At 42.1% G+C, this 42670-nt stretch carries 41 protein-coding genes; 26 read left to right on the forward strand and 15 right to left on the reverse strand.

Features of this window, described 5'->3' with window-relative positions:
• The 5 genes from HHA42_RS13470 to HHA42_RS08050 all read left to right on the forward strand — a co-directional run.
• Nucleotides 1-201, forward strand: a 201-nt coding sequence (locus tag HHA42_RS13470; RefSeq protein WP_216075693.1) for a hypothetical protein, incomplete at its 5' end; no start/stop codon positions are given.
• 68 nt (nt 202-269) lie between these two features.
• Nucleotides 270-1187, forward strand: coding sequence for a VacJ family lipoprotein (locus tag HHA42_RS08035; RefSeq protein WP_168526074.1), 918 nt, complete (start codon nt 270-272; stop codon nt 1185-1187).
• Between the two features lie 101 nt (nt 1188-1288).
• Nucleotides 1289-2257, forward strand: a complete 969-nt coding sequence (gene gigA, locus HHA42_RS08040; protein ID WP_168418887.1) for an RsbU family protein phosphatase GigA — start codon at nt 1289-1291, stop codon at nt 2255-2257.
• A 113-nt stretch (nt 2258-2370) separates the two neighbouring features.
• Nucleotides 2371-2898, forward strand: coding sequence for an anti-anti-sigma factor GigB (gene gigB, locus HHA42_RS08045; RefSeq protein ID WP_168526076.1), 528 nt, complete (start codon nt 2371-2373; stop codon nt 2896-2898).
• A 21-nt stretch (nt 2899-2919) separates the two neighbouring features.
• Nucleotides 2920-3744, forward strand: coding sequence for a carbon-nitrogen hydrolase family protein (locus HHA42_RS08050; protein WP_168418885.1), 825 nt, complete (start codon nt 2920-2922; stop codon nt 3742-3744).
• A gap of 138 nt (nt 3745-3882) precedes the next feature.
• On the opposite strand, the gene gspE is transcribed toward HHA42_RS08050, so the two are convergent.
• Entirely contained in the window at nt 3883-5370 is a 1488-nt protein-coding gene (gene gspE / locus HHA42_RS08055; protein WP_168526078.1) for a type II secretion system ATPase GspE, read from the reverse strand.
• A 103-nt stretch (nt 5371-5473) separates the two neighbouring features.
• Here gspE and HHA42_RS08060 point away from each other — a divergent pair, with 103 nt between their 5' ends.
• The gene (locus HHA42_RS08060) at nt 5474-6295 is read left to right on the forward strand and encodes a hypothetical protein (RefSeq protein ID WP_168418883.1); all 822 of its coding nucleotides are present in this window, start codon (nt 5474-5476) and stop codon (nt 6293-6295) included.
• A gap of 9 nt (nt 6296-6304) precedes the next feature.
• Nucleotides 6305-7228, forward strand: coding sequence for a mechanosensitive ion channel family protein (locus HHA42_RS08065; RefSeq protein WP_168418882.1), 924 nt, complete (start codon nt 6305-6307; stop codon nt 7226-7228).
• Nucleotides 7229-7277: 49 nt separating this feature from the next.
• Here HHA42_RS08065 and HHA42_RS08070 read toward each other — a convergent pair whose 3' ends face one another.
• Nucleotides 7278-10241 carry a DUF2339 domain-containing protein gene (locus HHA42_RS08070; RefSeq protein ID WP_168526080.1) on the reverse strand — a complete coding sequence of 988 codons (2964 nt, stop codon included), beginning with the start codon at nt 10239-10241 and terminating at the stop codon, nt 7278-7280.
• 188 nt (nt 10242-10429) lie between these two features.
• On the opposite strand from HHA42_RS08070, the gene polA reads away from it, so the two are divergent.
• Nucleotides 10430-13189, forward strand: a complete 2760-nt coding sequence (gene polA / locus HHA42_RS08075) for a DNA polymerase I (RefSeq protein ID WP_168526082.1) — start codon at nt 10430-10432, stop codon at nt 13187-13189.
• 148 nt (nt 13190-13337) lie between these two features.
• Here the strand turns inward: polA and HHA42_RS08080 are convergent, their stop codons facing one another.
• The 4 genes from HHA42_RS08080 to HHA42_RS08095 all read right to left on the reverse strand — a co-directional run bounded on the left by HHA42_RS08080 (nt 13338) and on the right by HHA42_RS08095 (nt 18123).
• Complete coding sequence (locus tag HHA42_RS08080; RefSeq protein ID WP_168418879.1) at nt 13338-14324, reverse strand: diaminopimelate dehydrogenase; 987 nt, start codon at nt 14322-14324, stop codon at nt 13338-13340.
• A 286-nt stretch (nt 14325-14610) separates the two neighbouring features.
• Nucleotides 14611-15096 carry a DUF934 domain-containing protein gene (locus HHA42_RS08085; RefSeq protein ID WP_168418878.1) on the reverse strand — a complete coding sequence of 162 codons (486 nt, stop codon included), beginning with the start codon at nt 15094-15096 and terminating at the stop codon, nt 14611-14613.
• Nucleotides 15089-16732, reverse strand: a complete 1644-nt coding sequence (locus tag HHA42_RS08090; RefSeq protein ID WP_168418877.1) for a nitrite/sulfite reductase — start codon at nt 16730-16732, stop codon at nt 15089-15091. Before HHA42_RS08090 ends, HHA42_RS08085 begins: the two co-directional genes overlap by 8 nt.
• Nucleotides 16733-17004: 272 nt before the next feature.
• Nucleotides 17005-18123, reverse strand: a complete 1119-nt coding sequence (locus HHA42_RS08095; RefSeq protein ID WP_168418876.1) for a CaiB/BaiF CoA-transferase family protein — start codon at nt 18121-18123, stop codon at nt 17005-17007.
• A 210-nt stretch (nt 18124-18333) separates the two neighbouring features.
• Between HHA42_RS08095 and HHA42_RS08100 the strand changes: the two genes are divergently transcribed.
• The 4 genes from HHA42_RS08100 to HHA42_RS08115 all read left to right on the forward strand — a co-directional run bounded on the left by HHA42_RS08100 (nt 18334) and on the right by HHA42_RS08115 (nt 23433).
• Nucleotides 18334-19344, forward strand: coding sequence for an AraC family transcriptional regulator (locus HHA42_RS08100; protein ID WP_168461512.1), 1011 nt, complete (start codon nt 18334-18336; stop codon nt 19342-19344).
• 233 nt (nt 19345-19577) lie between these two features.
• Nucleotides 19578-20783 (forward strand): acetyl-CoA C-acetyltransferase, encoded by a 1206-nt coding sequence (locus tag HHA42_RS08105; RefSeq protein ID WP_168526084.1) that lies wholly within the window; start codon nt 19578-19580, stop codon nt 20781-20783.
• A gap of 10 nt (nt 20784-20793) precedes the next feature.
• Entirely contained in the window at nt 20794-22929 is a 2136-nt protein-coding gene (locus tag HHA42_RS08110) for a 3-hydroxyacyl-CoA dehydrogenase NAD-binding domain-containing protein (protein WP_168526086.1), read from the forward strand.
• Nucleotides 22930-23097: 168 nt separating this feature from the next.
• Nucleotides 23098-23433: a hypothetical protein gene (locus tag HHA42_RS08115; protein ID WP_168418872.1), complete on the forward strand. Its 336-nt coding sequence runs from the start codon at nt 23098-23100 to the stop codon at nt 23431-23433.
• A gap of 36 nt (nt 23434-23469) precedes the next feature.
• On the opposite strand, the gene HHA42_RS08120 is transcribed toward HHA42_RS08115, so the two are convergent.
• From HHA42_RS08120 to HHA42_RS08130, 3 genes are read right to left on the reverse strand one after another with little or no spacing between them, the layout of a single operon-like run.
• The gene (locus tag HHA42_RS08120) at nt 23470-24186 is read right to left on the reverse strand and encodes an endonuclease/exonuclease/phosphatase family protein (protein WP_127800335.1); all 717 of its coding nucleotides are present in this window, start codon (nt 24184-24186) and stop codon (nt 23470-23472) included.
• Between the two features lie 5 nt (nt 24187-24191).
• Complete coding sequence (locus HHA42_RS08125) at nt 24192-24620, reverse strand: GNAT family N-acetyltransferase (protein ID WP_168526088.1); 429 nt, start codon at nt 24618-24620, stop codon at nt 24192-24194.
• 14 nt (nt 24621-24634) lie between these two features.
• Entirely contained in the window at nt 24635-25855 is a 1221-nt protein-coding gene (locus HHA42_RS08130; RefSeq protein WP_168526090.1) for an SAM-dependent methyltransferase, read from the reverse strand.
• 98 nt (nt 25856-25953) lie between these two features.
• On the opposite strand from HHA42_RS08130, the gene HHA42_RS08135 reads away from it, so the two are divergent.
• A complete protein-coding gene (locus HHA42_RS08135) occupies nt 25954-26601 on the forward strand; it encodes a hemolysin III family protein (RefSeq protein ID WP_168418869.1) in 648 nt (215 codons plus the stop codon).
• Between the two features lie 186 nt (nt 26602-26787).
• Complete coding sequence (locus HHA42_RS08140) at nt 26788-28101, forward strand: MFS transporter (protein WP_168461520.1); 1314 nt, start codon at nt 26788-26790, stop codon at nt 28099-28101.
• Between the two features lie 56 nt (nt 28102-28157).
• Here the strand turns inward: HHA42_RS08140 and HHA42_RS08145 are convergent, their stop codons facing one another.
• Entirely contained in the window at nt 28158-29168 is a 1011-nt protein-coding gene (locus HHA42_RS08145; RefSeq protein WP_168526092.1) for a metallophosphoesterase, read from the reverse strand.
• Between the two features lie 200 nt (nt 29169-29368).
• On the opposite strand from HHA42_RS08145, the gene HHA42_RS08150 reads away from it, so the two are divergent.
• Nucleotides 29369-30958: a phospholipase D family protein gene (locus HHA42_RS08150; RefSeq protein WP_171525584.1), complete on the forward strand. Its 1590-nt coding sequence runs from the start codon at nt 29369-29371 to the stop codon at nt 30956-30958.
• 57 nt (nt 30959-31015) lie between these two features.
• Here HHA42_RS08150 and HHA42_RS08155 read toward each other — a convergent pair whose 3' ends face one another.
• On the reverse strand, nt 31016-31834 hold the full coding sequence (locus HHA42_RS08155; protein ID WP_168418866.1) for a lysophospholipid acyltransferase family protein: 819 nt from the start codon (nt 31832-31834) through the stop codon (nt 31016-31018).
• A 321-nt stretch (nt 31835-32155) separates the two neighbouring features.
• On the opposite strand from HHA42_RS08155, the gene hflX reads away from it, so the two are divergent.
• From hflX to HHA42_RS08185, 6 genes are all read left to right on the forward strand, one after another.
• Nucleotides 32156-33496 (forward strand): ribosome rescue GTPase HflX, encoded by a 1341-nt coding sequence (gene hflX, locus HHA42_RS08160; RefSeq protein WP_168418865.1) that lies wholly within the window; start codon nt 32156-32158, stop codon nt 33494-33496.
• A gap of 34 nt (nt 33497-33530) precedes the next feature.
• A complete protein-coding gene (locus HHA42_RS08165) occupies nt 33531-33902 on the forward strand; it encodes a hypothetical protein (protein WP_096901574.1) in 372 nt (123 codons plus the stop codon).
• A gap of 9 nt (nt 33903-33911) precedes the next feature.
• The gene (locus HHA42_RS08170; protein ID WP_168526094.1) at nt 33912-34586 is read left to right on the forward strand and encodes an LrgB family protein; all 675 of its coding nucleotides are present in this window, start codon (nt 33912-33914) and stop codon (nt 34584-34586) included.
• Nucleotides 34587-34674: 88 nt separating this feature from the next.
• Nucleotides 34675-35121 (forward strand): DUF2147 domain-containing protein, encoded by a 447-nt coding sequence (locus tag HHA42_RS08175; RefSeq protein WP_154321023.1) that lies wholly within the window; start codon nt 34675-34677, stop codon nt 35119-35121.
• A gap of 179 nt (nt 35122-35300) precedes the next feature.
• Nucleotides 35301-35744 carry a DUF2147 domain-containing protein gene (locus HHA42_RS08180; RefSeq protein WP_168418864.1) on the forward strand — a complete coding sequence of 148 codons (444 nt, stop codon included), beginning with the start codon at nt 35301-35303 and terminating at the stop codon, nt 35742-35744.
• Between the two features lie 108 nt (nt 35745-35852).
• On the forward strand, nt 35853-36305 hold the full coding sequence (locus HHA42_RS08185; protein ID WP_168418863.1) for a DUF2147 domain-containing protein: 453 nt from the start codon (nt 35853-35855) through the stop codon (nt 36303-36305).
• 83 nt (nt 36306-36388) lie between these two features.
• Here the strand turns inward: HHA42_RS08185 and HHA42_RS08190 are convergent, their stop codons facing one another.
• From HHA42_RS08190 to HHA42_RS08205, 4 genes are all read right to left on the reverse strand, one after another.
• Nucleotides 36389-37237, reverse strand: a complete 849-nt coding sequence (locus HHA42_RS08190; protein WP_168526096.1) for a symmetrical bis(5'-nucleosyl)-tetraphosphatase — start codon at nt 37235-37237, stop codon at nt 36389-36391.
• Nucleotides 37237-38049 (reverse strand): 16S rRNA (adenine(1518)-N(6)/adenine(1519)-N(6))-dimethyltransferase RsmA, encoded by an 813-nt coding sequence (rsmA, locus tag HHA42_RS08195; RefSeq protein ID WP_168418861.1) that lies wholly within the window; start codon nt 38047-38049, stop codon nt 37237-37239. Before rsmA ends, HHA42_RS08190 begins: the two co-directional genes overlap by 1 nt.
• A 19-nt stretch (nt 38050-38068) precedes the next feature.
• Entirely contained in the window at nt 38069-39037 is a 969-nt protein-coding gene (gene pdxA / locus HHA42_RS08200) for a 4-hydroxythreonine-4-phosphate dehydrogenase PdxA (protein WP_154321027.1), read from the reverse strand.
• 62 nt (nt 39038-39099) lie between these two features.
• Nucleotides 39100-39489: a hypothetical protein gene (locus HHA42_RS08205; RefSeq protein ID WP_154321028.1), complete on the reverse strand. Its 390-nt coding sequence runs from the start codon at nt 39487-39489 to the stop codon at nt 39100-39102.
• A gap of 266 nt (nt 39490-39755) precedes the next feature.
• Here HHA42_RS08205 and rplM point away from each other — a divergent pair, with 266 nt between their 5' ends.
• The 5 genes from rplM (at nt 39756) to HHA42_RS08230 (ending at nt 42566) form a co-directional block, all read left to right on the forward strand.
• Nucleotides 39756-40184, forward strand: coding sequence for a 50S ribosomal protein L13 (gene rplM, locus HHA42_RS08210; RefSeq protein ID WP_004909012.1), 429 nt, complete (start codon nt 39756-39758; stop codon nt 40182-40184).
• Nucleotides 40185-40196: 12 nt separating this feature from the next.
• Entirely contained in the window at nt 40197-40583 is a 387-nt protein-coding gene (rpsI, locus tag HHA42_RS08215; protein ID WP_154321029.1) for a 30S ribosomal protein S9, read from the forward strand.
• Nucleotides 40584-40806: 223 nt separating this feature from the next.
• Entirely contained in the window at nt 40807-41460 is a 654-nt protein-coding gene (locus HHA42_RS08220) for a glutathione S-transferase N-terminal domain-containing protein (protein ID WP_168418860.1), read from the forward strand.
• A 10-nt stretch (nt 41461-41470) separates the two neighbouring features.
• Complete coding sequence (locus HHA42_RS08225) at nt 41471-41899, forward strand: ClpXP protease specificity-enhancing factor (protein ID WP_168418859.1); 429 nt, start codon at nt 41471-41473, stop codon at nt 41897-41899.
• A gap of 16 nt (nt 41900-41915) precedes the next feature.
• A complete protein-coding gene (locus tag HHA42_RS08230; RefSeq protein ID WP_168418858.1) occupies nt 41916-42566 on the forward strand; it encodes a hypothetical protein in 651 nt (216 codons plus the stop codon).
• Nucleotides 42567-42670 lie beyond the last annotated feature (104 nt).

The following is a 42670-nucleotide window of genomic DNA, read 5'->3' on the forward strand; positions in this document are numbered from 1 at the left end:
ATCTTAAACCAATCAACCAAGCTATTGTTTTTCAACAAGTTTTTATCAACATCACCGCCGATGGATGTGCATTATAGGCCAAATATTTTACCATGCAAGGCTTTTTTCATAAAAATAATTACAGGCGTTGTTTTTTTGCTCAATTTAACTTTTTTAACACATATTTTGAGCAAATTTGCTTTAATACATCGTTCAAATTAACTGTTACTATATCCACATCGGCTATTTAACAGCTTTTGCTTACTTAGATTTAAGCGCTAGGATTCTTTATGTATCAACAAAAATATCTTTGGGTGTGCCTTTTTTCTTTAGGATTCATCACCTCTACGCATGCAACAACCGCTTCAGTTGAAGAAGTTGAATCAGGAACTGCTGAAGTTGTGGTTACAGATACGACTGAAACCAAAAGCAGTCGTTTAGATGCGCTTAAAGAATTAAAAAATGTAAAAGCCAAAGATTTAAAAGTGAATGCCAATGCAGCACAGCCCGATGAAGTTAAAGACCCACTTCAACCTTTGAACCGTCAAATTTATGCTTTAAATGACATGTTGGACCGCAATATTGCACGTCCACTTGCGGTGCAATATACAGAAAAAGTACCTGGTGAAGTGCGTGGTTCTTATCGTCAATTTCGTAAAAACTTAGGTGAACCTTGGAATGCAGTCAATCAACTGATTCAAGGTCGTCCATTACGTGCAGTTAAAACTCTTGGACGTTTTAGTTTAAACACCATCACCACTTTAGGCATGGCTGACCCTGCACGTCGTTTAGGTTTAGATACTGAAGAAGAAAATTTTGGTACGACACTGGGCTATTATGGCGTACCATCGGGGCCTTATGTCATGTTGCCAATATACGGCCCAAGTACTTTCCGTGATGGTTTTGGAACGCTAGTAGATGGTCAAGCTCGTCCTCAAAAATATATTTTAGATGGCAATGACCGTTTATATTGGTCTGAGCAAGTCATGCGTGGTCTAGATACACGCTCTCAACTTTTAGATGTAGAACAAGTTTTACAAGGCGATAAATATGCGGCAATCCGTGATATTTATTTGCAACGTAAAAACTTTGAAATTGCAGAAAAGAAAGGACTAGATGCCGAAAGTATTTCTTTTGTGGATGATGAAACCGAAGAGTTTTCTGATGATCAACAAGAAATAAATCTGCCTGATGAAAGCAAAGAATAATTTGTAAAACATTTTACTCAAGGTGAGTTTTTACTTTCCTTGAGTATTCAGGCATTGTTATAGTAACGCTTTGTTTAGGTTCAGGGTCAACATAAGCCTCTATGTATTTCATTCAACCCACACGTGATATTCCATATCTAGAACAGGTGCTCGACACACTTCCTAGTGTGCAAATGATTCACATAGATGACATCAGTTTGTATGACCCAACCATTATTGCCATTGCCGATGTGCAAGACTATTTAACCCATCAATGGAATTTACCCACCATTGTTTTAGCCTTTGAAGATGAAGGTACGGCCTTGGTTCAGGCTTGGGAACAAGGTGCTTTAGCGGGTTGGTTATGGAATCGTTTACCCGAAAACCCACCACAAGCCCTACGCAAAATTGATGCGCAATATAAGCGCAATCAAGACAGTCGTGACTTGCCTTCTGCAGCAGAACTACAAAAAAAATTACTGCCAAATCCAATTGAGCTTTGCAACTACCAAGTTGAAACGTTGTTTAAACCTTCGGCTTATTTGTCGGGGGATTGGTTTGACTATTGGAAAATCAGCGACAAAGAAATTATGTTCTATTTGGCCGATGTTTCTGGACATGGTGTGACCAGTAGTCTGCTCACTTCATGGATGGCCGCGTTTCATGGCCGCTCTAAAACACCACGTGAATTGATTAAAAAATTAAATGGTATGTTGGTTCAAGAAAATATTGAAAAACATATCACCATGATTAGTGGGATTTTAAACATTGAAACCCACCAATTACGCTGGTCCAGTGCTGGGCATTACCCTCCTGCGATTATTTTTGAGCCCAATCAAGCACCTAAAATTTTAAATACCAGCAGCTTTCCTTTGGGTCTGACTGAAGATTTAGAGGTGGAAGAATTTGAATGTATTTTAAATAAACAGGCACGTTTTATTATTTGCTCTGATGGTGCGCTTGAACCTTACAGTGGTGGCTTGAATGAACAGTTTGAGCAATTGATCTTTCATTTGCAAAATCAGTCCTTCCAAGCTCCTGACCATGTGGCAGATGACATTGCCATTTTGAGTTTATGCCGTACAAAATAAACGATTATTCAATCGCTTAACATCTACACCTCGCATATACGACTGTAAGCTACTTGAGTCTACATAGTCGCTATGGGATAATTATTTAATCCTTCTCTGCAAATGGCATTTATATGTCAACAGGTCATGTTGAATATACAAGCTTGAATGGAACGCATATCTTTAAGCTTTTTGGCGAAGTGCGTGCCCAATCTTGTATTAGTCTAGACAAACTACTCAGTAAAATTGAACAGCAATCCAATGTGGTGGGTGCAATTGTAGATTTAACTCAAACCACATTTATTGACAGCACAGTTTTGGGCGTATTGGCTAAACTAGGCTTAAAACTCAAACAAGTGCATCAAATTCAAGCCGTCATGCTATCGACCAATCCAGACATTACTACCTTAGCCAACAGCATGGGCTTAGGACAAGTGTTTGTGATTCTGAATTACTGTGGCGATCCAACCGTCTGCACACGCGAGTTAGTGGAAGAACATGTTACTCATAGCAATATGCTAACCACCGTACTTGATGCACACAAAACTCTCATGAAGCTGAATGAGAACAACCAAAATATGTTTGAGCCTTTGGTCAAACAGCTACAAAAAGAACAAGATACGCTGGATCAATGTGCTGAAAACAACCAGCAAAATGTCTGATCTCTTTACTGGAGCGCACCCATGACTTTACTTTCTGTTGCACAAATGAATTCTCAAAACGATTTGGAAGAAAATTTCAAAACCATTGAGACATTGATTCAACAAAGTAAAGCCGATGGTGCAGAACTGATCGTTTTTCCTGAAAATTTTGTCTGCTTTGCAGCGGGCAAGCAACGTGAAACTGCTGCAAAGTTTGAAACTATTCAACAGCGTTTAGAACAGCTTGCACATCAACATCAAATCTGGATTGTGGCGGGGACTTTGCCGTGCCCTTATCGCCCTGATGGCTCCACAATTGCTGATGGTCGTGTACGCACGGTCAGTTTATGTATTAGTCCTGAAAAAACTGAAGCACGTTATGACAAAATTCATTTGTTTGATGTGCAAGTGGGTGACTCTGTTGGTGGTTATCAGGAATCTAAATTTTTTGAACCTGGCTCTGAAACGGTAGTTGCAAAAACACCTTTTGGCAATATTGGCTTGATGGTGTGTTATGACTTGCGCTTTCCTGAATTGGCTTTAACTTTACGTGCTCAAGGTGCAAATATTTTAACAGCACCCTCAGCCTTTACTTACACTACAGGCCAAATGCATTGGCAATTGTTGTTGCAGGCACGTGGCATGGACAGTCAGTGTCAAGTACTGGGTGCAGCACAACAAGGTTGGCATGGTGAAAAACGCCAAACCTGGGGGCATTCAGGTGCAGCCAATTCACGTGGGCAACTATTGGCAATTGTGGAAAATGAAGGCGCTCAACTGATTACTGTACCCTTTGATTTAGCAGAACAAAGTAAAGTCCGTGAATCTATGCCCTTAATGCAGCATCGTCGTTTGTTGCAATTTTAATATTTTGATTTCATAAAATAATACCCATAAAAAAAGTTGATCATTTTTTGTGATCAACCTTTTTTATTTTAGATTATATGCCTCAACATCCTTAAGTCTTTTTATAGATCAGCATTTAATGATCTGTCATCGCCTAGCTTATTCAGCTGCCTCATTGGTGACACGCAAGACTTCTTCCAAGGTGGTTTTACCTGCCAAAACCTTGCGTAAACCATCTTCACGAATTGAGCCAGACTGTTGTCGTGCATACTCTTCTAATTCATATTCTGCGGCATTGCCATGAATCAAACGGCGCATGGCTTCATCTACAGGCACAATTTCATAAATGGCAGTACGCCCTGTAAAACCTGTATGTGAACAATGATCACAACCTTTCGGTTGTGGCAGTTTTAAATCAGTCGCATCTGTCACGTTTTTAAACAGTTCTTTTTCAAAGTCATCTGCGTCATGCCACGTGGCACATTGTGAACATAAGGTACGTACCAAACGCTGTGCAATAACGCCAATTAGAGAACTTGACAGTAAGAATGGCTCTATTCCCATATCTTTTAGACGGGTAACCGCACCAATGGCTGTATTGGTGTGCAATGTAGATAGCACCAAGTGACCCGTTAAAGAAGCCTGCACCGCAATTTCGGCAGTTTCTAAATCACGAATCTCCCCCACCATCACCACGTCTGGGTCTTGACGCAGCATCGCCTTTAAAGCACGTGCAAAGGTCATATCCACTTTGGTGTTGACCTGTGTTTGCCCAATCCCTTCAAGTTGATATTCAATTGGGTCTTCTGCGGTCAAAATATTTTTAGAGCCATCATTCAAGTCTGACAATGCGGCATACAAAGTCGTGGTTTTACCCGAACCAGTAGGCCCTGTGACCAAAATAATCCCGTGTGGACGATGCACCAATTGCTTTAGGCGTTCATAGTCGTTTTGCATAAGCCCCAGATGGGTCATATTCAAACGCCCTGCCTGCTTATCCAGCAAACGCATCACCACTCGCTCACCATGTGAAGATGGCAGTGTTGAAACACGTACGTCCACCTCACGGCCTGCTAATCTAAGCGAAATACGACCATCTTGAGGAATACGTTTTTCAGCAATATCGAGCTTGGCCATGACTTTAATACGCGACACCAACAACGGCGCCAATTCACGACGAGGCTGTACAATTTCACGTAGCTGACCATCGACCCGTAAACGCACCGACAGTTTCTTTTCAAATGATTCAATATGAATATCGGATGCACCGACCCGAATCGCTTCAGACAACAAGGCATTGATTAAACGCACAATAGGTGCATCATCTTCCTGATCCATTAAGTCTTCTGCTTCAGGTACAGAGTCTGCCAAACTGAGTAAATCAGGATGATCTTCCAGCCCTGCCGCGACTTGCTGAGATTCGCCAGTATCGCCTGCAAAACTGCTGCTTAATAATTGATGAAACTCTTGATCGCTACAAAGTTGATGCTGCGCAGGATGTCCCAAAAAACGACGTGCTTCCTGAATTGCAAGCATAGGGGTATTTTCACGACGTACAATAAAGGCATGATCGCCCTCATAACGAATCAGCACCCCATGCCGTTTGGCAAAGCTATACGGTATTTGTAATTGTTTCAGTACTTGCATCAGCGATTATAATAATGATGAAAAAATTTAATTTGAGTGTACTCTAAGCGTATGACAGCGTGAAGTCTGTTTTTCACTGATTTATCAACAAAGGGATAGGCCATTGTCACAAAATCATGAGATTTCGGAACTCGATTCATCCAAATTAAAATGGTGGGGTGACTATGAGTTTGAGCTTAATCGTCCTAAAGCATGGCAATTTGGTTCATTGTTATTGCGTTTGACCCGCGGCATGCAAGAATGGCGTTTGGAATACTATCGTCCGCAAATTCAATACGATTATGAACAGCAATGGCACACGATTGACGATCCTGAATTTGCTTTTCCACAACCTGTGAAAGTTGAACGCTATATGTTCAAATCGACACAGAGCAAATTACAACTGATGCCACGTTTAGCAGACCGCTCTGTGGTGATTAAACCTGTTGATCCAATTTATATTCCTGCAGGGCAGCGCGGTACACTGTATATCAGCACACCACTGTGGATGGCAGGATTTGTAGATGGTCAACGTGAACCCATTTTTGACCTACCTATTATTCGCCCAAAAGATACTTGGTTTGGCCCGAATCATCGTACCGGTGAAATTTGCTATGCCACGGCAGTGGATGGTCGTACTGAATTGCATCAACTCAAACCACGTGCCTTTCGTGCAGTGACTCCAATTGAATTTCACAATACCAGTAATCAGCAATTGCGCTTTGACCGTATGAGTGTACCTGTACCTGCGCTACCTTTATTTTTTAGTGAAAGTACAGGCCGTTTATGGACTTCACAAATTAGAGTCATGCATGAAGGTTTAGACCGCCCGCCACGGATTCGGATTGAAAACCGCACGCCACCACATGCAGGTGAAGTCACCTATTTACAGCCACCACGTGAAACGGCAGGTGCGTTGTTTAATATGTTTGAGTCATTTTTCTAAGAGGATGTCATGGCAGATTCCAATATTTCCAAAGAAATCACCAACAGCCTCAAAGGGATATTTACCAGTGTCAATACAGATCGCTTGACCGAAATTTTGGTTGCAGTGGTACTGTCACTCATTGGTTTTTTAATTGCACGTTTTGTTTCCAATACCTTTGTACGTACCATCGGTGCACGTTTTAATGCACATCAACGCTTGGTCTGGCGACGTGGTATTTTCTATTTTATTTTTCTGCTGTTTGTGATGGCTAGCCTTAAGGAGGCAGGCTTTAAGCTGAGTGTTTTCTTGGGCGCAGCAGGTATTTTAACGGTAGCACTTGGTTTTGCATCCCAAACATCAGCCTCTAACTTAATTAGTGGTATGTTCCTGATTGGTGAAGGCTCTTTTGAGGTGGGTGATACTATTCAAATCACCCTGATTCGTGGGCATACCATTGAAGGTGAAGTGATTTCAATTGACTTGCTTTCAGTGAAATTACTGACCCAAGACAATATTTATGTGCGTTTGCCCAATGAACAATTGATTCGTGCTCCAGTACATAACCTATCCAAATTTCCAATACGGCGTGTCCCGATTACCCTCGCCATTAATTTCCATGAAGATATTATTAAAGTACGTGAAGTCTTGCTGAGTGTGGCCAATCAATATCCGCTAGTTTTATCTGACCCAAAACCAGCAGTGACGGTTACAGCTTTCCGTGAGTCTTCAATTGAATTGTTATTTGCAGTGTGGTGTCAGCAAGAAAACTTCTTAAAAGTACGTGATGAAATGCAAGAGCGTATTCGTAATGGTTTCTTGGACAATTGCATTGAAATTCCTGTACCAAAAATGGGTTTTGTTGATCATCCATTATCACGCCCCTTGAGTAATGACGAACTTGATCAGTACGCCAATGCCAAAGAACTGAAACGAGAACCTGACTTAAAGTAATCGTTTTGAATCACACCCACTTCGTCATAAATACAACCTGAGCGCCAGCTTAAGTTTTGGAAGATGGCGAAGTGTTGTTTTTAGCAAGATCAGGTTCAGGAATTGGAGCAATATAGGCAATCAGCAGCATACCCAGTCCTGCCGCAAAGAATGAGAGTACCCGCATAAGGGTGCCAATATTGGATAAATCCAGAAGTACCAGTTTCAAGGTTACCATCACCAAAATACTGCTGCCTAGAATCCATAAGGCACGTAATTGCTTGAAACTGGCAATCCACATTGCAATACATGCCAAACTAACCCAAAGTACGGTCAGGCTTAACTGTACGGTAGCATCTTGCCAAACGGCAATCTCGTTGATTGGCGTGCCTAAATACAAATGCAAGGCACGCAAAAGAACATAACTGCTTAACCATAACAGACTGACAACCATAATCACCGCAGCTAAGCCCTGATCTAAATCAGTTTTCCGCTGTAAATTCAGCATCCATAAAATAGCCACCAACATGGCAATGCTGACCAGATCAAATGGATTCAAAATTGGCAAAACATAGCCATAAAATGCCTGCTCATTGAGCAGTTGTGAACACAACATCCAAAATAGCATTAAGACCAAGTTACTGCGTGCATACCAGAACATACGCCAGTCTGACTCTGACTTTTGCCACCAGCACCATGCTGCAAATATCAGCGGTAAAATCACCACACTGCTATAAGGATGCTCAGGTAACAGCGTTAAACTTGCCAGTGCTAAAGCAGGAATTAGCCCCAAACTCACCCAGACTTTATCGGTGCGTACCGTCCATAAAGGGCGTAACCACAAAACACTGAGCAAGAGTGCAAACAGTGCAAATAACATTCGTTCTGCGCCTGATACCCATTGAATTGCCCCATCATAATCACGGCTGATCACTAAAGATAAAGCAGCGAACATGACTGGAGTGAGTCCCAACCACTTCGGCAGTAGCCAAGACCACGTGGCCTGTCGTGAAAGCATGACTTCATTCATACATACATAGGCGCTGACGATTGCCAGCAGCGTCCAAACCATGGCATGTTCGCCAACTAAGCTGTCTAGACCTAACCACAACCACAGACTGCTGGCAGACAGCAGCATGAAACAAAATATGCTGATCGTACCTGTGCTGAGTTGTGCTCGAAAATCTGCTTTGCTGTTGGCCATTAATACCACAGTGGCATAACTCAGACTGAGTACCCAGTAAATACTGTGTTCAAAATATGGCAGCTCCACCAAGTAATACAGCCCTGATAGTCCTGCAACAGCGAACAAACCTAAAGCCAAATAACGACTGATTGAAGATACTTTGATTAAGGCAAAAGCAAAAACTGCCACACCTTGCAGTGCCCACCCGATTACGCTCCATTGCTCAGGTAATAAAATAGGCGGGATCAGCAAGCTGAAAATCAGCATCAGACTAAAATAACTCTGTGCAATAAACTTGGTTTGTGAACGCTGTCGGGTCAGCGTATATAAGGCTGCAAAAATCACAGCAAAGACCAGACTAAAAGCCGCTTGCCATCGAGTTTCTTCAAAATACATCACATATAAATAGGCGTAAGCGACAATAGGTGCACCAAAAATCAGGGCAAGGTCCAAAATAGGTTTGAATTGGAAAGTGGCGATATCATCCTGTGCCAAGAGTTGACTAAAGCGAAAACCGAGCCAAATAAAAATTGCCGCATGTGCCAACAATAAAGCACTTAAAACCTGACGTTCAAACACATATCCATGATAAAAGGCATAGCCACCACCCACGATAGCCGTCATTAAAAATGCAACCTGATTCAGGTATTTCCAAGGGCGCACACTGCTTAAAATTGCTACCGCGACGTTAATCCCTAAATAATAGGCAATCAATTCAATGGCTGTAGCATTGCGAACAGGTAAGGTAAAGGGCGCAAAATAAGCAATCAACATTGCCATTAATGCCAGTTCGATGGACTGTTGTTTCAAACTCAGCCAAAGTGTGAGCAACATTACAGCGATAAAACACACACTGGCTATCGCTAAATTGGGAATGACCAAATTGTAATAGGCAAAAAACAAGGTCAGACACAGCCCTGCCAAACCTAAACCTTGCACCCCTAAAGCAAAGCTCCGATTTTTTGCACGTAGCAAATAACCCAATACAGTCACCGCAGCACTTACAGCTGCAACAAACATGAGTTTGACTGCCAAACTAAATTGCCAATGTTCGGTGGCAAAGCGTAGCAGCAACACCACACCTATTAACAATACGACAATGGCGACTTTCAAGACAGGATTGCCGTGCAATAACCATGTTTGCGCCTGCTCGAGTAAACTAGGATGAGATGTCCGTATTTGTGATGATGTCTGCGCAGATGGATGAATGAAATCTTGATTTACAGCATGACTTTCAACAAAATGCTGTTCTGCTTGAGTTGCCAAAATAGCTTGAGATGGAACTGACTGAGTCGATAACTCAGAAGAATTGTCTGCCCCAGTCTGTGCTAAATCAATTCTCGATTCTGCAATGTCATCTTCTGGCGTGTATTTCCTTTCAGGTATAGCATTTTGCAGGGTAACAGTTGCTGCTACATCTGTAGTGGTTACATACGGTGCTGATGTATCCGTAGTAGACACCTCTGTTTTAGATGCACTTGTTTGCTGCCCTTGCTGAATTTGATAAACCTCCTGTTCCAAACGAGAAAGCCAACGCAACAACAGAAAAATCCATGCACCCACAGCAAGCGACACAATCAAATACCAATCCAGTAATATCCCCAGCATGGCAATCATTGCTGCCAAATACATCGGCACTTTTGAAGTAGGTACATAGCGCATAGTGTGCGCATCCATGTTATGTTCCAAGGCTTGTTGCACGCGCCCGCCATACAGCATGATACTCATACCCGCCGCAATCGCACACACATAACTCAGCATGGGTACATCCAACCACCATGCACCCATTGCAACAACCATCAATACCATGAACCAAATGATTCGAATTTCACTCTGCCCTGTCTGCATTGCTCTTCATTGTGCTTATATTTTATCTTGGCTCTGATCATACAACAGCCAGCCTGATTCTGAATCAGGATTCATCAGCAATTCAGTAACCGCTTCGACCGCTTGTCCACTTGCACTAAAAATCAGTTTCTGCGACAACTGCAAAAATCACGTACAATAAACTGCTTATTTGCAGAAGGAATCAATCCATGCCACCATTTGTCTTGGTCGATGGCTCATATTTTCTATTTCGTGCCTTTCACGCACTACCACCATTAACCACGTCAACTGGTTTACATACCAATGCAATTCGTGGAGCAATCTCTGCGATTCAAAAACTCATGCGTCGCACCCAGCCAACCCACATGGCTGTTATTTTTGATACGCCTGAACCAACTTTTCGCCATGAATTATCACCTATCTATAAAGGTGACCGCCCAAGTATGCCTGAAGAGCTATCTCAGCAAATTCCATACTTACATGCCTTAATTCGTGCCTTGGGTATTCCGTTATTTATGCTGCCTGGCGCTGAAGCCGATGACATTATTGGCACACTGGCCAAACGTGCAGAGGCCGAAGGACAGCAAGTACTGATTTCTACTGGCGATAAAGACATGGCGCAATTGGTGACTGAAAAAGTCACCCTTGAAGACAGCTTCAAAGAAAAGCCGATGGATATTCAGGCGGTGTTTGACAAGTTTGGAGTATGGCCTCATCAAATTATTGATTACCTGACCCTAATGGGCGATGCCTCGGATGGCATTATGGGCGTACCTGGTATTGGTGCCAAAACTGCAGCCAAATTGCTGACCGAATACGGCTCCATTGGTGCTATTTTAGAAAATGCCGACAATATTAAAGGCAAAGTTGGACAAAATATTAAAGATAACGCGGATGGCATCGCATTAGACCATCAACTGGCCAGTATCGTTTGTGATTTGGACTTGGACTTTGGTTATTCTGAGCTAAAACTACAAGAACCAGATGTCGAAGCCTTACGTAATTTATATACCGAACTTGAGTTCCGTAATCAGCTGCAATCGCTGGATCATCCAAATAATCCAAACAACCGTAATTATCAGCAAGCGGCAAAAACAGTGACACCACCGACAACCAGTGAAATTGCGACAGAAGATCAGGCCACTCAAAGTAGCGTAAATGATCAACTGGGTTCTGCAAGCTATCACACCATTTTAGATGCACAGCACTGGGATGCCTTACTGCAACGTCTGAATACGGCACAGCGTTTCGCATTTGATACGGAAACCACCAGTCTAGATTATCGAGTTGCGGAAATTGTTGGTTTTTCTGTGGCGTTTGATGCAAAAGATGCCTATTACGTGCCTTTAGCACATGATTATGTAGGCGCACCACAGCAGCTCAACCGTGATCAAATCTTGGCGCAAATCAAACCTATTTTAGAAAATAATGCGGTCGAGAAAATTGGGCACCATTTAAAATATGATGCGCATGTGCTTGAAAATCACGGTATTCATTTACAAGGTTGGTATTTTGACACCATGTTGGCGTCTTATGTACTTAACTCGGTGGCGACTCGTCACGGCATGGATGATGTAGCACGTTTATATTTAAGCCACTTGACCACATCTTATGAGCAAATTGCGGGTAAAGGCGTTAAGCAAAAAACCTTCAATCAAATTGAAATTGAAACGGCAGCACATTATGCCGCAGAAGATGCGCACGTCACTTACCGTTTATATGAAGTGCTGTCTGCGAAGCTGCAAAAATACCCTGAATTGGTCAATATTTTGCACAACATTGAAATGCCTGTTGCCCGAGTGCTGACCAGTATGGAAGAAAACGGCATTCAGCTTGATTTGCAATTTTTAGATCAACTCGGTGTCGATTTTGCCCAAACCATGCAAGATTTGGAAAATCAAATTGTAGAGTTGGCTGGTGAAAACTTTAACGTCAGCTCACCTAAACAAGTGGGTGAAATTCTGTTTGATAAGCTTGGGCTTAAAGGCGGCAAGAAAACGGCCACAGGTCAATACAGCACCAGTGAAAGTGTTCTGGAAAAAATTGAACATCCGATCAGTGGCTTAATTTTAGACTACCGTGGCTTATCTAAGCTAAAAAGCACCTATACCGATGGTTTGCTGAAACAGGCAAATAAGGATACGCATCGGGTGCATACCAGTTATCACCAAGCCTTGACCGCAACGGGACGCTTATCTTCTACCGACCCAAATCTACAAAACATTCCTATTCGTACTGAAATTGGCCGCCAAATTCGTAAAGCCTTTGTTGCACCTAAAGGCCGTGTGCTGTTGGCAGCCGACTACTCACAAATTGAATTACGTTTGATGGCTCATTTTTCACAAGATGATGCCCTGCTTGATGCTTTTAATCACGGGCAAGACGTACACCGTCGTACTGCTGCAGAAGTTTTGGGTATTGCTTTGGAAGATGTGACTTCAGACCAGCGTCGTCAGGCCAAAGCCGTAAACTTCGGCTTACTTTACGGTATGTCTGAATTTGGCTTGATTCGTCAACTGGGTTTTACTCGTGAAGAATCACAAAACTACATCAAACAATACTTCCAGCGCTATCCGGGCATTTATGAATATATGCAACGTACCCGCCAAGTGGCACTAGAACAAGGTTTTGTAGAAACCATTTTAGGTCGTCGCCTGTACACGCCAGATATTGATGCACGGAATATGATGGTACGTAAAGCGGCAGAACGTGCGGCCATTAATGCACCACTGCAAGGTTCTGCAGCGGACATTATTAAAATGGCGATGATTGAAGTCGATAAAATGTTGCCTCAGGCACAAGCCAAAATGTTATTGCAAGTACACGATGAATTGGTATTTGAAGTCGATGCGGATGCTGCCGATGAACTTGCACCACAGTTGGCGCAAGTCATGCAATCTGTGGTGGAAATTTCTGTGCCATTACTGGTAGAAGTGGGTAAAGGCAATAACTGGGATGAGGCGCACTAAAGGATTAGTGCTTTTCTCCTAAGCGAATGAAAGCAAAGACAATAAGTATTTGCCTTTTGAGCAAAACAGCAACATCTTCGCCTAAACATTTCAGCCACAAAAAAGGACTCAATTGAGTCCTTTTTTGCTTTTAACCCTTAGGGCAAATTTAGAGTATTTCTTTACGCAATTGCTCTGGCGATTTCATTGAAAGTAAGCCTGGCGCAACATCAAAAGCGGTTTTAGCACCGTACTGCTGCATTTGGTTTAAACGGTAGCAAGCACGTGCATAAGCGACGAGAACACTTGCAGTAAACTCGGGGTTACTCTCTAGTTTTAAAGAAAACTCAAGCACTTGCTTGTGTTCATCACTGGTGTTACCACTGCGAATCACAAAGCCACCATGTGGCATACGTTGATGATCTTTAGCTAAAGTCGCTTGATCAATAAAGTTAACCGTAGTGTCATAATCTGCAAAGTAATCAGGCATGGTCACAATTGCTTGTTCCACTGCTGCTGCATCTGCGCCATCTTCAAGTACCACATAACACTCACGGGTATGTTTGTCTTTGGTGCTTAATTCAGGGCGCGAACCACTGCGTACTTTTTCCATCGCTTCAGTTGAAGGAATGGTGTATTGCACACCCGCTTTAACGCCATCCACACGACGAATTGCATCTGAGTGTCCCTGACTTAAGCCCTTACCCCAAAAGGTATACGTTTCGCCATCGGGCAACAATGCTTCACCAAATAAGCGGTTGATTGAGAACATGCCTGGATCCCAACCAATAGAAATCATGGCAGTTTTCTGATTAGCTGTAGCTGGTGCATCTACAGCAGCATAATATTCAGGAATACGCGCATGGGTATCGAAACTATCGACAATATTGAACTGGCTAGCCAATACAGGGCCTTGCTGTGGTAAATCGTCTTTTGAACCACCACATAAAATAAGCACATCAATTTTGTCTTGGAAATCTGACAATGAATCTACGTGAAACACTTGTGTTTCAGCAAAACAAGGCGAAACCGCTTCAGGTGCACGACGAGTAAAAATACCCACCAATTGTAAATCTGGGTTTTTCTGGATAGCCGTTTCAACACCACGACCAAGATTGCCATAACCAGCAATACCAATACGAATAGAATTTTGCATAAAGACAAATCACTTCATCATGAAAAAATTAAAAAACAAATCAGATGATGATCTATTTTAAATCACCATCTTGATGCGTTTTGCGTGCAGCACACAACACCGCAACAGAATTTTGAGGTGCAGAAGCGTGTTTATACTACAGTACTTTGCACCAAATTAAAGCATGAAGAATAACGGAAAAACAATCCGTACTCTAAATTTCAAACAAACAAAAAGCCTGCAATGCAGGCTTTTTGCTGTAACAGAATCAATACTGTTTTCAGGTCTAATACTTGAGTATTTAAACTTAAGCACCAGTCTGATAATTCGGTTTTGGTACAGCAGTCGATGCTTGGTAAGGATGAGTAAAGTCGGCCAAGCCCGCAGCAGCCTCGCTGACATCTTTACCTTCTTTGATCACGAAAGTATCAAAGCCTGCACGCTTCATGTAGTTCAGTACATCTTTAAATACATCACCTACGGCACGAAGTTCGCCCTGAAAACCCTGACGGCGCAATAACGCTGCAAATGAATAACCACGACCATCATTAAAACCAGCGAATTCAATAAAAATCGCATCTAGTTCAGCAAGCGGAAATTCGTGGTTTTCTGGAGAAGCATCTACGGTGAGATACAACGCTTTTTTACCTGAAACTTGCGCCAACTGATCAAGTTGCTCAACGCTTAACACTACATCACCTTGAGGTAATGCAGCATCTTCAGCAATCACTTGATAAGTATTTTCTGCAATCGTGCCATCTTTTGCGAGCACAGGCAGTGCGGTATTAAGCATAAGCACGCTCCTTAAATGGCTGGATGCCGACACGACGATAAGTGTCGATAAAATCTTCACCCTCGGTACGCAAGTCTAAATAGGTATTTAAAATTTCTTCCACGACATCTGGAATCACTTCAGCAGCAAATGATGGCCCTAAAATATCGCCAATTGAAGCGTCATGATCGGCATGACCACCCAGGGTAATTTGGTAGAATTCTGCGCCTTTTTTATCAACACCTAAAATTCCGATATTCCCCACGTGGTGGTGACCACACGCATTCATACAGCCCGAAATATTCAAATCCAATTTACCAAGGTTGTAGATGGTATCTAGATCATCAAAACGGCGTGAAATCGCTTCTGAAATTGGAATTGATTTTGCGTTAGCAAGCGAGCAGAAATCACCGCCTGGGCAGCAAATAATATCGGTAATAAAGCCAATATGCGCACGCGCCAAGTTGTTAGCATCTAACACTTGCCACAAGGCAAATAAGTCTTTTTGTGGTACATCTACCAAAGCAATGTTTTGCTCGTGTGTGGTACGCAACTCGCCAAAGGTATATTGATCGGCCAAGTCTGCAATCAAATTCATTTCTTCGGTGCTCATATCACCTGGTGCAATACCCGCACGTTTTAAAGAAATCGTGACAATGCGGTAACCCTGCACTTTATGTGCATTGGTATTGATGTTGAACCATTGCTTGAATTTTGGATACTGTGCAAACAGTTCGCTAAAATCTTCATCGGCATAGTTTTGATAAGCAAATGGCGTGAAGTTTTCATCCATTTTCTGCAAAGTTTCTGCATCAATTTTTAAAGTTTTCACTGTATGTGCAAACTCAGCTTCAACTTTTTCTGCAAATACTGCTGGCGTTAACGCTTTTACCAAAATCTTGATACGTGCTTTATATTTATTGTCACGGCGACCGTGTAAGTTATAGACACGCAATACTGCTTCTAAATAAGCAATCAAATCTTCACGTGGCAAGAATTCACGAATCACACTACCAATAATTGGCGTACGGCCTAAACCACCACCCACTTTAATTTGGTAACCCGTTTCACCTGCCGCATTTTTAACAATATATACGCCAATGTCGTGAAACGCAGTCGCTGCACGATCCACTTCTTCAAGTGCTGAAACAGCAATTTTGAACTTACGTGGCAAGAATGCAAATTCAGGATGGAAGGTAGACCACTGACGAATTAATTCACAAGTCGGACGAGGGTCGGCAATTTCACCTGCCACAACGCCTGCATATTGGTCTGTGGTGGTGTTACGAATACAGTTGCCTGAGGTTTGAATAGCATGCATTTGTACTGTTGCAAGCTCAGCTAGCATATCTGGCACATTTTCAAGTGCAGGCCAGTTAAACTGAATATTTTGACGTGTTGATACGTGTGCATAACCACGGTCATAGTCTTTGGCCAGCTGCGCCACTTTACGCAACTGCTTAGAGTTCATCAGACCGTAAGGCACAGCAATACGCAACATTGGCGCATAGCGTTGTACATACAAACCATTTTGCAGACGTAATGGACGATATTCGTCTTCAGTCAATTTGCCTGCTAAATAACGTTCCGTTTGGTCACGGAACTGTGCAACACGTTCATTAATCAGTTGCTGATCGAAATCAGTATATAAATACATGGCGTACAGCTAGTCATTTCTATTATCACGGCTGACAGCATAGCGAGATTCAATCTATCAACAAAATGTGTTTTTTACATATTTCTTAGCGATTTTATTGATAAGACATTGCAATGGCACAGCCTGCAAGCCTTTGCCGAAATTTCCAGACCTTTTACATAGCTATCACAAAATAATGCATGCTTTAGCACTTTTTATGCTAAAGCATCTATCTTCGTTTTTATTTCGTGTTTAAGTTGAGTTTCCTACATATTTTTAGCTATTGAGCATGATCACCATTGTCCTACACCTAAAGCCTGCCCAATATAGTCATAGCGCATTTTTGAACGTGAAAATTTAATAGGACAAGCCAACTGAGTTTCGGTTTGTGTGGCATTGCCTTGGATTGGAACATTTACAGTCCAACCACGCTGCTGTGCCAAGGGGGAATGTAAAGCTTCATCTAAAGTTAAAACTGGTTCTACACAAACATCGTGTTGTGCAAAGATATGCTGCCACGTGGCAAAATTTTGCGCTTTAATCTTGGCCTGAATGGCTTGTTTCACTTGTATATGGTCTTGCGGGTCTAAAGATGTGCCTTTTTCGAGCAAAATGGGCAAATCTAAAATTTGTGCCAAGCCTTGCATAAATTGTGGCTCTAAGCTGCCCACCGAAAGATAACGACCATCGGCCGTTTCATAATAGTCATAATAACTGCCTCCATTTAAGTAAGATTGCTCAGCATATTGAGGCAGCTGTGCCGCCAAAACAGCAGAAGCTGCCATATTATTTAATGTGGCAGCACAATCGGTCATCGAAATATCAATATATTGCCCTAAGCCACTGCGCTGACGCTCAATCACCGCACTCAAAATTCCAACCAAAGCATGCAATGAACCACCTGCTACATCGGCCACCTGAATACCTAGCGGTGGCGGCCCGCCTGCTTGACGTCCGCTGTGCCCTGCAATTCCCGCCAAGGCTAAATAATTAATGTCATGCCCTGCCCGATGTTTATAATCGCCCGTTTGCCCATAACCTGTAATGGAACAATAGATCAGTCGTGGATTAATTTTTGCCAAGCTGGCATAGTCCAGCCCTAAACGCTGCATCACACCAGGCCTAAATTGCTCCAATACAATATCGAACTCACCAATTTTGTCCAAAATCAATTGAATGCTGTCTGGCGATTTTAAATCGAGAGTAATGGACTGTTTGTTGCGGTTTAAATAACTGTGTGAAGTGGCCTGTCCATTGGCATAGGGCGGAAACATACGAATTAAGTCAGGCCTTGTCGCAGACTCAATATGAATCACCTCTGCACCCATATCTGCCAAATATAAACTTGCAAATGGGCCAGGCAACAAGGTGGAAAAATCTAAAACTTTTAAACCGTTCAGTGCATGTGTCATTGTTGTGATTACGCCATTTTTTCTGATTTTCCGTTTATCTTATAAACACTAAAACTGTAACACAATGTCATCTTCAGCCATTTACCTTGATCATTTCGGCAATTTATTATGTAAAATAAGTAAAATTGGTATTGTAAATTGCCAATTTCAATTTTTTAGCGTCATTTAGGTCAAGCTTACGTGAATACAAAAGAGACTGAAGGATTTAACATGAGCCGAGATACCATTAGTATCCATTTTGTCAATGCTGCGCTCACAGGTGTCAAACGACTCGGTATGGATGTCGAAACCTTATTATCTCATGTCGGTATTGAGGCGGAACTGCTGCGCCAACCGAAAGCACGTATTTCACCTGAACAATACACGCGCTTTATAAAAATGTTGTGGATGGTGACTCAAGACGAGCACGTTGGCTTTGACAGCCAACCACGTCGTTTAGGAACATTCGCAATTATGTGTCAATTGGTGATTCACGCCAAAACACTGGGCGATGCCTTAGAACTCTCCTCTCAATTCTACAAACTGTTTGGTGATGACTGGTCTGTAACCTTAGAACGTGACAAACACGAAGCACGCCTAGTGCCGTCTATTCCACAATCTATGGATCCTGATCACTTCATTACTGAAAGCATGTTAATGATTTGGCACGGCTTGGCCTCTTGGCTAATAGAGCGTCGCTTGCCTTTAGAGCGTGTGCATTTTGGCTATCCTCGTCCTGCACATGCAGATGAATACGATGCGCTATTCTTTGCACCTGTAATGCAATTTGATATGCCACGTACCGAAATTACCTTTGCAGCTGACTATTTGGATTTACCAATTCGTCAAACGCAGGAAACTTTAGACGAGTTCTTAAAAACTGCACCTGCACAATTGTTAGTGAAATTTAAAAACACCAATTCTTTAACTTCACGTATTCGCGATGTGTTAAAGAGTCAGATTGGCGAAGAAATGCCAACCCTGAACGATGTTGCTTCTATGCTGTACTTATCGCCACAAACTTTACGTCGTCGTTTGGCAGCAGAAGGCAAAAGCTATCAAGGGGTGAAAGATGCCTTGCGTCGTGATGCGGCAATTCACTTGCTACTCAATCCTGAACTGACCCTTGAAGATGTCGCACAACAAGTTGGCTTTAGTGAAACCAGTACTTTCCACCGTGCATTTAAAAAGTGGACTGGTGTAACCCCTGGTTTATATCGTCAGTTGCATGGTTATCATTAATTCACAACTAAAAACTCACACTCACCTGTGATTCCAGTTAATCGCCCTTGCACACTGCAAGGGCTTTTTTTATGTACCACACAGCACTCCCCTCACCCACAACAGTAATCAAACCACACTACAGTATTGGCAAAAAACTTCACTGACCTGTACCGTTCTCATCATTGCACTTCAGCATTTTCTGTTTACACTCAAAAGCAATCACTAAGAAAACTATCGACAAAGGATTGATTATGAGCGAGGCCTATATCATTGATGCCATTCGCACCCCGCGCGGCAAAGGAAAAAAAGATGGTGCTTTACATGAAGTGAAACCTATTCGCCTACTCACCACCTTATTGAATGAATTACAACAACGACATAACTTAGACACCTCTCAAGTCGATGATATTGTTTTAGGTTGCGTCACACCTATTGGTGATCAAGGTGCAGATATTGCCAAAACTGCAGCGATTGCCGCAGGTTGGGACAATGATGTTGCAGGGGTACAAATCAATCGCTTTTGTGCTTCAGGTTTAGAGGCTGTTAACCTAGCAGCACAAAAAGTTCGTTCAGGTTGGGAAGATTTAATTGTTGCGGGTGGTGTGGAGTCTATGTCACGTGTGGCCATGGGTTCAGATGGCGGTGCTTGGGCATTTGACCCTGAAACCAATATGGCCTGTGACTTTATTCCCCAAGGTATCGGGGCTGACTTAATTGCCACACTCGATGGTTATAGCCGCACCGAGGTCGATCAATTTGCAGCTGCATCTCAACAAAAAGCAGCAGCAGCCCAAGCTTTAGGCTATTTTGAGCGCTCCATCGTACCAGTTAAAGATCAGGCAGGTGTGGTCATTTTGGCACAAGACGAATTTATCAAACCACAGACCACGGCTGAAAGCTTGGCTCAGCTTAAACCAAGTTTTGCAACGATGGGGCAAATGGGGTTCGATGCCATCGCCCTGCAAAAATACCCTGAAGCTGGACAAGTCAATCATGTGCATCATGCAGGCAATTCATCGGGTATTGTAGATGGTGCAGCACTGGTCTTGATTGCATCTGAACAAGCGGTACAGCAACAAAACTTAAAACCTCGCGCTAAAGTTTTAGCCACTGCATTGGTCGGCACAGACCCTGCGATCATGCTTACAGGGCCAGCACCTGCAGCACGTAAAGCCTTGGCCAAAGCAGGACTCAACATTGAAGATATTGACCTATTTGAAGTCAATGAAGCCTTTGCCGCTGTGGTGATGCGTTTTATCACGGAACTGAAAGTTGACCCTGCCAAAGTGAACGTAAATGGTGGTGCAATTGCCTTGGGGCACCCTTTAGGTGCGACAGGTGCCATGATTTTAGGCACTTTGTTGGATGAGTTAGAACGACAAGATAAAAAACGCGGCATGGCCACATTATGTGTAGGTGGTGGTATGGGAATTGCCACCATTATTGAGCGAGTATAAGGAGTACAAAATGAGCGCCATTCACTACCAAAAAAATGCCGATAATATTGTCATTCTAACTTTTGACTCGCCAAATCAATCTGCCAACACCATGAATGCAGACTTTCGAGATGCGCTGCAACAGGTCGTACAACAATTACAGTCCGATGAACAAGTAGCCGGCATTATCATGGCCTCTGCAAAAAAAACCTTTTTTGCAGGCGGTGACTTAGATGAACTGATTCAAACACAACCTGAACAGGCCAGTGCTTTTTTTGAAATGATTGAAAGCTTAAAAGCACAGCTACGTTATATTGAAACTCGTGGTATTCCTGTGGTGGCTGCCTTGAATGGCACAGCACTTGGCGGTGGTTGGGAACTGGCATTGTGCTGTCATCATCGTATTGCAATTCATAACCCCAAAACTAAATTTGGTCTGCCTGAAGTAACGCTAGGCTTATTACCAGGGGGTGGTGGAATTGTACGAATGGTGCGTTTACTAGGCCTACAAACTGCCCTACCACTTTTGATGGAAGGTAAACAACTGAGTGTAGAAAAAGCACAAAGTTTGGGTTTGGTGCATGAACTTGCAGACAATGAAACAGAACTGCTCAGCAAAGCCAGTGCATGGATTTTGGCACACCCACAATCTCAACAAGTATTCGATGCCAAAGGCTATAAAATTCCAGGCGGCACACCTGCAACACCTGCTGTGGCACAAATGCTTTCAATTGCCCCTGCCATCTTACGTGATAAAACCAAAGGCTGTTACCCTGCGCCTGAAGCAATTCTGGCGGCAGCGGTTGAAGGTGCTCAGGTCGATGTTGATACGGCGCTGCGAATCGAATCACGCTATTTTACTCAGCTTGCGACAGGCCAAATTTCTAAAAATATGATTGGCACGTTCTGGCATGGCTTAAATGCAATTAAATCTGGGATGAGCCGCCCTAAAGAGATTCCTGTCAATTCAGTACAAAAAGTCGGGATTTTAGGTGCAGGCATGATGGGCGCAGGAATTGCCTACGCAACCGCAACTAAAGGCATTGCGGTGGTGCTCAAAGATGTGTCTATTGAACAGGCTGAAAAAGGCAAAGCATACAGCCAAAAACTGCTCGATAAACAAGTTGCCCAAGGCCGTATCCATGCAGAACGTGCTGCACAAATTCTTGCCCAGATCCATCCAACCGCACAGGCAACAGATTTACAAGGCTGTGACTTAATCATTGAAGCTGTATTTGAAAATACTGCACTTAAAGCACAAGTTACACAGGAAGCAGAAGTATTTTTGCCTGAAGATGGTGTGATGGCCTCTAATACCTCGACCTTACCCATTAGTGAGTTGGCGCAAGCAGCACAAAATCAAAACCGTTTTATTGGTCTGCATTTCTTTAGCCCTGTCGATAAAATGCCGCTGGTGGAAATTATTAAAGGAAAAAATACAGATGCAGCCACGTTGGCTAAATCCTACGATTTTGTGCAACAAATTGGCAAAACCCCAATTGTGGTGAATGACAGTCGTGGCTTTTTTACCAGTCGGGTGTTTGGCACTTTTGTACAAGAAGGTTTGCGTTTACTGGCCGAAGGCGTGCACCCTGCAAAAATTGAAATGGCAGCTTTAAAAGCAGGTATGCCTGTAGGCCCACTTGCCATTCAAGATGAAGTATCTTTAACACTGTCGGAACACGTGGCTCAGGAAGCGCGTAAAGCATTGCAAGCTCAGGGGAAAGATCGCGCCGCTTCTCCTGCAGATGACGTCATTCAAACCATGATTCATCAATTTTCACGTCAAGGCAAAGCCGCAGGTGCAGGTTTTTATGACTACCCAGAACAGGGCAAAAAACAACTTTGGCCAGGCTTAAGCCACTGGTATAAAAATACTGAAATATCTGAACAAGACATGATTGATCGGTTCTTATTTGTGCAAGCGCTAGACAGCTTACGCTGCTTAGAAGAAGGTGTTTTAGAATCTGTAGTTGATGCCAATGTTGGTTCAATTTTTGGCATTGGCTTCCCTGCATGGACAGGGGGCACTTTGCAATTCCTGAATCAATATGGTTTAGATCAAGCTTTAGCACGTGCACAGCAATTATCAGCAGAATATGGTGAGCGTTTTAATCCACCTCAACTCTTGCTAGAGCGTGTTGCAGCAGGCGCTAAAGTTATTTAGCCATTTAGTTCCATACTTCACAATTCAAGAGGGATACATCATCCCTCTTTTTATTTAATTAAATTACCCCAAAAAGGTAACACGCACAGAATTTAATCCGTTTTTTATGCATTTTATGTTATAAAGTTACATAATTTTAAGATATAGATTCAAATTGGGTAGATACACATGACTGAACACCTTACTCCTGAAAAATCGCCTTGGGGTTGGAAAGCACTCTTTATTTTCTGTATTTTGGGTGGAATATTCATGTTTATTTTCTGGTTGGCCGTTACCAATGAACCAGATTACATGCCAAGCCAGCAACAAAAGCAAAATACCCAACAACATGCGTTTAAAAATGCACCTGCCATGTCACAAGAAGCGATTGCAAAGGCACAAGCTGACCGTGAAGCTCGAGAAGCATTAAAAGCTGCACCTACAGCAGACGCACATGCTATGACTGAAACTGAACATGCCGCTATGCCAGAAAGCCATGAGCAAGTACCTGCACATGGGCACTAATTAAATACCATTTGAAAATAGACTCTACTCTTGGGTCTATTTTTCAAACTTGGGTGCTAAATCAAAATATAGTGGTAAATGATCACTCAAACTTAGCCAAGGTGTCTGATCTCCCACCTGCATACTAGCTTGATCTATTTTCCAAAATTGCTCAGAAGCAAACATATAATCAATATGATATGCCTTCGCTAAATTTCGCTGTAAAAAGAATGTTGCTTGACTTTCCTGTCCTTGTTTCTCATTAGAAATGTGATGGTAAAGACTCTTTATTTTTAAATCATTAAATATACGTATGACATCAGAGTGATTCCACCACCGATCCCAAACATCCCACTGTGAGTTGCTGTTAAAATCTCCACCAATAATGAGCGGAATATTTTGCATTTTTAGTTGATGTAACTGTAAATATTTCCAAATTTGACCAATATAAGCAAAAGTTGGAGAGTTTGCATGTTTTGCCCATACAGCAAGGAGCGTAAAGGATTGATTAACTTGAATAGGTAAAAATAGTTCTAGTTTGTTGTCTTGCCAATCTAATACTTCTAGTGTTAAAGCATCTTTTGTAAAAATACCTATGCCTTTATTCTTATTATTTCCTTTCCAAACAAAATTAGAAAAATATTGTCGATAAATTTTCTTTGCCTGTTCCGTATGCTCACATTCCTGAATAATATAAATATCGGCATTAAATTGAAGAATAGGCTCAATTTTATTTCTAAAAGCACCATTACAATTCCATGTCACAATCTTCATTGTATTCAACTTTCAAACACTAAACGCATATCCACATGCGGAATACCACAGTCTAAATATGATTCACCTTCAACATAAAAACCTAAACTTTGATAAAACGGAATTGCATGCACCTGTGCAGACAACTTGACCTCTGGGCGGTACTGCTGCCGCGCCAGTTGAATAATATGCTGCATCAACACACGTCCGAGACCTAAACCACGCTGCGACTTCAATACAGCCACACGACCAATACTATGATTTTCCAGCAAGCGTGCTGTTGCAACGGCTTGCCCTGCTAGATAAACAACAAAATGCAAGGCAATTGCGTCTTGCGCATCCCACTCATCTTCAGGGGAAATGTGCTGCTCTTGTATAAACACCTGCTCACGAATGGGTTTGGCATCTACAGCTAGGCGCGCCCAATCACCTGACTGAATTTCATAATTTTGCATTGTTTACTCCAGCCTTAGCATTTACAGCCAATCCCCTGCTGATCCCACTGATCATTCAACAACAATTCCAAAGAATGTTTCTGAATACCATACATGGCTTTCAGTTCGCGAATTTGAGCCAAAACTGCTTGATCAGGTTGATGAACATCTGCCCGCTTAGTCGCCAAAATCATTTTATTTTTACTGGTATGCTCCAACGAGACAAACTCAAAAACTTTGGTGTCATAGCCATAGGCTTTAAGCAATAATGCTCGAATGGTATCGGTCAACATTTCTGCTTGCTGTCCTGCATGAATCCCAAACTGCAACATTGGCTTCAGCACACTCGGACTTTGCAATTGTGGACGCAATTCTTTATGACAACACGGTGCACACATAATCATTTGTGCATTCAGGCGAATACCCGTATGAATTGCAAAATCTGTTGCCACATCGCAGGCATGTAATGCAATCATGACATCCAAGTGTTCAGGTTGATAGGTACGGACATCACCCTGAAAAAAGTCCAGCTGCTGAAAATCTGCCGCCTTTGCTACAGACTGACAAAACTCGACCATTTTCGGATTCAATTCCACCCCTGTAACCCAAGGTTTCAATTGCTGCTTTTGCAAATAATCATACAGTGCAAAGGTCAAATAGCCCTTACCTGAACCAAAATCCACCACACGCACGCTTTGCTCAGAAAGATGAATATGCGCCAATGCACCCGCAAAAATTTCAATAAATTTATTAATCTGTTTCCACTTACGCGCCATGCTTGGAATAATCTGCGCCTGCGCATCAGTAATACCTAGAGGCTGTAAAAAAGGACTACTTTGCTCGACATAGCGTTGCTTTTCACGATCATGCCCTTGTTGCTCTTTGGGTTTTGCAGCAGACGTTACCGCTTTACTCATACTGAGCATGGCTTTCTTTTTATTCTTTTTAAGCTGAATTTCTTGATCTAGGGTAAATAAATTCGCCTGTTTACAATCTGCCAATAACTGACTCAATTGTGACTGGGCTTGCGCCAAAGGATAATTTTTGGTGATATCCTGCGTTTTATGACGATACAAACAACTCAATACCTGCTCTTGATTGAGTTGAATAATACGCAGGGTAATTTTTTCTAATTGTTCCAATTCGCCTTTGTACTGGCTAAGTACCACACGATCAAGTTTTTGTGTATCAATGGCTTGCTGAAAAGCCTCCAAGAATTGTTGTTCCTGCGCAGAGGGAGAAGCCAAAGTCGACATAGTGAAAACCTGAAAAAATTACAATTCAAGTTTAAATGTTATTACCCTAAAAGCAAAATTGAATTACTATACAGTTGTATAAATAAAAAAGAACACCTATGAAATTGAATGCGCCTTTAGTACCAGATTATGACCATCAAGAGGAACGGATTAACTATCTGAGCCACGGTATTGGTGCAGCTTTGGCATTAATTGGCGGTATTTTTTTACTGATCAAAGGCGCATACCTGAGTACAGGACAATGGCTAGGTTTATGGGCCTATGCCATTAGTATGGTGTTGCTCTTTTCTGCCTCTATGCTGTATCACATGGCAACTGCTGCAGACCGCCGCTATTTTTATAAAAAGCTTGATCACACTGCCATTTATTATTTAATTGCAGGCACCTACACCCCTTTTCTCTCTATTGCCATCCCTACGCCCAAAGCACAATATTTATTAATTGCACTGTGGATCATTGCCCTAATTGGCACCTTGTTCAAACTGGTATTTATCAACCGTTTTCATAAAATTTCTTTAATTGCTTATTTGGTCATGGGCTGGTTGGCCGTTTTGGTCATGGATGATATGCAGGCCTATTTAAGCAGCCAAGCACTAACTTTTTTACTGATTGGTGGCCTTGCTTACACGGTGGGTGCATTGTTTTATGCCTTAAAACGCGTAAGATATACCCACGCAATTTGGCATGTATTTGTCTTGATTGGTGCAGGAGCGCACTTTTTGTCAATTTATCTGTATGTGATTTAATCGCTCTAAAGATACAGTCATCCATCATGTGTGGATTTCTCAGTATTTGATTAAGTCCTGAGATAACATCTTTTGACTTATTTCTTGTTCAAAAAAGTATAACTGCAAGAAGTATTTGCGATTACAGCTGCACCTCTTCTGTCTGTGCTGAATTATATTTTCAAATTCACTTACATAAGGTCCTGTATGGCATCTTCATCTACTGCTGCCGCTGAACAGCCGACTCAAAATTCTAAATTTCGAGTACTGACTGCAAGCTTAGTCGGTACAACCATCGAGTTTTTTGACTTTTATATCTATGCCACTGCGGCAGTGATCATCTTCCCCTATCTGTTCTTTCCGACCAGTACCGACCCAATGACTGCCACCATTCAGTCACTGGCCACCTTTGCAATTGCCTTTATTGCACGTCCTATTGGTGCAGCCCTGTTTGGACATTTGGGTGATCGGATTGGGCGCAAAGCCACCTTGGTTGCAGCCTTACTGACCATGGGCATTTCCACCGTCTGTATTGGCTTACTGCCAACTTATACACAAATTGGTATTGTTGCACCCTTACTTTTGGCACTATGCCGTTTAGGACAAGGCTTAGGCTTAGGTGGAGAATGGTCGGGGGCAGTACTATTAGCCACTGAAAATGCACCCGAAGGCAAGCGAGCTTGGTATGGTATGTTCCCGCAATTAGGCGCACCCATTGGCTTCATTCTGGCGACAGGCTCTTTCTTAACTTTAGGTGCTTTAATGTCTGAACAAGACTTTATGGCGTGGGGTTGGCGTATTCCATTTATTTCCAGTGCCTTACTGGTCATTGTAGGTTTATGGATTCGCTTAAAATTACATGAAACCCCAGCCTTTCAAAAAGTGCTCAATAAACAAAAAGAAGTGAATGTGCCATTTATTCAGGTCTTTAAAAAGCATTCTAAAATGCTGGTTTTAGGTACCGTAGCTGCTATTTGTACCTTTGTGGTGTTTTATCTAACCACGGTATTTGCCTTACAATGGGGCACCAAACAATTAGGCTATTCACGTGAAGAGTTTTTAAAACTTCAACTGTTAGCCACCTTATGCTTTGCGGCTTTTATTCCTTTGTCTGCGGTATTGGCAGAAAAATTTGGGCGTAAAACTACGTCAATTGCAGTGTGTATTATCTCAGCGATTTTTGGTTTATTCTTTGCCGATATGCTTGCTTCGGGCAGTACATGGGTGGTCTTTATTTTCCTGTGCATTGGCTTGGCCATTATGGGACTGACCTATGGGCCAATTGGTACGGTCTTATCCGAGATTTTTCCAACTTCTGTTCGCTACACAGGTTCTGCCTTGACCTTTAACTTGGCAGGTATTTTTGGTGCATCTTTTGCCCCACTCATTGCTACTAAACTTGCCACCAGCTATGGCTTAGCAGCAGTCGGCTATTACCTGAGTGCAGCATCTATCTTATCTTTAATGGCTTTTTTACTGATTCGTGAAACCAAGCATGATGATGTGAACAATCAAATCTAAGTAAATAAAATCACATTAAAAAACCAGCCGAGGCTGGTTTTTTATTTAAATTAATGTCATAACAATTCAATAATATCAATGGTAGGCGGCACGCCAAAACGAAACGGCACACCCACCATGCCCGTGCCCACCGTCACAAAAACATCAGCATGATCATGCCGATATAAACCTTTTTTATGCCCTAAAATCGATACTTTTTTCATCACATAATCGGTTAACCATGGCAACTCAACTTGCCCACCATGGGTATGTCCTGCCAACATCAGCGGACGAGTTGGTAATTTAGGTACCATATCTACTGTATCTGGGTTATGTGATAACAACACCCACGGCTTGTCTTGAGGTAAATCGGGCATAAAACGCATGTCAGTTTTACCTGCCCACAAATCGCCAATACCCAACAAACGGAACTCGTCAAACTCGACAATCTTCCCTTCAATATCAATTACATTATTTTGTGCCAAAGCCGTTTGTAAAAGTTCTTGAATAGGCGGACCTGGGTACTGTTCATCATGGTTCCCATTGACCGAATACACAGGCGCACAAATCTCTTTTAATACAGCAAGTTCCTGAGCCAGTTTATTTTCAGGTTCATAGGTCCAATCTCCCGCCACGACCACAATATCGGGGTTTTGCAAATTGATTTTTTTCACAATTTGCTTGAGCTGACGTTCATGCCCAGAAAACAAACCAATATGTAAATCTGCAATTAAGGCAATTTTGACAGGCTTTAATAAACGGCGGTCTGCATGAATCTGATATTTAGTGGTTTTTACCTGAATTAAATGCGGTTCTATAAAACGTGCATAACTCAATACGGCGCTAACCACAAATACAAAAATCGCTTCATGAACAGAATAATAGCCTTGCATCCCAGCATAGATACTAAAGAACACCAATGGCGGCAACAGATAAGACAAATAAAATGCCAATAAATGCACAAAGGCTTTGAACGGATGAATGGTTTCGGTATTGGCCTGACTGCGCCATGCTTGCGAAACCGCCCACACCGCTAAAATTGCCATGCCAATATAAAAATACAACACCACCGAATCATTATTCCACATAATTGTTCTCTGTTACGTCATACTGCAGCTGCTCAATGTTGCTGTCATTGAGATAGCAACACGGCACCTTTGCTCGTCGTCTACACACCATTGTCATATTTATCTTTTCATAGCTGACAATTATACTCAAACTCTATTTTTGACTTATTTTCTCCCCATCTGCAGAAAAGGAATTGAATTTGGCAGACCACAGCTCATCCATTCGATGCAACCTCCAGCGCCGCCATGTGTTATGGCTGAGTTGTGCCCTTATTCTGACCAGTTCAGGCTGCAGTACCTTGCCCAAACAAATTGAACATCCAATTCAGATGGCATTTGAAACTGCAACCGACCAAACCAGTTTGGCCAAAATCGTGCTGCCACTACGTGAGAAAAATCCACAACTGACGGGATATCATGTTCTGTATGACCCGCTAGAAGCTTTAGCAGCCCGCATCTACCTGATTAATAGAGCAGAAAAGTCTTTAGACCTACAATATTATATTTGGGATAACGACAAAATTGGTGCACTTGCGCTACATGCCATTATTCGTGCAGCAGATCGTGGGGTAAAAGTGCGTTTGTTGGTCGATGATAACAATGCTAAGAAAATGGAAGGCATTTATCTCGCACTCGATCAGCACAGCAACATCGACATCAAACTATATAACCCGTATCGCTTTCGTCATTATCGTGCGATGGACATGATTCTGGATTTAAAACGTATTAACCGTCGCATGCACAACAAAAGCTTTATTGCCGATAACCAAATTTCTCTGATTGGTGGTCGCAATATGAGTAATCAGTACTATAACGTCAGTGAAAATTATCAATTTTCCGATGTGGATGTCATGCTGGTCGGCTCAGCTTCCGATGAAATCATCCATTCTTTTGATGAATACTGGAATGATGACTACGCCTATTCAGTCAAGCAACTGGTCAATCCACGCCATTACACCTTGCGTTATGAAGGTCTAAAGCAACAACTCGAACAACACTACCAAGAAGCCACTGTACAAAATTATCTAGACTTGGTTAGACGCTCCAAAGCCATTGAAGAATGGATGATGCACAACATCCAGTTTGATTGGGTCAGTGCCGAAGTCGTCAAAGATGCTCCAAGCAAAATTAAAGATCGTGCCTCTAAAGAAGAGCATCTCAATTTTCAGTTACTCAATCACTTGGAAAAGCCCAGCGATAGTGTCGATATTATTTCGGCCTACTTCGTCCCTGAACAGTCTGGTGCTCAAAAACTTAAAGACTTAGCCGATGATGGTATTCAGGTACGTGTCTTGACCAACTCCTTTAAAGCCAATGATGTACCTGTGGTACATGCGTTTTATGCCAAATATCGGCAGGATTTACTGGCCAACAATGTGCAACTGTATGAATTCTTGGCTCGCCCTGAAGTGGAAAACCTCAACACCCATACCGATGAAATTTCCAAAAAAGCCAAAGTCAGCATGAAAGGTCTGAGCCGTTCCAGCTTGCATGCCAAACTCATGGCTTTAGATGAAAAACAAGTCTTTATTGGTTCTTTTAATTTTGATCCACGTTCGGCTTATTTAAATACTGAAATCGGTGTGATTTTAAACAGCCCACCTTTGGCCCGTGCCGTACACCAAACCATGGATGCCAATTTGGCTAAATATGCCTACAAACTGGTTCTAGATGCACAGCAGAATATTCAGTGGCAAATGAAAACACCACAAGGTGAAACCAAAATTCTGAAAAAAGAGCCAGGTATGAAATGGTATCAACGTGCGGCTATGAAAGTCGCCTCATGGCTGCCAATTGAAGGCTTTATGTAGTCTTAACTTGTTTATATGCATGAGCTGATTTTTAAATCAGCTCAGCTCACACCGCTTTTATGATGCAGCCGCTTGTGGTTTCAACACTTTAGCATGTAACTCTGCCAAACCTTCGGTCATGTTCGCTTGCACCACGGCAGTTAAAGATTCTATGTTGTGACCTTCTACCGAAATTGCAGGCAGTGCCATTAAATGTGCCGTTACTTTAGGCATTTCCAACACATCTTTCACATGGTCTACAAAAGTCATGTCATTAATGAACGGAGCAACGGTATCTAGCTCACCCTGTTGATTCACATAACAAATCAAACAAATTTGTACTGGGCGTTTGGCTTCAATTGCAGCCCCTAAAATACGACCATGTACTTTTTTAATTTTAGTACCATCTGAAGTCGTTGCTTCAGGGAAAAATAACACAGGAATATCCTGCTTTAAAAATTGCGTGATTTGTTCACGAATTTTGACTGAGTCTCCAGAGCCACGCTTAATAAATAGCGTCCCGCCACCTTTGGCTAATTTACCCAATAACGGCCATTTTTCAATTTCAGCCTTGGCAAGAAAAAAGACCCGAGCACTTGAACCCAACACAGCAACATCTAACCATGAAATATGATTGCTGACCCATAGCGCAGGATCATGCGGAATTTCACCATGAACTTGCACTTCAATATTAAAAACTTTGCACAACTGACGGCAAAAATACTGCACATAACGGGTGTTATGCGGGTTGTTGGTGTCTTTATACAATTGGTGACGATAGACCAGATAAAACCCTTCGCCAATAGCTCCCGCTGTGGCCAGTACTTTTTTGCTGTATAAGGCAAACTTGGCAAAGCCATGAATTGGAGAGGAATGAGTTTCAACAGCTGGGTTCATAAGGTGATCACTAATTGTTAAACGCAAAATATCGAATATAAGTCGCAAGTAAACTTGGTCTATAGATCGAACAACACATATTTTGCTCATTCTATACTGTTCAATCTGAACTTGCATTGATAATAAAAACCGAATCTGCCCGCTAAAAATGCGACTTTTTGCAAAATTTAAATGAGGCAAATTCAGTATAGAAATCCCCCCAATTGCTGTGACCAACGCCTAAATAGCAATAAAGATAGGCACAAAAAAATCCAGTCATCTAATTCCCTGCACGATCAGTTTTTCTACTAGAATAAAGCTTTAGTAGGGAGATTGCGCTGAGTGGAAAATTTTGTGCCTCATCAAGAAGGCGAACGTGTTGTACTGGTGAGTGTTCAGGTACAAATACTCGAAGACTTAGATGCAGAAGAATTTCAGCTCTTGGCTGAATCTGCAGGTGCAGAGGTCGTACAACACGTCTACACACAACGCAGCAAACCCGATGCCAAACTGTTTATTGGCTCAGGCAAAGCCGAAGAAATTGCCGTATTGGTACAACAGCACGATGCTAATTTGGTGATTTTTGACCATGCACTCAGCCCCGCGCAGGCACGTAATTTAGAAAAAGTGATGCAGTGCCGTGTGGTCGATCGTACCGAACTGATTTTAGATATTTTTGCCCAGCGTGCCCGTACTTACGAAGGTAAATTACAAGTTGAATTGGCACAATTACAACACCTGTCTTCACGCTTGGTGCGCAGTCGCAGCAACCTAGACAGCCAAAAAGGTGGTATCGGCTTACGTGGGCCAGGCGAAACCTTACTTGAAACAGACCGCCGCCTATTACGTATTCGTATGGGGCAACTCAAAGCCAAACTCGACAAAGTGCGTCAAACCCGTGCCCAAGGCAGAGTAGCACGACAAAAAGCCGCTATTCCAACCGTGTCGCTGGTTGGCTATACCAATGCAGGAAAATCTACCCTATTTAATATTTTGGCACAAAGTGATGTCTATGCGGCAGACCAACTGTTTGCAACCCTTGACCCCACGCTACGCCGCTTAGAATGGGATGGCATTGGTCGCTTAGTCCTCGCAGATACCGTAGGTTTTGTACGCAACCTTTCTCACTCACTGGTGGAGTCTTTTAAAGCCACATTGGAAGAAACCTTGGAAGCCAGTTTGCTGTTGCATGTGATTGATTCAAGCAGCCTCGACCTGATGGAACAAATTGAAGCGGTGGAAGGCGTACTCAAAGAAATTGGCGCAGATGTGCCTATTCTTCGGGTTTACAATAAAATTGATGTGTCAGGTGAAACGGCCAAAATTGTCTATGCCAAACCGCATCAACCTGACCGTGTTTATGTTTCAGCGCATTCAGGCCAAGGATTGGAGTTATTAAAACAGGCCGTGCATGAGTGTCTGATGGGACAAATTCAGCCATTTGAACTCAAACTACAACCTGCCTATGGCAAATTGCGCAATCAACTGTATGAACTGAACGTCATTCAATCTGAACACTATGATGATCAGGGACAATTGCTGCTACAGGTCAATATGGCGCCTCACAAATTGGAACAACTGATTAAACAGGCACATTTACCGATTGAAGAAATTTTAGGTGCGCAGGCGGAACAATTTAAACGTCCGTTAGAAGCATTTGAAATTGATGATCAGATCGGTTAAAACGTGATAAGTGAAATTTTAACGAAAGATCAAAATGAGCAGAATAAAACAGATAGACTGGCCAGCATGGATCGGCACACTCCTCTTGATTATTGTGTTTCGTGAAGCCGCAGTATGGATCATGACTCAGTTTAATCACCCAGAACTTGGCAATTTAGTGGGCTTGCTCAGTTTATTGGCGGTCTTATTTACTTGGCGCAAACTCAGCAAAATTCCTGCTCGTTTGGTCGATACCAACAACAAAATCATGAAAGAAAGTGCATTTGCCTTTTTACCTATTAGCGCAGGTTCACTGATCATGCTGACCCACATGGGCAAACAAATACCAATCTTTCTGATTGTACTGTGTATCAGCACCCTCATTCCGCTTTGGCTCTATGCCAAAATGGCAAAACGCTGGTTGTAGGAGATTAAAATGTTATCTGTTTTATATGGTTTTTTAATCACCCTCATTGCCTATGTTCTGGCAAAACCTTGCAACCAAAAAGTGCCGCAAATTCCTGTAATTGTCTTTGGCATGTTCTTTGTGCTGCTGCTGTTATACATTTTTGGGATTCCTTACGAAAATTACATGGCGCAAACCAACCCTATTTTTAATCAATTATTGGGTTATGTGACGGTGGCACTGGCCATTCCACTGGCCGCTATGCGTTATGACGATTTACCACTAAAAGCCATTTTAGGCATTTTACTATTTGCCAGCATCAGTGCTGTAGCCCTACCTATGGGACTGGCATATACCTTACACATGTCTAGTGCCGATATTATGGCCTTTGCTACACGTGCCGTAACCACACCTATTGCCATTAACATCGCCACACTTTTGGAAGCCCCAATTCAACTGGCTGTCTTGATTGTGATTTTATCGGGTGTTGTAGGTGCTGCTTTCTCACCTTTTATTTTAAGACACATCAATGATGAACGTGCCTCTGGTTTGGCTTTAGGTCTGGCTGCGCATGCAATTGGGACCGCCCAAGCTTGGCAACGTGGTAGCGTAGCTGGACGTTATGCCGCCTTTGGTATGGCCGTCAATGCAGTATTTACCGCAGTATGGCTGCCAACTTTTATACTGTATTTACAAAAAATGTGACTGAGCAATCACTTATTTAGACTTGTCGAGTTTTAACTTTCTTTTTACTATGAAATATCCAGTTAGCCAAAAACAAGGAACATTGAACATGGTCAAGATGAAACTCACCGTTGCCTTAATCTGCTCAGCGTTAGGAAGTTTTGCGCTAGCTCAAGATATTACGGGTACTTGGAAAAATATTGATGACAAAACAGGTTCATCAAAAGCAATTTTAGAAATTCGTCAGGAAGCCAATGGCACCTATACGGCTAAAATTGTCAAAGTTACCCCTCGTCCTGGCTACACCCCTAAAGATACCTGTGTCAACTGTCCTGCGCCTTATACCAACCAACCTATTTTAGGAATGGATATACTTAAAGGCTTAAAACATACAGGTGGTACTAACTTCTCTGGTGGAAAAATTATTGACCCATTAAACGGCAATATCTACAGCACCAAAGCCAAATTAAGCAGCAATGGCAAACGTCTGACCATGCGTGGTTATGTGGGCGTATCTGCTTTAGGACGTAGCCAAACTTGGATTAAAAGCGACTAATTAATTGCTTCACTTTTCACTTAAAATGCCACACGTTCGTGGCATTTTTTATTGGTTTTCTTACATTTTAGTCGCAACTTTAAGATTAATTTTTTCTCAAATCGCTTGACTCCTACCACAACTCGCTTTATATCTTGAATAAACCTCTGTGATCAATTTCGGCAATCAAAGGAACTGATATGAAGAAAAATTTACTGATAGGTGCATTTGCAAGCTTAATGTTCAGTGGCAGTTTATTTGCTGCAGACTTAACTGGAACTTGGCAAAGCATTGATGACAAAACTGGCTCACCTAAGGCTTTAATTGAAATTACCAAAGCGGAAAATGGCACGTTTACGGGTAAAATTGTCAAAGTCACACCACGTGCAGGCTATACCCCTAAAACCATTTGTGTCGATTGCCCTGCACCATATACCAATAAACCACTTGTAGGCTTAGAAATTATTAAAGGTTTACAACATGTGGATAACAACAACTATGCCAACGGGCGTATTCTTGATCCACTTGCAGGCAAAATGTACAGCTTAAAAGGACGTCTTGCTGCCAACGGTAAACGCCTAACCTTGCGTGGTTATGTCGGAATTTCCGCCATTGGTCGGACACAAACGTGGATTCGTCAATAAAATCTAACGCATAGTGTCGCATCGGTCATTTTTTCAAGATCCTCAGGGCTTTGTTCAAGCCCTATTCAGAGATTAGACTAGCTGCAAAGACCGAGTAAGGGAAATAAAATGATTCAAAAATTGGCTTTAGGAATAGCCGTCATCTTCGGCAGCCTTAGCACTTTGGCGATGGCACAAGATTTAGCGGGCACTTGGCAACAAATTGATGATAAAACAGGCTCACCCAAAGCTGTCATCGAAATTCGTAAAGAAGCCAATCAAACCTATACGGGTAAAATTATTAAAGTAACTCCACGTCCAGGTTATACCCCACGTGAACTCTGTAATAAATGCCCTGCGCCCTATACTAACCAACCTATTTTAGGGATGGACATTTTAAAAGGCTTACAACAAGTCAAAGACAGCAATAATTACGAAAAAGGACGCGTAATTGATCCATTGGCAGGTCGTATTTACGATGCAAAAATTCGCCTCAACTCGACAGGTAAGCGCTTGACTTTGCGTGCTTATATGGGGGTATCTACACTAGGTCGAAGCCAAACTTGGATTCGGATTCAATAAAATTCAAGATAAAAATAGCCACTTTAATAGGTGGCTGTTTTCATTTCGACATCACATTTTCAAATTATAAAGATAAAGTATTGTTACCATTCTGCCAGCGGATTATCCACTGCAAACAATTGCTGATCTTCCAAACGATACGCCATGAGCTGATTGCCCCACACACAACCGCCATCTACATTTTGAATATTGTCAGCTACCCTTTTCCCTTGCAATGCCGCCCAATGACCAAATACGATTTGATGTGTTTGCGCAGCTAAAGATGGATATTCAAACCACGGTTTAAAACCTTCTGGCATCGGGTCATCTAAGGCATCTTTAAAGCTGAACTCCAAACCACCCTGTAAATTGGCTAAACGCATACGGGTCAAATAATTGGTAATACAACGTAAACGCGCATGTCCCGTTAAATCATCCGACCAAACTGTAGGTTCTGCCCCATACATTTCCTTAAAAAATGCATCCACCACAGCAAAATCTTCATGCCCAATGACCGCTTCGACTTCTTTAGCATAGGCTGCTGTTTGTGCAGCATCCCAAATATGGGAAATACCTGCATGGGTCAAAATCGTATTTTCATTCGGAAAAAGACACAAAGGCTGTTTGCGTAGCCAGTCAATTAAATCATCACTGTCAATCGCATCAATTACATCGCGGGTATTGTCTTGCTCTTTAATTTTCTTTAAGCCACGTGCGCCTGCTAACAGCGTCAAATCGTGATTGCCTAAAACTGTTGCTGCAACGCCGCGATCGACCAGTTTTTTAATAAAGCGCAATGCACCAATTGAGTTTTCACCACGTGCAACCAAGTCGCCAGCAAACCAGATAAAATCCTGATCAGGGTCAAACTGTATTTCTTTAAGTAACAGTTTCAGGGCTTCAAAGCAGCCCTGTACATCGCCAATCACATAGTTGTATCGAATTTCTGCCATTAACTCACCATTTGATCTGCCAATGCGACAAATGCTTCCAAACTTAAAGTTTCAGGACGTGCCATTGGGTCTACCCCTGCACGCTCAAATGCATCTTCAGCCAACATGCCTTTTAAGCTATTACGTAAAGTTTTACGACGCTGGGTAAAAACATGCGACACCAAACGTGCCAATGCCTTTTCATCTTTGGCAATAATTGGTTTGGTTGCATAGGGTTCTAAGCGAAATACAGCAGAAGTCACTTTAGGCGGTGGGTTAAATGCACCAGGCGGCACTTCAAACAAGAAGGTTGGCTTGCAGTAATATTGCATCATCACCGACAAACGCCCATATTCTTTGGTGTTTGGCGATGCGGTAATACGATCCACCACTTCTTTTTGCAGCATAAAGTGCATGTCTTTGACTTTGTCGCCAAATTCTAAGAGATGGAACAATAACGGAGTCGAAATATTGTAAGGCAAGTTCCCGACCACACGTAAAGGACGGCCTTCAGCAAATAATTCACTAAAATCGTATTTCAGGGCATCACTTTCAACAATGGTCAAGCGTTCGGGATGCGGTACACGCCCTGGCAAGCCTGCAGCCAAATCACGGTCTAACTCCACTACAGTCAAGGCATCACACTCACCAATTAAAGGTGAGGTCAATGCAGCCAAACCCGGCCCAATCTCGATAATATTATCACCCGGACGTGGGTTAACAGAGCGTACAATTTTGGCAATCACACGTTGGTCATGTAAAAAGTTTTGACCAAAGCGTTTACGAGCCTGATGCCCTTCTTCCTTTGGGTTTAGGGCATTAATTTGATACATAAAGATTTCCAAGCTGAGATTATGAACGTGCTAAATCCAGCGCTAAATCGACAGCAACATGCAAGCTAGAACTTTTCGCAAGTCCTGTACCTGCGAGGGAGAGCGCTGTGCCGTGATCGACTGAAGTGCGAATAAACGGTAAGCCTAAAGTAATATTAATTGCTTCACCAAAGCCCTGAGATTTTAACACAGGTAAACCCTGATCGTGATACATCGCCAATACTGCATCAGCATCTTTTAAATTTTCAGGGGTAAACAACGTATCTGCAGGCAAACTCAGGCTTAGGTTTTCCCCACGGTTACGGTAATTTTGCAGCACAGGATTAATGACTTCAATTTCTTCCATGCCTAAATAACCATCTTCACCCGCATGTGGATTCAAACCACACACCAACACTTTAGGATGCTCGATCTTAAATTTACTTTTTAAATCATGCAGCAAAATATCAATCACCTGCTGCAAACGTGTTTTGCTAATCGCATCTGCAACTGCACGTAACGGTAAATGCGTTGTTACGAGGGCAACACGTAGCGTTTTAGTCGCCAACATCATCACCACACGTTCTACACCTGCAAACTCCTGATAATATTCAGTATGTCCACTAAACGAAATGCCCGCTTCATTAATAATCGATTTTTGTACTGGCGCTGTCGCAACACCGACACTTTTACCCGTCATGGCATACGATGCAGAACGACGTAATTGCTCTAACACATAAGCCGCATTTTGAGCATTTAAATGACCAAGTTGTACCTCTGCGGCCAAGGGCACATGTTCAACATACAACTGCCCCACTGCAGCTGCGTGCTGCTGACCTAAATATTCAATCAATTCGACTTTTTGGTTTAGAATTTCGGCACGTTGTTGTAATAATTGATGATCTGCCAATACCACAATTGGACGCTCATCCACTCGGTCTGCCAAACTCAAGCAAATATCAGGTCCAATCCCTGCGGGTTCACCACTGGTGACATATAAAGGTCGCATAAATGCTCAGTCCAGATTTATCTAAGGATAATTAAAGTATAGCGCCATCTTAGTTGATTGTTTTATTTCCAGTCCAAGATAAATCGAGTCTGCAAAATCCCTTGCACATGCGCCCATTCAGAAATAGCGGTAACAGCAACACCCAATAACAGCCCCATCATCAATATTTTTTGTGATTTTTTCAGCACCTCCCGATATTGGGTGTCTGCTAAACACAGCAAAATGATTCCACCAACGCCATACAATAAAAATGGGAAAAGTGCTAAATGGAAAAAAATTGAATACAGTAATAAGATGCTAAACACATCCACACCATATACAGCACCCAATACTACAAAAGCCAGCATATAGACACTGAGCAATGTAATAAAACATCCAGCAATAAATTTAATGAATTTTGAAGTAGGTAGATCAGACTGCTGCTGTATTTCTGATTGCAAATCTTGCGACATCCTATCCCCCCTTTTGTTTCAATATTGTCTACTAAAAACTTTACTTATATCCCTATAAAGGCGATTTAAAACAGCATAAATCTAGGCTTTTAATGTTGAATGTTACAAATTTATTCAACTTTTCTTTTGTATTTAAGCTCGCTAAAATATAGCGCTTAAAATGTGACATTTCCATTGTGGTTCTAGTTAATTTCAGGTAGAATTCGGACTCCTTTTTGTTTGGACAGCTTCCATAGTCCAAACCAACTATAATAGGTAGTGGTTTAATGAAAACTCTCAGCGCTAAGCCAGCTGAAGTTCAACACGACTGGTACGTTGTTGATGCTTCTGGCAAAACTCTAGGTCGCCTTGCGACAGAAATCGCTCGTCGTTTACGCGGTAAGCACAAAACTTCTTATACTCCTCACGTTGACACTGGTGACTACATCGTTGTTATCAATGCTGAGCAAGTTCAAGTGACTGGTAACAAATCACTTGATAAGAAATACTATCGCCACACTGGTTTCCCTGGTGGTATCCGTGAAACTAATTTCGAGAAATTAGTTGCTCACAAACCAGAAGAAATCTTCCAACGCGCTGTAAAAGGCATGTTGCCAAAAGGTCCTCTTGGTTATGCTATGATCAAGAAAATGAAAGTGTACGCTGGTGCTGAGCATCCTCACACAGCTCAACAGCCACAAGTTTTGGACATCTAAGGGATACAGCACATGGCTACTAATTATGGTACAGGTCGCCGTAAGACCGCAACTGCACGTGTTTTCTTATCAGCTGGTACAGGTAAACTCGTAATTAACAACCGTACTCTTGAGCAATATTTCGGTCGTGAAACTGCTCGTATGATCGTACGTCAACCGTTAGAACTTCTTGAAGCTACTGACAAATATGACCTTTACATCACTGTTGCTGGTGGTGGTATTGGTGGTCAAGCTGGTGCTATCCGTCACGGTATTACTCGTGCATTGATCGCATCTGACGACACTTTAAAACCTGCTCTTCGTCAAGCTGGTTTCGTTACTCGTGATGCTCGTGAAGTTGAACGTAAGAAACTTGGTTTACGTAAAGCACGTAAACGTCCACAATTCTCTAAACGTTAATTCGTTTACCGAATCGGACACAAAAAGCCTTGGATTTTCCAAGGCTTTTTTATTTGCATAACAACACCAAGATATACGATTCAACCAAAATCTACACTTTAGCTACTTATAAAACCCAATCAGCATCTCAATAAATATCTCATACACTTTTGTCAGGTTTGCTGCGTGATTTTAGTCACCAAGTCTAGTATCCTATTCTATTCATTTGGTTTTATATCGGATTATGTCAGTCGAAAACGCACCTTTACAAGGCATCACCCTCTATAGTCATGCAGACGACTTTCGCTCACATTGGATTCGTTACGTTCTTGCCGAAAAACAAATCAAATATCAACTGATTCTTGTCGATCATGAGGATGAAGACCTCGCTAGTCTCAATCCCTACAATCAATTGCCCATATTATTAGAAAATGATCTCAAATTATTCAATAGCAGCATAATTTCAGAATATCTAGATGATCGTTATCGACAAAATAAGCTCTATGCCGATGCCCCTATGCCACGCGCAGAACAACGTCAATATATCTGGCGCTTTGAGCACGATTGGTTCAAGCTCGCCGATGACATGCTGCGCCACCCTGACAGCTTAAATAGCCAAGCACAACGTACAGCACAAAAACAATTACGTGATACACTCATTTCACTCACACCACTGTTTCAACATTATCCTTTTTTTATGTCTGAAACATTTAATATTTTAGACTGCATGCTAGCGCCATTATTTATACGACTCAAAGCCATGGGCATTGAGCTACCCAAACAACACTGTAGACCTATTTTTCTCTATTGCCAGCGTATTTTTAATCGCCCTGCATTTTTAAAATCAATGACATTGCAGGAAAAAAACCGCTATCAGGAATTTTTAATTCATACTTAAAGAGCACATTATGTCTGAATCTGAAATCAACTTAAGTCCGACCCGTCCCTATTTAGCTCGCGCAATTTATGACTGGATTTGCGACAACCAACTCACGCCACATTTATTGGTAGACGCTACACAGCCGAATACGCTTGTTCCTGAACAATTTGTGCAGGATGGTCAGATAGTATTAAACATTGTTCCACATGCTGTACACGCCTTACACATGAGCAATGATGCAATTACATTCTCCGCACGCTTTGGTGGTGTTTCACGCGACTTATATGTGCCAATGAATGCGGTACTAGGGATTTACGCTCGAGAAAATGGACAAGGCTTATTCTTTGATCCGAGCGAGTATCAACATATCCAAAATGATGAAGATGCTTTAGAATTAAAGACTGAAGAAAAACCCGAACAAACTAAGAAAAAACCAAGCCTTAGATTATTAGATTAAAACAATGGAGTAGTGAATGGCTTTTGATTTAGTACAATATTTTGCAGCGCAGATTAAACTTCAAAAGCCATCGCTTTTGAAACAATATGACTCGGTAGAGCGTGATCAATATATTCAAGAAATTAACGCACTCAGCCTAGGTAAATTGGTAAGTTTATGGCGTGAAGATAATCAAAAACTTTATCAGGAAATAGATAGCCAAGATGAACTCTATATTCAAGAAGTTGCACGCCGCCTAACCACATCAACTGCCAATGAATCCACACTAAGCAAAACCGAACTAGAGCACAACATTAGTGAAATACTAGCCTTACAATTGGCTGAGCTCAAGCAACTGGATCATACTGGCAATTTTGGTAATAAAGGCATAGGCGAGTTATTGCTTGGCCAAATCGAGCATTTATCTGGTCAGGCTGATGATTGGATTTGGTCAACAAACGAACTAACAGAGCTAAAAGGCTCTAAACCAATTCCACAAGAAGAGCTATCATTAGAAGCATCAATGAAGGAGTTTAATCAAATGGTTCAACAACATAGCCACGACAATCACGCAGAAATTGAGCTTATAGAAGCAACTGTTCCAACATGGTCTAAAGTTTTAGAGCCTATTGTTGCAATTGCGATTCTTGCTATCCTTTGGTGTGCTGTTACTCAATTATTTGCTTGATAACACTTCAGTCAAACTAGACCAATTTAAAACCATCCATTGATGGTTTTATTTTTTGGTGTTCTTTATTTTTATTCTTTTTAATTTTAATTCAGGCATAAAAA

The sequence above is a fragment of the Acinetobacter sp. A3 genome, from assembly GCF_012371415.1.
Lineage (GTDB): Bacteria > Pseudomonadota > Gammaproteobacteria > Pseudomonadales > Moraxellaceae > Acinetobacter.

Coding starts and splice junctions, on each gene's coding strand:
- HHA42_RS08035 (WP_168526074.1), top strand. CDS start 270: ATGTATCAACAAAAATATCTTTGGGTGTGCCTTTTTTCTTTAGGATTC.
- gigA (WP_168418887.1), top strand. CDS start 1,289: ATGTATTTCATTCAACCCACACGTGATATTCCATATCTAGAACAGGTG.
- gigB (WP_168526076.1), top strand. CDS start 2,371: ATGTCAACAGGTCATGTTGAATATACAAGCTTGAATGGAACGCATATC.
- HHA42_RS08050 (WP_168418885.1), top strand. CDS start 2,920: ATGACTTTACTTTCTGTTGCACAAATGAATTCTCAAAACGATTTGGAA.
- gspE (WP_168526078.1), bottom strand. CDS start 5,370: ATGCAAGTACTGAAACAATTACAAATACCGTATAGCTTTGCCAAACGG.
- HHA42_RS08065 (WP_168418882.1), top strand. CDS start 6,305: ATGGCAGATTCCAATATTTCCAAAGAAATCACCAACAGCCTCAAAGGG.
- HHA42_RS08070 (WP_168526080.1), bottom strand. CDS start 10,241: ATGCAGACAGGGCAGAGTGAAATTCGAATCATTTGGTTCATGGTATTG.
- polA (WP_168526082.1), top strand. CDS start 10,430: ATGCCACCATTTGTCTTGGTCGATGGCTCATATTTTCTATTTCGTGCC.
- HHA42_RS08080 (WP_168418879.1), bottom strand. CDS start 14,324: ATGCAAAATTCTATTCGTATTGGTATTGCTGGTTATGGCAATCTTGGT.
- HHA42_RS08085 (WP_168418878.1), bottom strand. CDS start 15,096: ATGCTTAATACCGCACTGCCTGTGCTCGCAAAAGATGGCACGATTGCA.
- HHA42_RS08090 (WP_168418877.1), bottom strand. CDS start 16,732: ATGTATTTATATACTGATTTCGATCAGCAACTGATTAATGAACGTGTT.
- HHA42_RS08095 (WP_168418876.1), bottom strand. CDS start 18,123: ATGACACATGCACTGAACGGTTTAAAAGTTTTAGATTTTTCCACCTTG.
- HHA42_RS08100 (WP_168461512.1), top strand. CDS start 18,334: ATGAGCCGAGATACCATTAGTATCCATTTTGTCAATGCTGCGCTCACA.
- HHA42_RS08105 (WP_168526084.1), top strand. CDS start 19,578: ATGAGCGAGGCCTATATCATTGATGCCATTCGCACCCCGCGCGGCAAA.
- HHA42_RS08110 (WP_168526086.1), top strand. CDS start 20,794: ATGAGCGCCATTCACTACCAAAAAAATGCCGATAATATTGTCATTCTA.
- HHA42_RS08115 (WP_168418872.1), top strand. CDS start 23,098: ATGACTGAACACCTTACTCCTGAAAAATCGCCTTGGGGTTGGAAAGCA.
- HHA42_RS08120 (WP_127800335.1), bottom strand. CDS start 24,186: ATGAAGATTGTGACATGGAATTGTAATGGTGCTTTTAGAAATAAAATT.
- HHA42_RS08125 (WP_168526088.1), bottom strand. CDS start 24,620: ATGCAAAATTATGAAATTCAGTCAGGTGATTGGGCGCGCCTAGCTGTA.
- HHA42_RS08130 (WP_168526090.1), bottom strand. CDS start 25,855: ATGTCGACTTTGGCTTCTCCCTCTGCGCAGGAACAACAATTCTTGGAG.
- HHA42_RS08135 (WP_168418869.1), top strand. CDS start 25,954: ATGAAATTGAATGCGCCTTTAGTACCAGATTATGACCATCAAGAGGAA.
- HHA42_RS08140 (WP_168461520.1), top strand. CDS start 26,788: ATGGCATCTTCATCTACTGCTGCCGCTGAACAGCCGACTCAAAATTCT.
- HHA42_RS08145 (WP_168526092.1), bottom strand. CDS start 29,168: ATGTGGAATAATGATTCGGTGGTGTTGTATTTTTATATTGGCATGGCA.
- HHA42_RS08155 (WP_168418866.1), bottom strand. CDS start 31,834: ATGAACCCAGCTGTTGAAACTCATTCCTCTCCAATTCATGGCTTTGCC.
- HHA42_RS08165 (WP_096901574.1), top strand. CDS start 33,531: ATGAGCAGAATAAAACAGATAGACTGGCCAGCATGGATCGGCACACTC.
- HHA42_RS08170 (WP_168526094.1), top strand. CDS start 33,912: ATGTTATCTGTTTTATATGGTTTTTTAATCACCCTCATTGCCTATGTT.
- HHA42_RS08175 (WP_154321023.1), top strand. CDS start 34,675: ATGGTCAAGATGAAACTCACCGTTGCCTTAATCTGCTCAGCGTTAGGA.
- HHA42_RS08180 (WP_168418864.1), top strand. CDS start 35,301: ATGAAGAAAAATTTACTGATAGGTGCATTTGCAAGCTTAATGTTCAGT.
- HHA42_RS08185 (WP_168418863.1), top strand. CDS start 35,853: ATGATTCAAAAATTGGCTTTAGGAATAGCCGTCATCTTCGGCAGCCTT.
- HHA42_RS08190 (WP_168526096.1), bottom strand. CDS start 37,237: ATGGCAGAAATTCGATACAACTATGTGATTGGCGATGTACAGGGCTGC.
- rsmA (WP_168418861.1), bottom strand. CDS start 38,049: ATGTATCAAATTAATGCCCTAAACCCAAAGGAAGAAGGGCATCAGGCT.
- pdxA (WP_154321027.1), bottom strand. CDS start 39,037: ATGCGACCTTTATATGTCACCAGTGGTGAACCCGCAGGGATTGGACCT.
- HHA42_RS08205 (WP_154321028.1), bottom strand. CDS start 39,489: ATGTCGCAAGATTTGCAATCAGAAATACAGCAGCAGTCTGATCTACCT.
- rplM (WP_004909012.1), top strand. CDS start 39,756: ATGAAAACTCTCAGCGCTAAGCCAGCTGAAGTTCAACACGACTGGTAC.
- rpsI (WP_154321029.1), top strand. CDS start 40,197: ATGGCTACTAATTATGGTACAGGTCGCCGTAAGACCGCAACTGCACGT.
- HHA42_RS08220 (WP_168418860.1), top strand. CDS start 40,807: ATGTCAGTCGAAAACGCACCTTTACAAGGCATCACCCTCTATAGTCAT.
- HHA42_RS08225 (WP_168418859.1), top strand. CDS start 41,471: ATGTCTGAATCTGAAATCAACTTAAGTCCGACCCGTCCCTATTTAGCT.
- HHA42_RS08230 (WP_168418858.1), top strand. CDS start 41,916: ATGGCTTTTGATTTAGTACAATATTTTGCAGCGCAGATTAAACTTCAA.